The sequence below is a fragment of the Nostoc sp. genome (genome assembly GCF_036919595.1).
Classification (GTDB): Bacteria; Cyanobacteriota; Cyanobacteriia; order Cyanobacteriales; family Nostocaceae; genus Nostoc.
Genome location: NZ_JBALCO010000134.1, coordinates 1 through 52,864 on the forward strand (window position 1 = coordinate 1; position 52,864 = coordinate 52,864).

The window sequence follows — 52,864 nt, forward strand, 5'->3', positions numbered from 1 at the left end:
TTTTGATCTTTTTCTTCTGGATTCATGCTTGAACACTACCATCTTTCTTCCCTCATGGGAATATTCCTGACATTCCTACCTGGGCAGTTACGATTACTTAACTATAGCTCCTTGGAATCGTCGCTCTATAGAAAATCCACCAATGTATAAAGGTGTTGGAAGTAGTTTACTAAAGTTCGCTATAGAACATAGCTTTTATTTAGATTACAAAGGTAGGCTTGGTTTACACTCTTTACCTGGCGCAGAAAATTTTTACAGAAAATTTGGGATGGTTGATTTGGGATATGATTCCAATAAACAAGGACTAAGATACTTTGAGATTTCATCAGACCAAGCTGAGAAAATACTCAGCCAATCTAGTTAGCTGGTCAACTTGGTTGTGGATAGTCAGGAAGGGGTAGGGCAATGCAGGATTTATCGAGCAATTCTTGGTTACAGTGGGCGGTTCAACTTGAAGATGAAGTAGATTGTGATGTGGCTGCGGGGCTAGATTTAGGTCAAAATTTAGCTAAATATTTGGCTAAAACTCAAGCTCATATTAGTTATGAAAAATTAATAGCAATTTTGCAGGAAGAGTTGGGTAACATATTATCGCAGGAAGAAATTGAAGAAATCGTCCAAAAAACCGAAAATGATATTTTGGATTGTCTTCAACAAAAATTCCAACATCCCAATGTAGCGTAAGGATTTTTTTATGTCATCTGAGCCAAACTCAGAAGCTAATAATGTAACCCCATTAAGTCAAGCACGCCTCAATCGTAAGGGTACTAGCTCTATGATTGAGGTGTCTGAGGATAGGCTCAGAGATATTTTATCTTCAGTTGTTAGTGATCAATTAACGCAAAAGATGACTCGATTGGAAAACAGTATTAACAGAGTAGTAAGCAAGTTTGAGGCCGTACGAAATGGAAGCTCTGAAGATGCTGCTTTAAGAGTCACAACTAATTTCGATAATACAGATATTGCTTTGAGTGCGATTAGCCTTCCTAAAGAAGACCATTATCCCTATACATGTACTCATCTAGCTGAAGTTTTAAATATACGGAACCATGATGTTATTCAGAGAATAAAAATCTTAGATTTACGTAACAATCCAATTTACCATATCTGTATTCCTGCTGGAAAAACCAGCTATATAAATAAATGGTCTGAAGCGACTCTTCAGAAACTTAGGGAGATAATTGCCTCAACCGCACAATAAAGGTAAACAGCATTTACACTTTCAAAACTTGTGGGAAATCACTTTTAGCTTTGATACCACAAGCCTTTGTTATATTTTCTTTGATTGCTATATTTAGTCTGACTATTCAGCAACGCCAAAACTACTAATTCTCAGATAGCTTTTCATTTCTTAAATCAGTTTTTTATCCTAACTCAGGACTCAGGATTAGACAATGTGTATAGTTGGGGAAGTAAAGCAGCAAAAGCCTTGCCTCGATGGCTAATTGACCCTTTCAACTCCCGTGTCATCTCAGCAAAGGTCAATTGCAACTCTTGCACATAAAAAATTGGATCGTAGCCGAAACCATCATTACCACGCGGTGTATGGAGAATTTCACCGCGACAAATACCTTCAGATTGTAATACGATCGCACCATCAGGACGAGCGATCGCTACTGCACAAACAAATTGAGCTTGCCGATTAACTTCGTTACCTAATTCTCTCAATACCCTAGCAATCCGTTCTGAGTCAGTTTTGGCATAACGTGCAGAATACACTCCTGGTGCGCCATTTAGGGCATCTACTTGCAAGCCTGAATCATCAGCAATTGCCCAGTTTCCTGTAGCTTTAGCAATTTGTGACGCTTTCAAACAAGCGTTGGCGGCAAAGGTTTCGCCCGTCTCTTCAATTTCCAACTCTTCAGGTTTTAGAGTTAATTCCCAACCAGAATTTTCCAGGTAAGCTTGCATTTCCCGCAACTTACCGGGATTTCCTGTAGCTACTGCAAGTAATGTCATGAATTACAAATTATTAGTTAGGAGTTAGGAGTTAGGAGTTAGGAATTAATAACTCCTAACTCTCAACTCCTCACTAATTTTACTCTGCCCACTGTTTCGCCCAAGCAAGAGTTTGATGCACTTGCTCAATTGTCGGGGCTTCGCAGTATAAGCGTAAAACTGGCTCTGTACCGCTAAACCGAATCATTAACCAGCTTTTATCAGCGAGGCGGTACTTGTAGCCGTCAATTGTTTGGCAATCAATCACTGGTAACCCGGCAATTTCCGTTAAGGGTTGGGTTTGCAGTTGTTGCAAAAGACGCGATCGCACTTCCATACTTGCTAAGGGTAAATCAATGCGATCGTATGCTGAACTAAACCCTGTTTGTTTCTGCAAGTGGCGATAATACTCACCTAAATCCAAACCAGATTCTACGATCGCCTCTAGGACGTATAATGCTGACAACAGTGCATCGCGTTCGGGAATATGGCTGCCATAGCCGATTCCTCCCGACTCTTCGCCACCTAGCAACACTTTTGCTACTAACATTCTGTCAGCGATGTATTTATAACCAACTGCTGTCTCAAATACTGACAGGTTATGTTGTGCTGCTACAAGCGGCATCAAGTCAGAACCACTAACAGTTTTAACTATTTCACCACTAAAGCCGCGCCGCAGGGTTAAGTGGTCGATTAATATCGGGATTAATACTTGGGAACTTAAGAAGTTAGCTTCTCCATCCACGGCTGCAATGCGATCGCAGTCTCCATCAAATACCAACCCCACCGTTAAACCTGATTTATCAGTTTCTCGGTGAGCTTTGATGACTTCAAATAGCTTTGAAAGGTATTTAGGCAAGGGTTCCGGCGCACCACCACCAAATAGGGGATCACGATCACTGTTGATTTCTTTGACCTGATTGCCTAGTAGTCTCGCCAATCCGCCAGCAGCAGCGCCATGCATGACATCAGCAAATAAGGTCAATTTGCCAGATGCGATCGCTTCTCGAAGTTTGGCGATATCAACTTTACCTTTTAGTGCTTCTGTATAACTGGGCCAGGGGTCGAATTTCTCTTGCTTGCCTGGAGTAGCTGTTAGTGGGACTCCCACCGACAACTGCGCTTCTATCTCTTTTGTGACTTCTGGCGGCACCGAACCACCAAAATAACCCTTGACTTTTAATCCTAAATATGCACTAGGATTATGACTGGCTGTAATTACCAGCGCCCCTAAAGCATTGAGTTGTTTTGCTGCCCAACTATAAGCTGGGGTTGGGGCAAAGGTTTCGCTCAGTAGGACATCAAAGCCGACAGCAGTGACAGTATCGGCAACAGCACGAGCAAAGTCTTCGGCCATGAATCGGCGATCGTAACCGACAATTATTGTCCGGCTACCCACCTGAGAAAAATATGTATCATATAATACTTTTGCGGCGACTGGCGTGACCAGGGCTAGGCGTTCAAAGGTGAACTCGTCACCAATAACGCCCCGCCAGCCGTCTGTACCAAACTTGATTGAGTTAGCTACAACTGGCATCTAGGTATCCTAACTGTCTACTTGAGGATTCTAGCATTTATACAGTGTATAGAGTAAAAAAAGAATCTAGTAATAATATGCACTAATAATATTTAATACAAAAGTGAGCAAATTTATGTATTGTACAGATGCAATGTCTAACGATAAGCTCGTCTACGCCTGCCACATTTAAAAGAGAATAGCGCCTTTGTAACATAGAGGACTTACACATCGTACATAAGTACTACACGCAATTTTGGTATTTCAGCTGTGTTTAGCACCCAGCGATGTCTACACGACGGGCTATGCCTACGCAAATATGGGAATAAACCGGGGTTATACAAAGCGCCTGGAACAACCAAAAACCACAATTCATATTATGGTTAATTTGTACAGTGCGTAAGTCCTAACATACTGTTTCAAAAGGCTTACACTATTAGAATTGTAGGTATCTATCGTTAGCATTAAGCAGACTTGAGGGTTCCAATCGTATATTTTATCAAGGCTGTAAGGATAAAAGCAGTGATAAACAATCGGGCAATATCAATCAGTTTATTTACAGGAGCAGGTGGACTAGATATTGGGGTAGAAAAGGCAGGTTTTCAGGTAGTAAGTGTTGTTGAGCAAGATCCTGATGCTGCAAAGACTATAGCTTTTAACCGACCTCACCTAAATAGTGCTGTGGCAAGAGATATACAGAACATCACTGCTCAAAATCTTTTGGAAGAAGGGGGATATGTTATTAACCTTGGTAGACCCCTACGTATTGGAGAAGTAGATTTGGTAACTGGCGGTCCCCCTTGTCAACCCTTTAGTACAGCAGGAAAACGTGGTTCAGTTATGGACCCGCGTGGCAGCTTGTTTATGGACTTTATCCGGATTGTTGAACAAGTGCAACCACGCTTTTTTGTTATGGAGAATGTTAAAGGTTTACTCTCGGCTCCCATTCGTCATAGACCTCATTTGGAACGAGGAATGGGTTATCTTCCTCTGGAACTAGATGAAATGCAAGGAAGCGCTCTTGAGATTGTTCTAGAAGAAATTAAGCGCCTTGGTTATCAAGTTATTTATAAAGTAATGGAAGCAGCAGATTACGGTGTTCCGCAAAACAGAGCGCGAGTAATCTTTATCGGTTCAAGAGATGGTGAATCAGCTACATTTCCTTTACCTACTCATAGTAAAAATGGCTCTTTTTTACCTCAATGGCGCACTCTTAAAGATGCCCTGATAAACTTAGAAGATCCGCAACCGGAGTATACTTCCTACTCAAAAAACCGTCTTCAATATTTAAAGCTTTTAAAAAGTGGTCAGAACTGGAGAGATTTACCTAACGACTTGATAAAAGAAGCAATGGGAGGGGCTTACAAATCTGGAGGCGGGAAAGTAGGGTTTTACAGAAGGTTATGTTGGGATAAGCCATCTCCTACTGTTACTACAAGTCCTTACCAAAAGGCTACAGATATGTGTCATCCAGAGGAACTGCGTCCTCTAAGTGTTCGAGAGTGTGCCAGGATTCAAACCTTTCCAGACTCATGGATTTTCTCTGGTTCGACAGCATCTAAGTACCGACAGATAGGTAATGCTGTACCTGTACTCTTAGCTCAAGCTATTGGTGACTATTTACATAGTTTAATTAGACAGGAGAAACCTAAAGGGATACCAGTCTTTGAACAGCTTTCGCTATTTAATCACTAAATTCCTAGCTTGTTAATTATTTGAGGACTCTTATGATTGAACTTATTGCCAGTATTTACTATCTTCTACATACAATGCTGCGGGATTTTCAGCGAGAGTTTGTCTAACAAAGGTAGCAAAGTCTTCTTCAGAAAGATTAGAGCATCCTATTAATTGATTCAGTTCTTTCCAATAGTAAGCTCCATTTTGAGCATTGACTCTATGCCATTTCCGAATGATAGTTCCTTTGCGGACACTACTACTCGAACTATTTTCAGAATTACTACGGTTTTGAACTTGTAATAGCTCACCTTTTTTGGTGCAAAAATCAACCTTATTTATAGTTTCACCCCAAGCACAGTACCAACCATAAAATGACAATTTTTCGGTAAGATATTCTTCTAAAAGAAGACCTAATATGTTTTCTGCCGACATGGAAAGACGATGAGCATACTTGATGTGATTAATGCCATCATTGCTGAGAGTAGCTAAACGAGCTGAAAGAATTGTGTCAATAATTTTGTCAGAAACAGTACCTATCTTCTTACTAGTTCGCTTTGAGGCTCGATTATTATAACCGCTAAAGTACTTATTTAACCACTTATTAATGTAATTTAAGCGAGAATTGCATACTCTTAAATATGGAAATAATTCAGGCGAATTACAACAGACGGATAAAACTGTTTTTACAGAATCATTCCAGAACATTCCAGCACGAACTTTAGCGATATTTTCAGCTTCTGACACGATCAGATTGGCATCAAAATCGGGTATTTTTAAGTTATTGCTCACAGTTACTATGGGGTAAAATCTGCTGTTTCAGTTACTGGTTCTAGTTTTCCCAAAAATTCACAAGGAGTAATACCCAAAGTCTTATATACCTCTAAAAACTTCACCACGTCCAAACTTCGTTTGTCACGCTCATATTTCTAGATACACAAATCTCAATCATTCTAATATTTTTATATATAAACATTAATAATCCTTAATAGTTAACACTATTAAGGATTGTTGAGAGGAGCAAGCAAAAACTGCTCACAAAGCTGATTGTTCCTTAAAAATCATCGAGAAACTGACTAAGGCGACTGATTATAGGGTCAACCTCTTGAGGAGGGGTAGCAACAGTATAAGAAGTGTTATTTACTACTTCTAATTGCGTTGGAGACGGAATGAACGATCGATCGTTGACTATGAGCGCCAGTTGTGCAACTTGTTGAGAAAGTTGCAATAGATGATGTTCCATCGCCTCCAAACGATTAGATCCCTTGGCAAAAAAACGTTCCTCAAGTCCAGCCACTTGACGTTGCAATTCACCGATTTGTTGTTCAATCGGTGTTGTTGCTGTTTGTGGAGCAGGTTGTACAGCCGATACACATAAAGATTGCCACAAGGCTTCTTTACAGAGGTCACTGAAAGTCTTGTCTGGTTGTTTTTCCAAATAACTTTCTACTTGCGCTAACAAGCTTTCATCAGCAAGCTCTGGGTTGAACGTGACGGATTTAACTACCTTTTTTGACCATTGGAACATCAGCTTTATGCCCTAGCAGCGCGATTGGAGGATAATTGTGCCTCTCCATAAATATACTGCCCCAAAGCATTCGCCTGTCGGGAAGGTGCTGCTAAATGAGCATTAATCTTTGCTTCCTTGAGCAGACGTTGAACGTCGTCCCAGAAGAACTCACCACCCCCTCCAGTGAGAATCACATCGGTGACGCGTTCTGGCAACCAGGCTAGCACACGGCTACAGATTTCGCGCGAAAACATCTCTGTGAGGTTGGGAAGAAAATCGTCTAGGTTGGTGGGCTTGCTAGCGCCTTTAGGACGGTAATAGCGTTCACCTCTGGGTTTATTCACAGTGGAAATCAGCGCTAGAGATTGACTATCTGCTCCCTCGATTTCGGCGGACACCAATTCATAAAACTTATTCATGCCGAAGTCTTCGCTCTTAGAAGCACCTCTGGCAAAACGGAAGTTATCTACCATTAAAAGATCGACGGTTTGATGTCCAATATCAACAATCGCCACCGATATTTTTGTAAAATCGGGACTGCCAGGGCTTTTTTTCGGTTGAGCTTCAGACCACAGTAGGCTGCCGTAGCCCTCTGGCATTACCCATACCTTACTGACGTTCAGCGACAAAGATTCGCCTCGGAAGTTCAACACATGAGGACCACCTACTTGGCTAATCAACTGTGCTTTTTCCTTTTCAAATTGCTCTAAGGAAAGAAAAGGTAGACCCAGTACGACTGAGATATCGTCTCTGAGTTTGAAGTAGCCAGCACTTGCTAACACTTTTACCAGTGCAGCTTCTACCTTAGATTGTCCGACTCCTAGATTCGCCCCAAAATCGGCTGCTAGTTGACCAACAGCATATCCATTTCCTTGATACTCCAGCCACAAATCCATTAAGGGGTCAGTAGCCCTGGCTTCAAAAACACCGCCGCGTACTTGTTCTATTGACATCTGCTTCACGTTGGCAGGTACGAACACCACATTGTTTGGTTCACGACTCACACAAGTCTTGGTGGAAGTTCTGCCTAAATCAACACTGAGAATGGTTTTCCCAGAACCACCGCCTGTCTTGTTGGGATTGGTAATGGAAGGATTATTAACAGCATTTATGGGAGTCGTCGATGCTAACGGCTGCCTATTCATGGGTATAGCAGCACTATTCATAGGGTTAGCGGCGGAAGGTTGGTCTGTCATGAAAGCTCCTAGTTCAAACTTAACTGTAAAAAGTTGTCATGCTCATCTTACAAAAATGCGAGCAACCATAAATTCTAGGTTGCGTCAAGTGTAGCTAGAAATATGCCAAAAATTAATTCCGGCGATACCTCCGATAAGCTCTGCCAACGCACATCTAGTATTATTTGGCATAGTGTAGGCGAATTTTGGCCAGATGTAACCCCTGCTTTTACTACTTTCAAACCAAAAGCGTCCGTGTTTCATCTTCTAGTACGTCTTAACTGGCGCTTGAATATCCAGAAAACAAATCCTAAAACCAGACCCCCAAGTACGATTTTGGATACAGGAGCAAGGTACTTGTCCACAAGTTCATACCGACTACCCAAGGCGTATCCTGAGTATGTTAGTAAACCCACCCAAGCAGCGCTACCTACTGTTGTGTAAAACAAAAATGGTAGCAAAGGCATATTGCTGATCCCTGCGGGAACAGAAATCAAGGTGCGGATTCCCGGTACAAGGCGACCGATTAATACTGCTTTTTTACCTTGTCGGTCAAACCACTCTTTGGCTTTGGTGATATCTTTACTGGATATAGCCAGCCATTTACCATACTTATCAGCCCAAGCTTTCAAACGGGTTTCGCCAAAAAGCTTACCCGGATAATACCAAATAAGTGCGCCCAATACAGAACCCAAAAGTCCTGCAAAAAATACACCAATGATATTCAGCTTTGCCCCTTCTGGTTGATATGGACTTGCTGTAAATCCAGCCAGTGGCATGATCAATTCTGAAGGAATGGGGGGAAAAAGGTTCTCTAGAAACATTAGTAGGGCAATTCCCCAATAGCCAAAATAGTTGATAGTATTAGTTATCCATTCAAGCATTGAGTCAATTCCTGAAATTGCTGCACTGCTCTAGCCCTTGAAATTGAGCGATTTCTCGCTGACTACGAACCTCACAAAATTAATGAAACGAACCACTAGGTTTTGTTTTCTAATTTTTTAGATCCCCCTTTGTCGGTTTTTTAAAAGGACTAGGAAGGATCTAAAGATTTGATATCAAGTTTAAAAACATACTTTAGGGTTTTCTTCTCAGGTTGGGGCTGTGGTGGAGATGAGGCAGAAAAAAAAGACAAGGGAGAAAATTTTACCTTGTCCCCCCTCATCCCCCTCTGCCCCTCTTCTTGTTCTAGGCTGTCGGGGTCAACGATTGTACTCTTGGTTCCGATTGCCAGTCTAATGGATTCCAAACTCGATCTTCCAGCGCCATCTGCTCAATCAAACTTGCCAGTCTCAGGGCTTTGAGAGCTTGTTCACCACCTACTGAGGGTTGATTGCCACCATGTACACAGTTGACAAAATGTTCTAATTCTGCACTTAAGGGTTGAATATTGCTGGTGTAGACTTTTTCAATCACACCATCTTGCCTATAAAGTACTTGTCGGTGGTCGGTGAGAGAATTGGCACTAGTTTGTCGGTGAATCAAAATTTCATTCTTGAGAAAATCTGCCTCAGTAAATGAATTTTTGCAATGGGCGACAATCCGGCGAATTTTTCGGTGGGTGACTTTACTAGCAGTCAGAGTAGCAACAATACCATTGGCAAACCCCAAGGTGGCAGTTACGTAATCTAAATAACCAGAGTCCAGGGCACGAGTACCGCTAGCAGTCAATTTCGTTACTGGAGAAGCAGCTAATTCCAAAAGTAGGTCGATGTCATGGATCATTAAATCCAGCACAACCGAAACATCGTTTGCCCGATCTGAGTAAGGACTCATCCTGTGGGCTTCTAGCGCCAGCAATGCCTCAGTTTTCAGCACTTGGCTCAGTTCTTTAAAAGCTGGGTTAAAACGCTCAATATGACCTACTTGCAGGATACACCCAGACTCAGCTGCGGCATTTACTAAAGACTCTGCCTCAGAAATACTGGCTGCGATCGGTTTTTCAATCAAAACATGAATTCCCGCTAACAGACAGTTGATGCCCACGGCATAGTGCAGACGGGTGGGAACAGCTACACAAACTGCTTCCACAAGGGGTAGCAGGTCACAGTAATCTTCAAAAAAACGCACCTTGTAGTTGCTGGCAGTTTCTAACCCTCGCTCAACGTTAATATCTGCCACTCCGACTAGTTCAACATCTTTCATTGAACTCAGCACGCGAGCATGGTGTTGTCCCATGTTACCCACTCCAATCACGCCTATGCGGATCGGTCGTGGCTGGTTGCGCTGTGTATATGGATTCGGTTCTGCCACTGACATGCTATCTTGCACTATTATTATCTCCTCAACCACCAAATTTAGAGACGCTACGGCCGTTGGCGTTTATACTCGAAAGCCAGTTACGATCCGTCTAAAACCATCCAGATGGTAACATAGAGCCTATGTTTATGAAGAATTTCAAAGTTTGTGATCGGTTCCCGTAATCCAGATATCTTTTGTATAGATAGTTCGGGTTTGCTTTGTATTTTGCACTTTCTACAAAAAATATATGTCTTTTTATTAACTTTAAAAAATTCAATAAGACCAAAGTCTAAATTCTCCTTGACATTGCTTCCTGGCATCTTGTTAAGGTGTAATTTGGCGATTTGAAATCCAAAATTTGCAACCGAGATGAAAGCTGTAATTTTGTTATCTGGGGGATTGGACTCTTCCACAATTTTGTACAAAGCTAAGGCTGATGGCTGTGAATGTCATGCCATTTCCTTTGATTACCAGCAGCGACACCGACGAGAGTTACAGTCAGCCTTTTTTGTTGCTCAAAAAGCTGGGATCGTGAAACATCAGGTGGTTAATTTTGACTTACGACAATGGGGCGGTTCAGCACTTACGGACGACGCCATTGATTTACCCCAAAAACGTTCCCTGGATGAAATGTCTCAAAATATTCCTGTCACTTATGTTCCGGCTCGTAATACCATATTTTTAAGCTTTGCTCTTGGTTACGCCGAAGCGATCGCAGCAGAACGTGTCTATATCGGCGTCAACGCCTTAGATTACTCAGGATATCCTGACTGTCGCCCCGACTATATCCAGGCAATGCAGGAAGTTTTTCGCCTGGGAACCAAACAAGGGCGTGAGGGACAACCAATTAATATTGTTGCACCCCTAATCAACTTAAAAAAAACCGAAATCATCCAACTGGGTAACCAATTGGGAGTTCCTTGGGAGCTAACTTGGTCTTGCTATGTCGGTGGAGATGTCGCCTGCGGCGTGTGTGATTCTTGTCGCTTGCGGCTAGCAGCTTTTGCCGAATTGGGACTCGTTGATCCACTGGTGTATGCTTATTGAGTTAGGAGTGAGGAATTAAAATTCATAACTCCTAACTCTTAACTCTCAACTCCTAACTCTTCTATGCGTTGCAATTGAATTTGATGGAGGCGTGGACCAACAATTGACACCACAGTGAATTCAAGATTTTCATAACAGAAGGTTTCGCCTTTGGCAGGAATTTTTTGTAACTGATACAGCAAAAAGCCCCCTAGTGTTTGGTATTCTCTTGTCAAGGGCAAATTGAGATGCAAAACCTCGTTCAGGTCTTCGAGGTTGATTTGTGCCTGCACCAAAAATTTCTGCTCATCTAACATCTGAATCAGTAAGTCGTCGCTGCTTTCAGGAACGCTTGCGTCGCCAATGATTTCGGCAATGACATCTTTGATTGTCACTAGTCCCACAGTAGAGCCAAATTCATTCACTACCATGACCATAGCTGGTTTCTCTTGCTGCATCAGTGGCAAAAGTTCACTCAAGGGCGTGTGTTCTGGAACAAACCGGGCGGGACGCATCCAAGGTTGGATCTGTGTCTCTAAACTGAGCTTTCCTATAGCCAAAGGTTGTGCTAAGTCTTTAAAATAAACAATGCCGCGAACATCGTCCAAAGATTCACCAATCACGGGATAGCGAGAGTAACCAGTAGAAGCCATTTCTCTGAGTAATGTCTGGAAGGTAGCATCTTTTGACAGCGTGACAATACTGGTGCGGGGGATCATCACATCTTGAACCATTACATCCCCAAACTCAAAGACATTATTGAGCAGTTCTCGCTCCGCACGCTGTAAACCAGTAGACCCCCATTCTGTAGAGATAATCAGTTGCAATTCTTCGGGAGTCACAGGTGGCCTCCAGCCTTGACCTGTGTATTGGATGCCAAAAATCCGCAGAAAGCAACGAGTTGATTGATTGAGAATCCAGATGAAGGGACCAAAAAAACGCACGATCGCTTTTACCGAAGGCCCCAAAGACCTAGCTAGCTGTTCTGAGTACAGCATGGCTAAGGATTTGGGACATAGTTCTCCGATCACAATTTGCAAATAGGCAATCAAGAAAAAGGCAATGGGAATTGATAGAGAATGCGCCAGGAAGGTAGTCATACTACTTGGTAAAGGCCAAGATTTTAACCATGCATTCACTAGCATGACAATCGTACTTTCTCCAATCCATCCCAGTGCCAAACTAGAAAGGGTAATACCTAACTGGGTGGTAGATAGCAGTCGGTCAATACTACGTTGTAGCATCTCGACAGCGATCGCTGGAATATCCCCAGCCTTAACTAGCTGGTGAATACGCGATCGCCGCACACTCACCATCGAAAATTCCGCCGTCACAAAAAAGGCATTTATGGCAATCAGCAGTAGCACTGACAACAAGCGCAGCGCCACGTCTGTCCAAATTAAATTAGGAAAACCACTCACCACCAAAGCTCGTGTAAAACTCACGCCTTCCATTCTGGGATTTTGGATTTTGGATTTTGGATTTTGAATTAGGTTTTGGGGATTAGAGATTAGGCAAATTGTCTAGTACAGCGGGCGCTTAAATAAACCAACCATTCAAAATGGCGCAAGAGTTCAGAATACAACTCTTTTGACTTTTGACTTTTGCGTAGCGGTACTAGTACCATGTGCCCAATCTAAAATCTAAAATCTAAAATCTAAAATCTAAAATTGTCTCTCCTACCTTTCTACAGGAATATTCGATGCTTCTAGCTTCAATTTTTGAGCGGGATAATCAGTCAGAGCGAGTGATATCTTCTTGACATCATCAAGTAAAGCTGTAGGAATGCTCACTGTACCGGAAAATGTTGGTCCATTTGCAGGCAATTCTGTTGGTAAACCCTCTGTACTAGCACTCAGGGTTCGTCCTTTATCATCGGTAACATCTAAAAAACTATACAGGAAGCGCACAGAATCCTTACCTTTGTTCTGCATTTTCACTTTCAATAGCAAATCACCACCAGAGTAGCGGACAGATTGCACAGCCATAGTTACACCTTCGCTCTGGGCAGTAACTGGAAAACCTGGCTGGAGTTTTTCTTCAACCACTTGTGGGGGTTTTTCCTCTGGCTTCTGCTTGCTGCTATTGGTTTCTTCATCATCTTCCTCTAGCTTATCCGATTTAGCAGCCTTGGTTTTACCGTCAATTCGTGCCTTGACAATTTTCAGGATCTCTTCCTCTTTTAATAGCACTAGCCCTCCCTGTTGGGAGCTATTTGTCTTATTGCTGGCAAATTTGGTTGTAGGACGCCCATCTGGTGTGGTAACGCCTTTAAGTGCTGAACTACCGAGTTCAAACCCCAAAAACGCGCTCACAGAACCTGCTCCCATCATCAGGATTAACAAAATCAAAGTAAGAAGTACAGTAGAATTTATCTTCATCGCTGACAAGCTATCACAAAAGAATGCTGGTCTATTTAAGGATAGTGAAGCTTTTGACCTCAATCCTTAAAGGAACTTAATCCATATTAGTTTGCACTATTTCATGATCAAATTATGTAGTATAAAATCTAGTAAACTATTGTCTATTATTCGCAGGCGGTAAATCTGTGCTATAATTACGCAATTGGCTAAACTCAGTGCATGATAAATTTTCCTCACTCTAAAATTAGCAAATAAGGTTGACCTCAGAGTTTAAGTGATTGACTCACAGGAAGCCGAAACCTAAGAAAACAAGCGCCTTTGGCCGATTGGGGAGGCAGCGAACTCATAATTCGCCTTCAGGCTGGTTCGATTCCAGCAGGGCGCACTGAATCAATAAAAAGCAGTAATGTGTTGTGTTACCAGACCCTCAACGATGATTGGGAGATGAGTAATAGTAAATTATCTTGAGCATTGACATCCTAGTTCAACTCTTCCAGTCAGGATTTAATGAGTGCTGAGTCATGAGTTATGAGTCTTAATTAACTCCTCACTTCTTCTCATCCTTAAAACTTTAGGCTAACCTCACTTTTAATTTTTAACTCTCCTCTCAGCACTCAGCACTATTACCGAGGTGGTAAAGTTTCAAACCGGAATTCAGTTCCCACTTTGAGTTTGTTGCTATTGAAACGAGGAGACATCATCAGCGACGTGTCATAAGGATTTGGTAAATCAAGAGTACGAATATAAGGATCGTTGCCAACTTGCTGAGTCAGGACATCATGATATAAAGTATTAACCAACTCAGCATCGTGGGCAATTTCATTTTCTGGGAAGGAACCACCGAAACTGGAACCAGTTCCTAGAAATGAGTCTAGCTGACGCTTGAGGCTGCCATTTTCGTAGAAATTGCGATCGTGACGAAAAAAAGCTCTTTCAAATACATCATTGGTAGTTTCATAATTGGGTGTTGCCGTTTGGGCAGATGTAACAGAGGGAAAAGCAATACAAGCAGTAAGCAGCACCAATAAGCCACTAAAGGTTTTTAATTTTATACCCACGTTTCTGACTCCTCAATTTTTGTTTTGGGCGAATCTTAATTTATGCTTAAGTTCAGAACTCTGATGAGTTTAACCTTTGGTGTAGCACAACTTTTAATGTTTTGTAATGACGTATCCTACTGAAACTCTTACCCACTCAGATATTTGGGCAACCACTGCTGATTTGACCACCTTGCGCCACAAGTTACTAGATTTATTTTGCCAACTTGCTTATCAAGAGGGTGATTTTCTCCTCTCTTCTGGGCTACGTAGTTCTTATTACGTCAACAAGACACAAGTAACACTCCATCCTCAAGGCGCTTTGGCGGTCGGACGCCTACTGTTTCCTTTATTACCTGTAGATACACAAGCTGTGGGTGGTTTAACATTGGGGGCTGACCCAATTGTGACAGCAGTAAGTGTAGTTTCTGTTTATGAAAACCGACCGATACCAGCGCTGATTATTCGCAAGGAAGCCAAGGGTTATGGGACGAGAGCTTATATAGAAGGCCCCAGTCTACCAGAAGGTGCAAAAGTAGTAGTTTTGGAAGATGTGGTCACAACTGGGCAATCTGCTCTGAAAGCAGTTGAGCGTCTTAAAGATGCAGGTTATACTGTAAACCAAGTAATTTCACTGATAGATCGAGAACAGGGAGGAGGTGAGTTGTACCAGTCAGCTGGGTTGAAGTTTGAAACTTTGTTTTCAATTCAGGAAGTTCAGGAACGCTACCGACAACTTGTGAATTGATGAACAATAGGACTTCTACTAATTCGTAATTAAGAATTACAAATTAGTAGAAGTCTTTAATATGAAACAATAGGTGTCGGCTAATAACCAAGCCTTTTTTGTGGAGTACTGAATTAATCAGTGTAGCGATGGTTTCTGCTTCATTAAGTATACTGTTTTCGGTGTATTTCTCATTCAACAAAATACTTATTCTCCGGTAAAAAATATTTCCCTATATCCTGGCTGCGATCGCTCGCCGCAGTCAAGCTTTAATAGGATACTTATTGGCTTACTTAGTAAGTTGTGATTGTAACTTTGGTAATTTTTGTCTAATTACACGGAAATAATTTCTTTTAGCTTCATTTAAGGATGCGATCGCAATCTCTTACTCTTAGAGGCTGGGTAAGCGCATCTAAATTGGACTTGACAAAAAATATCGTTTATGTATGAACGAAAAATTCATTATTTGTCGTTTGTGACGATAAATAATGACTCGACATTTGTCAAGGCCAGCAGCGGGATTTGAACTCGCGACCTTCCGATTACAAGTCGGTATAACAAAAAACTATAAGCCTTGTTTTTCATGAGTTTTAAAAAATGTTAAAAATTAATGAGCTAATTTTGCGCTAACTTCAAACATGAAAAATTTTTCACTTTTGTCGTTACGGTTATGGAGGGCGTAGCAAGACTTTGTTGGCATCGCTTTGTGGAAGAATCGGTTTCGGTTGGACGTTTTGGGAAAGGGTTAAAATTACGGCGATTAAAACAACAATGGCTACACCTAAGTCAAATAAATTTTTTCGCTGATTTTCGTCAATTGAAAACTTAGTATATTGATGTCTTTTCAAATCTTTGATAGCCATCCCTGCCTCAAGCGCTTGTAAAACCTAGCTGTATTCCTGTTGTTTAGAACCGGATTGAAATGTGATCGCACCCAGTTAATGAAGCAATGCGCTTCGTCATGATGCTGACTACACAACGGAAAGATGTGAACCCCAGCGATTTCTCTGCCTGCGATGCTCCCTTGTTTATCAAAGTAAAGTGCATGATGAGTTTCAATCGCCTTTTGGCGACAACCTAGGTAGCAACATTTATAACGGTTGAGGCGCTTGCACTCCCTTGATATTTCTGTCCAGTTGTCGGCATAGCGGACAGAGTAGTCTTTCTTGCCGCGAGGCAACACGTTTTGCTTAATCGGTTGAATGTACCTCGCTTGGATACCTGTACTTGAGCGTTCTGGAAGTGCGATCGCACTCTCCAAACCCACACGAAACAAGTTCTTCGATCCACGAGTTAATGACTTCCGTTTGTGTGGGCTTGTAACGATTCCGGTTTTGGCGGAACTCACTACTTGTAATCCACGTTTCTTTGGCTCGTGCATATTCTAAAAGGTCACGCAAGTTTTGTTCTAATTCTTCGACCCTGGCGCGTTCGACTAAATCGCTAATATCAACTGACGCTTGGGCTAGTTTTGCCTCGCCATCACCGTAGGCATAAGCTTTGGGCGGAGGAAGTTGAGCAACAAAAGGCGGCTCGTTTGCTTTGACAACAAGTGCAAAGTATTGTTCGGGAGGTTCAGCTATACCTTGCAGCTTTTTCATCTTCACCATTCGCAACCGTGAATAAATTTGCCCTTTGAGCTTGGCTTTGATTTCCCGTGGCGGTTTAATGAATCGGTCAAGCGCTTCTAGGGCAGTAATACCAATGTAAAAGCGGGTGCAGTTATTAAGGTCGGGGATTTGCAAACCATAATTGCTGGGGTTGGGGTTTTGCCCAATCAAAATACACCGTACCAAACTAGAACGCCCTACCCATAGCACCCCTCGGTAAGCCATTGAGCATTGCTCTTTGTACAGAGTATGCAGCGCTGCGGCTTCATCCACTACCCAAAAATCAATGTCACGCTCAGGGAGCGGGAGGATGTAGCTTGGGTCTTCAAATAAGTGCTGAGGGATTGCCTCAGCTGCAAGAGCCGCAACATCAAGCCTATCGTTGACCTCGGCTTGCATTGCCAACACTCCCTCAACTGATTGCTTCCATCGGCGATACTGGGGCTTGAGCCGCTTGCCGCGATAAGTCCACTCAGAATCAGGGAATTTGGGGTCAACGATAAAGATGCGAACTTGCTTGCCAGTTTTGACGTGCAGTTCATCGCCACCCACGCACATCAAGTTATCAACCAGTACCGACTTACCACCGCCACTGGGCCCGTGAATCATAAAGTGAACCGACTTGCTATCACAAACCGCATTTACAAACCAATTGGGATCATCTGGTTCTGCGATCGCAGGCAGTTCCGATTCATTATCAATGACTATCTCATAGCTCGTTTCATAATTATCAACTTCTGGGGCAAAGCGAAATTCATATACACACTCGTCAGCGTCCCAGAGAATCGTAGGCTCACCCATTTTTACCCAAGTGCCAACTTCCTTGGAAATATTTTCCAGCTTCTTGGCGGGTGTCCCTACTTGTAACTCCACCCACACCGACACTTCCCGCAATCCTGGGATTTTATAAAACCCTTTTAATTGACAAAATACCTCATTCTTCTCCAAGCCCTGCAACAACAACTGGGCCACCCAAGCAGCAAAACCCTGTCTTGGATCTGGGCGGTTGGCAAGCCCCATTAATTTTTGTTGCAGCATGAGGATGGAATTCTCGCGCATTTGAATTTCTGCGATCACTCCTTTCTCCACTTCATCCAAAAGCTGAATATAATATTGCTCCTGCTCTTGCATGGCTGCGGTTAATTTACCCTCTGCCTTAACTAACTGCTGTTCCCACTCAATCAGTCCTTTTTCTTTAGCTTGTAACTGATGGGCCTTTTCTTGTACAAGGGCATCGCGTTGCTGCACTGTGGTAATAAGTTCACCAGACTTTTGGGAAAATTCAACCTCTAGCCCTTGCCGCCAACTCTCCCGGTGCTGACGGGCGACTAAATCTGATTTTTTGGGTAGTCCCAATAGGCGTCGTAGCAGCCAGCCGGAGATACCAGCACTAACAATCGCCCCAGGAATTAAAAAAATTGGTGCAGACAATCCCGCACCAATAGACGTAACTGAGGCGCTAACTATCAACCAATCGCGTACATTCTGCCGATTATCCATCCAAGTATTACGGTTGGTATGACTGCAAATTTGGTGATTGTTTCGGTGTCAGAAATTGGGGTTAAATTGCCAAAATTGGCGTTCCACCAACACCAAAAGAATATTCCGGCAGATGCCAAAACCACCAGTAAAAACCAGTACGCGTCAAGCAGTAGGCAGATTCTGCCGAGGGCGATCGCGCTACTGAAGCAACAAAGGTATAGGGTTGTCCAGTATTTAATCATCGAATTTAATGTCTTCCACTGGCTGTAACAGTCCAGAAAGCCCTTGCATAAATGATGGCAATGTCACGGTGACAGCAGTACCACTAATCATCGCTAGTTCTCTATCTGCCTCAATAGAAAGCCTTTGTTGACCGTTGCTAGTCAATGCCTGTTCTAAGTCCATCTTGGCTTTGTCGAGGTTAGATCGTTTTTTCTCAAGTTCAACACTGTAACGCTCAACTTCAATGGCAACACCTTTAATAGCGGTATTTTTTTCGGCACGAGAAACGCGATTATCAGCCACCGCAACTTGATATCTATTCCAAGTCGTAGAGGTATTGGTGAGCGCCGTTGCCGCCTGTACGCCTGCCCCCATAGCTTCAAATTGCTTTTGATGGGCATTGTGCATTTGTTTTTGCACCTCAAATCGCTTACTTTGCACCTGCCAAGCATTACCGACATTTTGCAATTTGGCTAACTGGATATCTCGCTCATTGTTGGTTATTCCTTCTCCTGCGACAGCAAGCCTTTTACCGAAGGGTCTGACTGGAGAATAATAGTTATCACCGAAAGTTACTGACGGCTGCTGTACCCAGTTATTTGGAGTCTTTTTTTGTCCGTTGGTTCCGTCTGCGCTGTTATGCATTGTGATATCCTCGCTCTTTGATCTACTAATGCTTGTTGAATTTCAGCGTCTACTTGGGCTTGGGACTTTTGGGCTTTATTCCACAGCAAGCCACCACTAGCACCAAGGGCAAGCACTGTCACCGCGATGCACACTCCCCACAACAAAAATGAGCTTGGGACTTGTTGTATTTTGGGTTGGTGAGATGTTGAATAAACTGGCTGCCATCCGATGATGTCTTGCTTCTGGTCAACTTCTGGATGCTGCATCTGTTCGACTCCTAAGAGGTAGATGAAGATGAGCCAGTTGATTCGCCAGAGCAGGGAAGCAGCACCACTTCGTGGTTCGGCAGTCGCTCCTGGGGGAAACCCCCAAGATCGCGCTGCCTCACTTTTTGTTGTGGCATCAGCACTCGCCCCTGCAATAGAGCCTGGTGCTGCGCCTCGAAAGGGGCAAGCATCCCCTCTTGAAATTGAAGCATCATGTCCGTTGCTGTGTCGCCATAATCCCCATTAGCAAAATCTTCCATGAGCATCATGAATGCAGCTGGCACAACAACTTTTTTCATGCCTTCTTTCAGGCTGACGGCTGTCTGCATCAAAGCGTCATTCATCCCGCCAGACACGTTTGGTGGTGTTTTGGGCGAATGCTGACTATCGACGCGCTGCCTTTTATTTTTGGCTTCTTCGACCGCTTGTTTATCTTTGGCATTCATTCCACTTGTCTCCTATTACATGTATTGCTTCACCTCTTCCCCGCTCATCAACTAGCTTCCTAAAAAGCCTTACGCACTCAAAAGCTTCACGATATAGTCCGCCGCGCGTGTATCTGATCAATCCTAGTTCTGACAAAACGGCGCGATCGCGTCTAATTTGCGATGGGTGTAAACCTAACTCTTGGGCTGACAGATTAATCGGCAGCCAATCAATTTGCGGGTCAATTTCAAGTTGTTTTTGACTCACGACTCAGAATTGACTTAACTTTGACTATTAAAAACCCACTGCTAGGAGTGGGTCAAGAGGAAATACATAATATTATGGTTAAGTTCAGTCCGGCTCCACAATGTACTTTGGCAAAACCCCCAGCGCTTCTCTGACTTTGTACATCTGGTCGGCCAACAAAAGAACGGATGCCAAATACTTAGGGTAAGAGTCTCTGGATGTACCCCATTTCCAATTTTTTTCTATGGTCTGAAATTCGACAACTTGCGGTAACAGCCTTAAAAACTCCAGAATACAGGCTTTCCGGTAGAGGTACTCACCAGGATAAACCCCATAAAGCTTAGGAATCCATTTCTCACAAAACTCTTGCGGCTCCAATCTCCCCTCACGCTGTTGAATTTTTCGGTACGCTTCAGGGGTTAAAGTAGGCATAGCAAATACCATAAATTTATGATATTATTATCACCATAAATTTATTCCCCTGGCAAAATCCTAGCAGTGATCGCACCAGCTAGTATGCTCACACTGGTCTACATCAACCTCAGAAATGAATTGCGGCATGGTTCGGTGACTGAAGGCAAGCAGATAATGATTAGACAGATTGCAGCGCTGGCTAATGCGAGTCGTGATTTTGTAAAAGGCTAAAGAATTTTTCATAACCCAAATGCGATGACCTTTTCTAAAGAGTGATTTTTTGTAATTTAGTTACAAAAGTGATATCATAAATTTGATTGTGGTTACGAGTTCCGTAACCCATAACATCTACTGGTGTATCTATTACCGTGCTATGTCTCTGTCAAACAAATTTCCGAAGTACAAGGGTAAAAGGACGGAGGAATTTGTTGCGGGTCAAAGGGTAAAAGAGTTTCAATCTTTTGAGAGACAAGCTGACAAACGGCTAGAAATCTTAAAAGCTGCCACTAGTAAAGAGGATCTAATGCAGTTACCTAGCAATCGCTTTGAGTCTTTAACAGGAGATAGAAAGGGTCAGTATAGTATCCGAATTAATGACCAATGGAGGATTTGTTTTAACTGGCCAGAAGAATCTCTTGAACCCTTCAACATCGAAATCACTGATTATCACTGAAGGAAGATAAAATGACACGTTTACCTATCCACCCTGGAGAAATCCTTGCTGATGAGATTAATGAATTAGGTATATCCGCAAGTGAGCTAGCGCGTTTTCTTGATGTGCCTAAAAATCGAATTACTGAAATAATCAACGGAAACAGAGGAATTACTGCCGATACAGCTTTACGATTGGCGCAGTATTTCGGGACTAGTGCTGAGTTCTGGATGAACTTGCAAAAAAATTATGAGCTTCGGTTAGCTGAACAAGCAACAGGCAAAGAAATCCAACAGACCGTTCGCCCTCGCGTATTAGCCTCTTGTTCATGAGTTACAACTTAAAACTATTTCAGCATAGAAATGATGGGAAAGCGATTGCTTTTGCTCATTTTTTTGCAAGTGAAGCCTCCTGAAAAACTTTTCACAATCCCGACCTCACTCTTTAACCTCATGAAAAATTTTTCATGAGGTTAAAAATCAGTTATTAATTTCTAGAAGCGCGGTGCAGTTCCATTGCTGCATCTTCCAAGTGTTTGATCGCTTGCTCAGGATTTGGTCTTTGGCGGAACATCCAAGCTGCGATCGCCTCTAGTAAATCCTGGAAAGAAAAGCCCTCTTGTTCTAATAGAGTGATGAATTCATCGAAAAATTTAATCAGCCCCTCTCTTCTGGAATCTCGCAAAGCGGTGCGAATGTGTAGCTGTTGCTCGGAATCAATCATGTTGTTCACCTGTAAAAAGAAGTTGTTTGACTAAGCCATCCATCACTTACCAATCCTTATCTCCTACCGCCACCTCGATGAGGGCATTCTTGAGTAGATCCATTGCTGGTAGCGAGTGCTGGAACGGTAAAAGAATGCGCGAGAAATAGAGCCGCACTTGCAGCTATTAGCAAAGTTTTCAGTTTCATAGATTTTGATAATTGATTTAAAACTTGTGGAACTATGCCTTAACCTGCGCTTGATGTGGCGATTGGACGTGCTGCATCCAATCCTGAATCGTCACCACTTCATCTGCACCCTTAGCCACTGCATCGACAACGTGCTTGGCGTAACTGTTTTGAGCATGGTTTGGATGGTCAATTTTGTTTGATGCCCAAGCTAAACACATGGTTTTTACCAGGTCGTCAACAATGTTTACTTCAAGCTGACTTGGGCGCTCAACATTTTGGAAACTTAGCCACTCCTTAACTAAATCAACAGGGTAGTTAAGTAGAGTCCGTATTTGCTTAACTCGTAAGTCTTGTGGGTGTACTACAGTTTTGGCTGTTCCATTACTAGAACCTTTTAACTGCAATCGTCCTTTAGTTTCGGTATTTTTTTGGCCGGCGACATTACCATCGTTATCCTCGTCAGCTGCTACGCTTAGAATTGCACACAAGCTATAGCGTCGTGCATAGGTTAGAGCAGAGCCAATTTTTTGGGGATCGTTGACTCTCGGCTGATAGCCCAAGAGTTAGGCATCCAACATAAGAACTTTTTAGCAAATTTAGACAAGTACATTGAGGAGATAGAGGAGGACTGGGGGACTGTCGCGTTTGAAACGCGAGAGTTCAAAACCAACCAGGGCAATACTTCAACAGAAAGGGTGGCGTTTCTAACGGAACCCCAAGCAACTCTGTTAATGACCTACAGCCGCAATACTGAACAGGTTAGACAGTGCAAGCGACAGCTGGTCAAAGCATTTGAAAAAGCAAAACTAGTTTTATCAAGTGCGGTTGAGTTGCGGGTGGTGGAGCTAGAGCAAAAATTGGCAGCACAGAGTGAAGCGATCACTCAACTGCAATCTCAAATTCAAAGCTTACTACCATTACCTGCTGACTTTATCCCGCCAGGATGGGACGCGGATATATGGGCAACACTGCCACCTCCGGATAAGCGTCATTTTAGGTTTATGTTCCGCCGTCGTCGCTTCCGTCCTGGTAATGAGGTTGAGGTAAAAACATTGTTTGCTATCACCAGTCACCAAATAAGACTTCAGCAAAGGGCTGAGGTTGAACGACTAATTGGGGAGGTATCAGAGGAAGAAAAGCAGAAGTTTGACGCACTCAAACAGCAGGTGTTGAAACAGTATTGCTCATTTGGGGGTGAGTCATGACCACAGCATTAAAATCAATCAATGGTGGCAGGCAACAGGGCAAGAAACCAGCAACAGAAGAGAAAACAATTAGACCGCACTGCAAAATCTCAATTGAAGATGTTGATTGGGTACTTCAGCAAGCCCCCTCTGTTCAGGAGCTTTATCTGGAGTGTATTAGAGCAGAACAGTACGGCGGGGCTGCTCATGAATTAAAAACCAATCTGACATACAAATCTTTTCAGAAAGCCAGCACCGTTCTCTCTGCTCAGGGCATATTCGAGTTTGAAGAATTATTTGGGCGATTGCCTTCTGGTAGACCTGGTTTGATTGGGTATCGCGTTCGTAATCTTCACGGTTATTACAATCGCTTTTACTGGGAATCGTCCACATCTGGGGAAAGCAATTCGCATGACGAGAAACCTGTACATGCCGGGAAGGAAATCAACCAACCCGAAGAAAATCAAAAACACTCCGACGTGGAGCAAATCCAGCTTGATTTGGAAACGTTCCAAAAGAATGGTCAAAAAAGTGAAGATTTACAAGGGTTTCAAACTACTAACAACGGCGCTAACAACTAATTAACTACCTACCAACAACCAACTAAGGTTGTTGGTAGGTAGTTGGTTCTGACGCACTTGCTGAAATTTTGCGTGTAGATGAAACGGCGATCGCACTCTTGGGGAGTGCGTCGCCGACTATTGTCGAGGTCGTGGAAGAGAAGGAAGAAGAATCGCCGACGGCGACAGACTGCACGACGTTAGCGCTTGTAGATACTGCATCAAGTCAACCTGCTTTGTTGTCAGCAGAAAACCAAAATTCTGGTGATTCGCGAGGAGACTGTCATGAAGGGACAAGTTCTGCCGCCGCAAAAACATTAACTCAAAGCGAGATATTTGATTGGTTGGATAGAGCGGATGTTGGAGTTTGCCCCCCACTGTGGGTAATTCAATATTTGCTAGATAGCAAGTATTATGCCAGTATGAGAGCTTCAATAACTAAGTTTGAGCAAAAGTGGAATGTGTCTGTAATCGATTATCAAGCCACGCTAAAGGAAGAGAATGAAGTTGACTGCAATAAGGCGAGAGCGGCGCGGAAAGAACTGCGGAAAGAAAGAGAAAGCAAGCTTAAGTTAGCGAGTATGTCGGGCGATAATCCGGGGTTAGATTTTCTGCTTGAATGCTGAGATGATGTCGCACTCTGGAACAAAGTCAAACAGCTGATTGCCCAGTATCCAGAATGGGGTGTTGGTTATGCAGAGAGGAGGTTGGTTGGTAGGGATAGTTCATGAAGAATTTTTCATTCCATCATATTGGGTGAATTCTTGGTTAACCAGTTTTGTTCACCTAAACGTTGCCAAGCTTTGCGAATATGTTCTGGCTTAAATAGTTTACGCTTACGATCGCTCCATTTATGCACCAAGGCGATCGCTTCTTCACTATTTTTTGCTGGGCTGGGGTGTTTAGTAACTACCCAGTGAACTGTCGCTAATAATTCCATGCCATATGGCGTTTCAAAGCCGTATATAAGTTTGCTAACTCGTTCTAAACGCTCTTGGGCCTCTGTTTCTGTTTTTAAAAAAGTCTTTGCTGTTTCTCTACCTTCTGGCAATACATAAATGCTTGCTCTGCCAGTACCGTCACCATAACCAAGAATGTAATGACCTTCTATGTGTTTCAAAACTTGGTTAAGGTTATCTGCGTAGGGGCCATATAAATGCTTTTGATAAGGTAACTTGAGCAATTCACCTGTTTCTTGGAGAAAATAGGCAAGTTTTTGGATTTCTAGCTTAGTTAACTCATAGCCAGGAATACCATAAGCTTCCAATAGTCGAATGATTAAGGCTCGTCCACGGGTCATGTTGGGTTTTTTAGTTGCCACCTGCATTTTTTCTGCTGCTGGTGCGCCTGATGGCTCAAAAATGATTACTTGCACATGAGGCAGTTGGGCAAAAGCTGATTCTATTAAAGGCTTAACTTCTAGCCAATTTAAGCCACCGTTGCCGCATCCTAAAGGGGGAATGGCAATTGAGGTAATACCTAATTTTTGCACTTCTGCAACTAAAGCCACCAATCCACTTTTGATGTCTTCTATTTTGGATTTGCTTTTCCAGTGACGCTTGGTGGGGAAGTTTATGATATATCTGGGATTAAACAGGCTACCTGTTGAGACGGTAAACATCCGTCCTGGTTGCACTTCTCCTGTACGACAGGCTTTTTCGTATTGGCGAAAGTTCTCTGGATAAGCTTGCTTAAATTGCAAGGCGATACCTTTACCCATGACACCGACATTATTAACGGTGTTAACTAGAGCTTCGGCCTTTTCTTCTAATAGATTGCCTTGCTTAAACTCAATCATCTCCCTTCACTTTCCATACATTTGTACTATAATTTTACATTTATCTCAAAGCTTTTAATAATACCATTTAGAGTAAACCCCAACAGGGGTCTTAACTTTAAAGTTTTGTAATATTTGTCTGACTTGTGCTTGAATCGTGGTGTTAATAACTCCAATTTCTTGAATTAGTTGCCAAGGGAAAAACTGATGGACTAAAAACTCGGCTTGTCTTCGGCGTTTTCTGTCACCGTCTTCTTCTGTATCAGCCCAGTAGTAAGCTTCCATAATTTCCCAGTCAATCATCCCATCTAGATACAAATATTCAATTTCATTAAAAAAATCTGTATATTCCATAGCTGCGTGTCCATCCGCACCTACAAAACATAGTCCCGCACTGTCAACAGCTTCGGCACTAGAGACTAAATGTAAAATTGGTATTTGTCCACCGCTATATTTATCTACAGTTTTTTTGTGATTAGCATAGAGCATAGGCGAACGTGGAGCAAAATAGAACGGTACATAATCATGTAAAGTTCCACCAGCGCCACAAGGGACACTTTTCATTCCTCGTCTATCTTGGATGTGTCCATGAGCGATATCAAAGTATTTAGTTTTTTCTTGCCTTAGCCTGCTATTAGACATCAATCCACCTGATTGGAGAATGGAGGATAAGTTGTCGATGTGGGTGATGTGGTAGATAGGGGTGGGCATTACAGTATGCAGTTACAGGTATAGCTAAATTATTTTTAACCTGATTAACTCTTACTTTTCCAGTTAATAAGTTGTATGCACCCTTGGGGGGTGCGTCGCCTCCATCCGTCAGCAGCGCGTGAGAAAAGAAAGAATCGCCTACGGCGACAAACAGCACAACGCTGAGAAGAGTGGATGAACAAGAGGGTCAATCCGCTTCGTTGCTGACAGAAAATCAGGATTCGGGTGTTGAACCGAGAGACTGTCATGAAGGCGAAAGTTGCGCCGCGCCTGCTGTTTTACCTTTACAAACCCTTACAAACACCGAGGTATTAAACATCCTAGATGCTGCAAGCCAGGGAGTTTGCCCCTCTCAAGATGCGATCGCAGTCCTTATGAAAACATCTCATGCACGGTCACTCATGGGTGCAATTACTTTAAATCCGCAGTGGGGCATCAATTTGGCGGATTATTCGACCGTTCCGCAGGATTTTGCTCAAAACTCTAAATTGCGATCGGAACAACTCAATCGACTTAAATCCTATGCAGCAATGGGGGAATGTCCACCAGACGAATTTCTGCAAGAATGCAAAAATGACCCGGTGCTGGCGATTCAAATAAAACGAATGGGATTGCAAAAACTTTGGTAAATATTCTCATGCAAAAAGAAGCAATATCTGATCATTCTTGAATTGAAAGCGGTGAGCGTGTAGTAAAATTTGCTTACCTCCGTAAAGTGGAATATGGTTTTAGATTTCTCCAGTCAAAATCTCCGAGGACGCAACTTTAAAGGTAGGAAAGACCTTGCGGGTGCAAACTTTAGCAATGTCGACATGCAAGGGACAAACTTCACTAATGCTAATTTAACAGGTGCAAACTTCAGCTATGCCAAAGCTGGACTGCAACGCCGTTGGGCAATTTTACTAGTCCTTCTCTCGTGGCTGTTGTCGGGAACTTCAGGATATTTATGGGCTTTCAATGGTAGGTTGGTGTTGTTCATATTTGATTCCTCCGGGGAAAATGACTATATTGTAGGCTGGACTGTACTAATCATATTGATTGCTTTCTTTATTATTACGATTCGCCAAGGACTATCAGCTGGTTTAGGAGCCTTCGCCTTCGTCGCAGCCGTAGCCTTTGCCTTAGCCGGAGGCTTCGCCTTCGGCTTCGCCTATACCTTCGCCTTCGCCTTCGCCGCAGCCTTCGTCGCAGCCTTCGTCGCAGCCGTAGCCTTTGCCTTAGCCAGAAGCCTTGCCTTCCCCTTTGCCTTCGCCGGAGCCGGAGTCGTAGGCGTAGGCTTCCCCTTCGCCCTAGGCTTTACCTTCGCCGTCGCCTTCGCCGTCGCCGGAACGTTACTTAGCATCTACATCAGTTGGCAAGCCATGAAAGGAGACGAAAAACACTCCTTAATTCGTAATATCGTGATCGCCTTTGCTGCAACAGGAGGTACAAGTTTTCATGGCGCTGACTTAACAGGTGCTGATTTCACCCAAGCTACGCTCAAAAGTACAGATTTGCGAAACACTATCCTTATCTGTAGCTGTTGGCATCAAGCCAAAATGCTTGACCGTATTCGTCCTGGCTCAACTTATCTTCAAAACTCACAAGTACGTCAACTGTTGGTTACAGGACAGGGACAGGACAAAAACTTTGACCGTCAAAACCTCCGAGGTATCAACTTAAAAAAAGCTAACCTAGCAGATGCCAGCTTTATTGGCGCTGACCTCAGTGAAGCCAATTTGCAAGATGCAGATTTGTCAAGAGCAAAACTGAAGCAAACGCAACTAGACTGCACAGATTTAACAGGTGCAACACTCACTGGAGCAACTATAGAGGACTGGGGTATTACTGGTGAAACTAAACTCAATGAGGTGAAATGTGATTACATCTTCATGCGATTAGAAACAAAAGACAACCCAAATCGCTGCCGTAAACCAGATGATTGGAATAAAAACTTTGAAAAAGATGAATTTACAGAGTATATTGCTCCCATTGTCAAAACTCTAGACCTGTACCACAACACAGAAGTTAATTTTCGTGCAATCCAAATAGCTTTAAACCAGTTAATCGAAAATAATCCAGAAGCAAAAATTCAAACTGTAGCGGTAGAAAAACGTGGAGTTAATAAAAATAAACTTTTAATCAAAGCTGAAACAGCAACAACCGCTAATCACTCAGAATTAAATGCCGAATATTTTAAGAGTTACGACACTTTTATATCTTTATCACCAGAATCTTTATTAGAATTACTAAAAGAAAAAGATAACACAATTAGTTTATTAGACAAAAAAATTGAAATAGCGCTAAAAACAGCTATTGAAAAACATAGCGTTAATACAGAAACCTATAACAATCAAGAAAATACAATGTCACAAGCACCGAAGTATAACCTTAATAATCCAAAATTTGGTGGTGGTTTTTCAGGAGATGAAGGCACTACGATAGGCGGAACTTTAAATGATTACTCATCAAATATTGATTATTCGTCAAAACAAAACCTTACTGAAGCTGCCGCAGATATTCAACAGCTTTTGACTCAACTGCAAACTCAAGGATATAGCCAAGAGAAAGCGCAACAACAAGCTGCTCAGGACTTGGCAAAGAAAGCTGATAATGACCCCACAGTTTTAGGCAAGTTGGTTAAATGGGGACAGTCATTAAGTGATACCGCCGCTAAAACAACTGTAAGTGAAGCCGCAAAAGAAGTTTTCAAGATAGCGCTGAGACTATCGGGTATACCCATACCATAATTTTTAACTATGACTCGGCTATCTGGCAAAATCGCTCTACATAAATAAAAACAAGACCCCGTGAAAAATTTTTCATAGGGTTAGTTGACGCAAGCTGAAGAGCGATCGCTCTTAAGCTTGCTAACCAGATCCGCAAGTGCTAGAAACAGTGGTGTTTACGGCAATTCTAACGAAGAATAATGAAAAACTTTCGGTGGAAGCGGATTCTGCTAGCTACAGGCTTGGGCACGTTAGTCATATTTATCGTCGTAACAGCTTATCGTGAATGGCAGGTAACACAAGGTTGGTGCGTTCGCTTTGCCCCTGATGGCAGGCAGACGGCTGTGTATGGCGATGACTGCCGGAAGTGACCATCGCCTTTCATGTCCATACCAGGTGAAAAATTTTTCGTGTAGTTAGTTCACGCTTGGTGAAGGGCGATCGCTTTTGCGATGATTGCTAGAAATGAGCGATGTCTGTGGTGAGCTACGCGTGATCACCTTCATCCATGAAAAATTTTTCAACTATCAAGAGTGTATTACAGCACTTGCTTTCAAATTGTGATTGGGATTTGATAACTCTTCCCTAATCCTCTTCTCCAAAAAGAAAAGCCAGTTAATGCACTCCATTTGAGATTGCCAGTTGAGGAGTGGGTTTTCATTCTCGTGAACCACTAAGAGTGCTAACGATGCCACACCGGCACAGGCACGACGCGGTGCAAGTTCACGCATTGCAAAGCTTTGGGTAAATCCTTCCAAGTCAACATCCCAAACATTAATAGGAGTGCTGTTGCCATTGGGAAAAACCCGCCAGACCGCAAAACGATGTGTGTGTGGAGAGCTATTCGCTCGAATTTTGATAGTGGTGCCCTGGAATTTCCCAAATACTTCTCCATGTAAGTCTGGGAGATAGTCAAGGGTGACGAGGTAATCGCAACTTCCGTGCGGTGAAGTGATACGGTAGGTTGCAAGTCCCCCTGGTGTGGTGCGTTCAATTCGCAAAATAGCGCAGTATTTGCCGTACCATCGCTTGATGATTTTTGGTGAGGTGCGGCGTTTTTTCTTCGGCTTGAATAATTGCCGAATCCATCGCTGTAGTTGCTGTAGCCATTCCACATTACTTCGGCTCCTTGGTGGATAAAAGTTTCCCAAAAGCCAGAGCGATCGTATCGGTTGGCAAGCCCAAAATCCCAGCAATTAAAACAACACAGGGATAGAAAATTTGGGCGTTGAGTTCACGGGTGGCGATCGCAAATTCAATCTTCCCCCCGGTTTCGATTTTGAAGGAAGTATTTATAGACTGAACTCCAATCAGGGTCGTGAGGAAAAGTGCGAATAAATAGGAATATCCCTTGCCAAGGCGAGAGTCGTTTTTTGGTGGGGTGATGGCCATTTTTTGGCAAGGTGGGTGTACAGTTTCAAAATTCCCCAAATAAAAAACGCCCCTGTCTAGAGGCGCTGATGATGGAGAATGGGGAGATGTTAGGCGTAGCGGCAGAGATAACCTTTGTAGTGTGATCGCTTGCCACGAGCGACTCTAATTAAGCCAGAATGATCCAATCCAGTCTCCTTACTGAATTTAAAAATATTCGTGACTGCCAATTCTTCCCCTTGTGGCGTGGTTACAATGTAATCCTTGGCTTTTCCTCGAAGTGCCAAACGTTTAATGCGGATTTCTTCAGGTTCATCAACTAGGTGACACATCCAGCCTTTGTAATGACGCTTCTTACCATTCCATACGCTCCAAATTGCAGAGAAACTTAAGCCTTCCTTAATACAAAATTCATACAGATTTTCGACTGTGATTTCAGCACCAGTGGGTGTTGTGACGATATACTCCTTAATTCCAAATTTCAGCTTTAGTGCGGCGATCGCTATTTCCTGCTCTTCTTTTGTGACATGAGCGTAGCGACATTGCCAGCCTGCGTGAGACAAATATCTACCCTTCGCACAGTCAATCATGTGTGTTGATGTCAAGTTGTGATGACGACAGAATGCTGATAAGTTCTTGACATCAATATCTTCACCATCTGGACTAGTAACTATATAATCTTTGGAATTTGCTTCTGTTGCCGTTTGAGCAATTTTTTTTCGTATTTCAGGAGACAGAGGATTGTCTACATTGAACTTTCGCAGGTTTTCCATTAACCCTGGAGGGCGTTTTATACCTCTAAGTTTTGCGGCAGTTTTGGCTACCGCTTCGGGTGATCGCTTTATCCCAATCCTAGCCTCGCTAGCTATGCGTTTAACTTCCTCGGATCGTTTGATGCCTGTAAGAGCAATGCTTATTCTCTGCCTGGTTTCAACAGAAGCTTTTCTACCTTTAAGCTTGCTCACGCCGTTTCTTTTACCTGGGTAAAGGCAGATGGCAGATGGGTTGATATTGTAGCTTTTGTTGTGATATCCAACCCCATTAGCATCAAGAAAGACTTGCTCAAAATCCAAACATTTTTCTGATGGACAGACCAAGGCAATCTCGAAAGTGAATGCGTCTATGCCGTACTTATTAAAGTGATTTTGGAGTATTGGAGAGTGGTGCTTTCCGTGATTTAATGTCCAACGGTGAAAAGTTGCCCTCTTTCTGAAGCCTTTAATGCCGGATGCTGAACCGATGTAAATAAAATTGTTGATTTTGCAGCGAATAATATAAACACCCGTTTCGTTGCTGTTACTATACATATAGATCTTGCTTTAATTACGACAAAGTGATGGTTTAGTGACTCATATTTTGTTGATAGCAAAGTATGAGCCACGCTTTTATGTGAAACTAATTATACTATGAAATAAAAGCTCAAGTCTATACTTGGTAAGGACTTGAGCTTTTTAAATATTTGATTTTATTCTTGATTCTTAATTTAAAGAATATCTGGTAAGCGTGGGTGAACCCTGTCCCATAAATGAAAGCGACACTTTACATATTGCTGTCGATTCCAGTGATTTATCTACGTTCATCACCACAGTCGCACCCTTTAAACCATCACCTACTGCATAACCTGGAGGTGGTGGATCTTGTTGCCAAACATAAACCTCACGCCCTGAAACAGCGTTAGCGCCAGCGTAAAAAACACGCCGGAAAGCTTCATCACTAGAAAGTAAATTTGCAGTCCAAGGCAGTTCCCAGGATTGTCCGGTGATCGCCCCATCTTTATAGCCAAGGACATCTTCAAAAACCAGCACATCAGCCCGATCGCTATTCAATTTTGCGCTCAATTGTGTACCACCCAGCAGCCGCAATTTTGCCACGTAATTAGCTGTGGAACTGCCTGTTAATGCAGCAGTGGTGGGTTCGACATGCAGAACAGTATCACCAAGTTTTGCGTCTTGAGTTAAGTAAACAATAAGCTTATCGGTGCCATTGTCAAAGGTCAAAGGTGTGCCACCTGCGATCGCCCCTGTTAATGCCGTCACAGTGATGGTAGATGATGCGGCAGTAATGCCAGTTGTGGCGATCGCTGATACGTCATCTGGTTCGGTACGATCGCCCAGTGGAAGTAAGGCGACAAACAGCTTTACCTTATTACCCGCACCGACTTGAAAATTCTTGCTCATTCTGATCTCCGGTTAAACCGCAGTCAGAGTTCCCGAACCTCCCAATCCTTCAAGAAAATCTTGCATTGTTCGACAGTCAATAACTTATTAGATGCTGGCATTGGACTAACTCTTTCTATCAAGTAATCAGCAGGTAATTCCCCTGTCAATTGTCCAATTACTTCCATTAAACTTTTATTTGTATCCCACTGCTTGAGGTGAATTTCCCAGGTGTTTGTGCATGTGCGATCGCCCCCTAAATTTCCCTGCACTTCTGGGTATGGCTGTTTGATTACCACTTCAAGTCCTTGAACTTTGGTTCCGTTTTCTGGATAATTCCAACCTTTGTCTGGGTCGGGGAGACAGGCGATCGCGATTGATATGGTGCGATCAGGAAATGTGTAAGTTCCTAAGAAATCTTCTAATATTGTGAATACATGGGTTCGTAAAACAAGAGCTTCTATCACGGCAGTATATTAATAATTTAAGGCTTTAGTGGGGGATTAGTTATGGGAGAAGCAAAACGCAGAGTGCAACTAGGGCATGGGCGACAAAAGCCTGCTCTGCCAGATTTAAACAAGCCCCGCGACTGGACTATCAATAGCTATAATCCCCATACCGATACATATTTGATCGAAAGTGCTGAAAATGGGGCTGTAATAGTCTCTTGCTTAAAATGTCATCAAAAGCTAAAGGAGGGTGCTATTTACAAGGGATATAAAGATGAAAATAAATATCTTCAAATTGTGGAGTAAGCAGAGGCATCCTGCCAAAAAGCCAAAGTTGAATAATTTTTCAACAATAACGCAAAGCAGCAAAATGCGCCACAGAGAGTATCCCGGTGGACACTTTCAAAGCGAAGTCTGCTGGGTAGATACTCTATCCGGCGAGCTTCGCGTTCAAAGCGATTTATCAAGTTGCTGCTGCATAATTCCTGCTGCATCGCACTTCTCAAGCCCGACTTTTGTCCAGGGTCTAGCAGGTAGTTCAGTGCCGTTTTTAGTAGTTGCTCCATCATGTACGATCGCAGCATAATCAACTTCCCAAGTGTACTCAGCAGCGCCCGTGGTGCGGCTAATTACAAGAGAATCGTAGAGTCCTCCGGTATCGTAGATATCACGAGGACTGCCTACGAGGTCGGAATTTTGGCGGAGAGTTTCACGCGGCCATTCCCAGATATCAGAGGTGATCGCATTTTGAAACGCTTCTCCCTGCGCCTCGGCTGCCACATCAAAAGCGCGGTTGATGATGGAGTTTAACTTTGATTGGTTGATGTTAATTTTGCTCATCAATTTCTCCGAAATATCCCCCGGATCGGCGTAATCGCATCAATCCCCATCGCCACCACATAAGGGGATTGCACCACTGGCAATAGTTTAAATCTCCCCGTCTCTGGAATGCCTTTAGCCATAGTTATTTCAATGTCTGCTTCCATCAAAAATTTAACCCCTTGAGGGTAAACTTGCGGCTCTACCAAATAGCCTTCTAGCAGCACAGCATGACCATCAGCGCCAGCGAATTGTTGAATTTCGTCAGCGTAACGCGAAACGGTGCTGTAGTCTGTGGTGGGCTTGAGAACGGATTTAATAGTGATGGGTTGGTAGTTAAGAGAACGGTTACCAACTGCATTAATGCTATAAGTGCCATCAGCGACTTGAAATGTGAGGATGGTGTTGTCAAATCCTAAGAATGGGGAAGACACTAAATGTAATCCTATTCGAGACTCTCAAAAACATCATCAACTATTGTTTTTGCCAGGGACTTCGCTGACCTTTCAACCGTAATCCTTGCTACTGCTACTGCTGCTGCTATCCAAGCTTGCTGAATTTTCAGGGAAAGATTTTCCCATTTAGGCATAGGCAATCCTTGATAATTTTTGAAATCAGTTGTTTGACCGTAGGCGTGGTATGCAATTTGTGCTAGCTCTAATTCTTCTGAATGCATTTTTTAACCTCTTTCAACTACGCAATCTTCTTCAAAGATTCTCAAAAATTCCCAAGCTCGTTTGTTCCAAATAGCATCGGCTAAGGCGTTGTGTACTCCCAAGCCTTGTTCTGGTAGTCGGGGATTGCCTAGTTGGTTGCACCATTGCTTGATGTCGTTCGTATACATTGGAAACCCTTTGGGTAGGTCAATCATTGCCCCAAACAGCCAGCACAAAACTACCCAGTCGTAGCTTCCGTAATACGTCCAAAATTCAATATCAATTCCTTGTTCTGGTTCAATCTGTTTCAAGGTTTGATAATCAAGCTTCCTCAAATCATTTTTGAAGAAGGGTTGCTTGACAAAACAGATAATGTCTTTGGCGATCGCCCTTTCGGTTTTCCATTCTTCGTCTGTCGCTTCAGGTTTTTCTGGTAAGTGTGTTAGTACATTCTCCTTTACCCAGTCATTAGCTTTGCTAAGGTCACATTCCCAATTGATCGCATAGTATTCTCTCAAGTCAGAAGACACTATGCCAATAGAAATGAGTTCAATTGTAGAGCCACTTTCTATGAATTCAGTATCTAGGAAATACCTAATTGTCATTGCTTTACCCCGCCGAATAAACCGTAAAACTTCCAGACACCACAGTATAAACTCTGCCCAAACCATCGTTGGATTTAAAAGTGTAAGATAACTCAACTTCTGAATCTGGAAAGCTTGCTGTATCGCCAGGGTCTATATAGAAACTACCCATCATGGTTTCAATTTTGGTTTGGGGATCAACGATAGGAGAGGTTTGATGGACAGTTACACCAGTTTTGACAATAGGCGTAGCAGTCGGATCGTCTTTGCGCTTGGCGGTAAAATTAGCGGTCAATCCGCTTAGTTTTTGCCCTTGAATTTTGAAGGAGAGAGGAGTTAAATCTCCCTTCACCAGCCGCGAACCACTGAATGCAGGCGCGTTTAGTCCTAGCAGTAAACTCCCTAAATCTGCCCTATGTAAAGTCCCTTGGGGAGGGGCGACAGGGGAGACGTTGAGGAAGAATTTGACTTGGGAATCAGTAGTAGATGCGATCACCCCAGGTGGAAAATGTAGTTTCCGCAAGAGTTTGCCGGATAATCTAGAAGTGATAGCAACTGCGTCGGCAATGACTGAGCGTTTTTTACCCAAAGCTACAACAATCGCTAGTGTGGTAGTGGCGATTAATCCAGGCTTGCCGAAATCTTTGCGGATTTTAATTGCGCTGATGTCGGCGGTGGTGGTGGATGCAACTGCACCATTCGGAAAATTCAACTGTGCCATTAGTCGAGTGTAAAGGTAAGAGTTAAGCCAGGAATGGCGGGAATAGTGCCAGCACTAATTACCTGAGTTGCAGATAGCGCATATCTCCCAAGGTAGTTACCACCGCTCGATGCATCAAATAGTTGCACATGAGTAATTGTGCCTTGAGAACCTGTAGCCTCACCAAAGTTGATATCCAGGGCATTTACTTTACTGCCAAGAGTGGCGATCGGGAAGTTATTAGTGTTGTTGGTCACGCCTACACGAGCATAGCCATTACCACTTGGTTCGGTTCCAGCGATTGCATCAGTAGGGCTGCTGGTGGCGTAAGCGGCGTAAAGAGTTGGAATTATGTTGAATGGCACGTTGCCGAATAGCTGATTGAGCAATGCATTCTTCACGTAATTGCTCAATCCCCCGACTGCAAATTGTACCTGAACTGAACCTACGGGAATTCGCATAGCATCCCCGACGGTGATGTTGATTGGAGAAGTTAGCGGAAAGTACACCAGCATGTTGCCACTGGTGGGAGAGTCGAATACTGCGATCGCCATTACTTGCCCATGATTGCTAGTAGCCTCAGCAAACTGAATCTCCGTGGCATTGGTCTTAATTTGGTTTGCCGTGATGGCAAAATTTGCAGTGTTGTTGGTAACGGCGATCCGTTGGTATCCGCCAGAGTTTGGCTCTGCGCCAGGGCCAGTTTCGGATGCCACACCAACCATGTAACCAAAATACAATATATTTGGTGTAGCATAGGGCACGCCACCAAAGAGTTGATTCAGTAATTGTGCTTCACAAAAATCGCTGAGGGAGCCTGACATGAGTTAATTTACTGACATAACAACATTTACTAGGATTCCCTTTTTAGCTAGCTATTGAGCATTAATAATAAGTTTTTTAGTTGACAGTTTACAGACAGTGCCTGCTAACTGTCCAGTATCAACTGTCTGTCATCTTCAACTAAATCAGCTTTACTCAAAACTCCCAAATTAATTTCTACATTTTCTGCTTCAAGTATTTGTGCTGCTTCATAAATTGAGACGCCTAGAAATTCCGCAAACTTTGATAAAGAAATTTCTTTCTCTTTATATTGATTTATCCATCTTGAGCAATTAGTCAACCAGTTTTTGAAAGATTCCAAGGGAGTATTGCCAACTCCCGGCACGCCCTCACCTGGGTTAAGATAAGTTTTCCATACAATCAAGCTATTGTATTTGGCAGTGGAAAGATGCAACATCATAGTTTAACTGATTTCGGGATGACTGGAACAACTCTAGTTGTAACTTCCGATCCCACTTCTATCAAGGCATCTGGTTGCACAAATATTCTTATAAGAACAACATACCAATGACTTCTGTGTTATCTACATCTTCTGCATCAGGGTTTTCTAAAAGTTGCTTGACTTCATCTATTGCTGAATGAGCCTGAGTAGGATTAAGTCGAAATGCAATGAAACTTCAATAATGCCTAATATTAAGGCTTCTTTTGCGCGAAGTCTGCTTGGCGTCCGTATCCCCGTGGCGAGCTTCGCACTTTAATGCGGTGTGATTTCTTCCATTTCTTCCTAGCTTCTTAGTAACATTCCTCCACCACCCATAGAATCTGGGGATGGCGGTAAACTCAATTGATAGCGTAACTTTTCAATCAAGTCATCCCTTTGAGAAAACATTCCTGCACTTCTTGATCCTGTATCCCACTCCAGAACATCGGCGCGTTTCAAAGCTGAATTAACACTTGATCGCTCACTCACGATCGCCCTTTCCACGGACAGGAAATCAGCCATTATCTGCAAAACTTGATTAACCAAAAACTCAGACTTCTGCTCAATCTTGTCTAGGCGCTGCCAGATATCATCCTCCTTAAAAACCAATGGTACTGGGCGATTTTTCTGGTATTCAGTGGGAGTGAGGGTGGCATCAAAGCGGTAGAAATCGTTGGGTGGATCAGCGTACTGCTCGCGCATTTGGTCAGTGCGTAGCAGTGCCTCGTTGAGAGCGGTGATAATTTGATATCGTTGTTCTAAAGTGAATGGCATATGCCGAATTATCCAATACGAGATAATTATTCTTTAAATTATTTTTTTGATTATTCCAACTTCAAGAGTGGATTTGAGGATCAGGAATGGGGAGAAGTAAGCGACGAATATGACGATAGTTTTGGAGATTTGGATGAACTTGGTTGTTGCTTCCCTGATTACTGTTTGATACTAGATGTCCATCTAAAGAGTGAATGTTATCTACTCGAAATGTTTGAAGCGTTTCTGTATCCCGGTATTTGTGGCTACGTGGGTCAAATTGATAGGGCATAAGAAGGCAGCTATGCTGATGGCGGTTCTTGTTGGAGGAAAGAATTTTTGCTGATAGTAGAGCGTCACATTTATTACGGATATAAGATAGGTTTTAATGGACGGGGAGTAGCAATGGAGAATCCGGTTAATCCGGTATGTACTCAGAGGGGCTATCAGGCAGACGAGCGGTAAGGCTACCAAAATTTGTTATTTTAATTGCTACGAGTATTTATCCTTCTGCCTTTTGCCTTCTGCCTTCACTTGGGCATTTATGAAAAGTTTTTCATGAGGTTGTGATCGCTTCACCATTAGATCCACATCAAACTGGCGGATGGTAGAGAGTTCAAGCAGTTGGGCTAGGGTTAGGGGTGTCCCCTTGGGTTGGAAGGTTGGCATTTTTTAGCTTCACTAATGCGTGGGCTACGCAATTGATTGCCTGTTCCTGGGCTAATTGTTCAGGTGTTCCAGAATCCGCGTTAAATGGGACAAAGTGCAAGTGCAGCAATTCATGTACTAGCGTCTCTTCCATACAATAGGGACGCATACCGCCTGGTTGGTCAGCAGGGTCTAGCAACTTAATATCAGCTATTTTCTCTTGGAAGTTCCAATGTACATTCCCCCAAGCACCAACTGAATCTCTGTGGGGAACCACCAATACCTTCACATCCCAGTCTTGGAGCTTGAGAATACGTTGCCATTCCTGACAAGCCTGCTGCGGATTTTCTAAAATCATGGACTTAATACCTCATCTTTTGGTTGAACTTGTTGTGTCATCGCCACTTCAGCATCGATGTCAAATTGCCTTGGTAGAACTTTACCCGCTTGCAGCAGTAGCAACAGGGTGCGGTGGCTAATCAGCCCAAGGGACTGAAGGTCTTCCAATTTGCCTGTTTGCTCCGGTGTAAGTGGAATAGATAGCAGTGATTCATCCTGGGTGATACCGCCGCCAACACTTTCTCCGGTGTAGCTTACCCAAAGTTTAAATATTTGCTGTATTGCTGATTCCTTGCGGCGGGCCACGCCTTTGAGGTTAGCGCTGGTTTTGGTGGAGTCCAGAAGTACTTCTGTCGCGGTCTTTTGATGTTCACCACTGGTTAAAAAGTCCAGGGTCATCCTGTCCATTGCCGCCTCTAGGTCTTTGATGTCGTCCTTGGAAGCAGCGATCGCCACGCCACTTGGTTCAGCAAAGTAAAAATCTCCGCTTGCTGGGATATCTAATACTGAATTGGGCCCAATCACCAGTGGAGGGACATTTTTTAATTCTTGTAGCCCTGTTATTAGCCCCTTTCTCACCGGCACGGGTAGGTTGCACTTCCTAAGTACCTCGTTTAACTGGCTGCGTTTCTGATAATGCTCAATATTGAGCTTCGCGAGATTGAGGAACGGCGCTTTGGCAGAAAACAAGCCGCTTTCGGTGACGGAGTAATAGACAAGGGGAATTTCTGTAAGGCTGGTAAAACCGTGGTCAACTTCTATTAATTGTTGACCTCTTTCAGTATCAATAATTTGATAGATAAAAAAACTACCTGGAACCAACACCCGATAATAAACGACTTCCTTCTCCCCATAGTCTCCATCTGGCTCTAATTGAGTCTCACGGATGGTCACTCGCGTTAATTGGGGCAAGCCGTTTATCTTGGTTGTCCGCCAATTGAGGATGTCGCGGCGATCAATTAATACCAGATATGGGCGGCGATCGCTCTCTAATAAATCCGCTTGAGAATTGATACTTGGGTCTTCTGGGGGATATTCCACCATGATTCCACAACAGCCATCCCGCAGGCAGTATTGGTCAGCTTCGTGGAAAAATGTCCACAAGTCGTTGCCGCACTGGTCGATATTGTCTTTATTATCTAGGATGCTTTGAGCAACATCGTCGTTGAGGCTGAAAACGCTCAAAAGCCCTGCGTAGTCTTTGATTGCAGGCTCGAAGCGATTGTCGAAGGTGGTACGGCGGATGCGATCGCTCCACGCCTGGGACGGTTCCTTGGTTTCTTTGGGAAGGTAAGCTTTTTCTCTGCCTTCTAATTCGTTCCAGCAATCAAGCAGCAGCAGTAGATTGCTGGAGTAGGCAGCAGCTGCTTTCGATTGGGTTGATGGTAAATTGGTGGAATTGGTGGGAGGCAAGCTACGCAATTGATGAGTGTACGTAGCAAAAGTTCCCCAATTCAGATATCATGAGACTATTAACTTTTTTTGTTCTGCTGCTTCGGTGCAGCTTCTTTTGACCTTTCAAAGGCAAAGGCAGGACTTGCACCTGCATCCATTCTGGTTACTACCCAGGAAAGTCAGGCATGAAGCCTCAACTTGCATTTACTATTTCTGCCACTCTGCCAAACATGATCGCTTTGTCCACACCCAACAAGCATAATGCACGGGTTTAAGTGATCACGTCTATATTATTACTCTTGGTTTGCCGCTGCTGCCATACTTTCTAACATCACTTTAGCGCCCTCAACCAGTCTTTCTTGTACTTCCTGGATATTGGGTTCCTTTGTGAATAGCTCGTAGGCGGAAAGTAGCTCTTTTCTCAGGCTTATGCCAAATTCACTTGTGCCTTCGATGAAGGCGCTAATGACATCAACATTGCTCGTATCTTGTATGTTGACTTTTTTAAAAAAATTCTCTAGCGTCTCCTGAACTCCCTTCTGGGTCAAGTTTGGCATATTTACCTTTTTGCCAGTCTTGGTTTTGATGATGTCCTCAAAAGTTAGTTTAGAGGCTAAAATTTTAGTCTTTGCTCTACGAGGAGTTGATGGCTTAGGTGGTTTAGGGGGTAGGGGAAATCCGTCTTGATTTTCAGATGTGCCACCATTGTTGAAGCTTGTAGCGTCATTTTTGAGAGACTGTGCCCACTGTAAAACCACACCATTAAAAGCGGCTTCGGTTATCATTTCTGCTCCATCTTCAGTTGGATGAATTACCTCTTTGGCAACGCCTAGCAGTTTTTTCACTTCAACCGGGGTTTTATTGGTGGCTCTTACTAAAATATCCAAACTCAAAAATCTTGTTTCCGTACCTGTGCTATCAACATTCGTTAATTTTTCTGCAACTGTAACCATACTGTTATCAACTCCTGTTTCCTCACATTCTAAGCATATTTCAAAGTTCAGGAGTGGTTGTAATTTCTGGGTTAGTTCTTGACGATATTGGAGCAAAGTCTTAAGAGTGCAAAGTCTCAGACATCGCAGATGCAGGATTGTTTGTCCATCAAGTCTTGAAATATAAGGTTTTGTTTCTGAGAGGAGCGATCGCAATTCTGGCTCATCAAACAATAAGGAAATCAATTGAGCATTGTTAATTTTCATGTCTTACGTTCTTTTTTTCCTTCTCTCCCTTTCTCCCTAAGAAGAGTCAGTGCTAGATTTCCTCTGTGTTGAATGCAAATTGCAGGTAGAAGCACATGAACAAAGGTGAATTAGTTGATGCTGTAGCTGAAAAGGCTGGTGTTACCAAAAAACAAGCTGATGCGGTCTTGACAGCTGCATTGGAGGCAATTATGGAAAGCGTGACTGATGATGATAAGGTGATGCTGGCGGGGTTTGGGAGCTGGGAGCGACGCGATAGAGCTGCACGCGAAGGTCGTAACCCGAAAACCAACGAGAAAATGGATATTCCAGCGACTAGAGTGCCTGGGTTTTCGGCTGGAAAAGCTTTTAAGGAAAAAGTGGCTGGTGATTTTGAGAAGTCTGTTGCAGCTTAAAACTTTATGCAACAAAACATGAATTTTGTAGCATAAAGTGTTTGGAACTCTAAAACCGTAGTCTTTTAAGGTTTTCATGAGTTCCATTTCCCGCGTCTCGACTGACCAAAAGCTCATTGAGATGTGGTTGCACGGACGGCCCATTTCTACCCAAAAAGAGTACCGTCGCGATGTACAAGTATTTTTTGAGTTTGTAGCTAAAGGATTGGCAGAGTGCGATTTAGAAGATTTGCAAGGCTACTCCAATCACTTGGATGAAAAAAGCATTAAATTAAGTACCAAGCGCCGCAAACTGAATGTTGTGAAGTCGCTTTACAGCTTTGCTGCCAAATTAAACTATGTTCGCTTCAATGTGGCGGCGGCCCTAAAAATACCCAAAGCCAATAACTCACTGGCTGGTCGAATTCTCAAAAAGAAAGAGGTTTTGAAGCTGACCGCCAAGCGCCAAAATGTGAAAGTGACCACGGGGAATCTTCCCCGTGGCGCATTTCACGTGAAGTTGCGCGATTACTGCTTTTTGAGGCTACTTTATGCAACTGGGATGCGGGTAAGCGAGATATGCCCTTTGCTGTGGAGTGATTTTTATGAGCGTGATACTGGGGAAATCCAAGTAACTATCTTGGGGAAAGGTGACAAGACACGAACGGTATTAGTGCCAGCAACGGTCTGGGCAGAGATAGAAGAGTTGCGGGATAATGTCGATGAAAGCAGCCCTGTGTTTGTCTCAGTTAGAGGCAACGCCATAGAACGGACAACAGCACATCGAATAATTAAACAAGCTGCGGCTGCGTCTGGGGTCAAGCCTGAAGTCTCTTGCCACTGGCTGAGACACGCTCATGCCCAGCACGCTTACGCTGGGGGCGCACGCATTGACTTGTTGCGGGACTCACTAGGACACAGTAATATTAGTGTCACGAATGTTTACCTGGAAAGCAATCCAGAGGATTCTAGTAGTAACTACCTCGGACTATGAACTACATCAACGTATCCCGTGCAACTGTTGCCGATCTTCAGCCTAGAACCCGGCTCTACGCTTATAACGGCGATGCTTGCTATGTAGCCCGAATTGGTTTCAACCAGGACTTCGCAGTTTACAAAGGTGGTAGTGACTGGGGACTAGATACAGTAGCTGACCACGGCATTAAGATAGGTGGATCGTTGGCTATCAGGTTGTTTCCTATTTGTGCTGTGATGGGTTTGAGGCATAGTTATTAGGTGATGATAGACTGCCAAACTCCACTAAATCAGGAGCCTCACCCACATCGGCGATAAACCCCTCAACTGCATTCTCCTTCGTGCCATACATTTCGCGGATATGAGCGCAATCATTCCTATCCCAAAAATACTCTACTCGGTGCTGTGCCCAATGCCAGGCTCTTTCGGGCGACAAGTCAACAAAGATGCGCTCACACGCTAGTGGTTGATAATTGAAAAGGCGGCGGTCTAAATACCAGTCAACGTGTTTCAGCATTTTATCCCCAGCGCGGTTACTCACACAGAATGGTGTGACACCATCGCGACTATTCCAGATCCACTCCACCTCACTGCCGTCCTCAGCAGCATACTTCATCAGGCAAAATGCTTCTCTGTACCGATATCTGTCAAAGCTTCTCATAGTCCTTGCATCCCTGACACTCCCCACTGGGATTTATAGCACACCGGAGATGAGGCGATCGCGCATTCCACTTGCACCCCACATCGCCTATGGAATGGGGTTCTTGGCAGGCATTATTTAAGGTACTGGAAAATTCGTCAATCGTGACTCCAGCCCTGTTTATTTGCCGAAATACATCACACATTGAATGTATATCAGCACTTTGACTCCGGCTTGCAGTATCCAACGATGAGGTTATACGCCTATTCCTCCAGTCCCAATACGCCACCCATACCCAAATACCACCAAATATTAGCCCCATGACAGTCAGCCAACCACCTTGGATAATAAAACAGATGGTGTTTTCGGTAATGGCGATCGCTCCTAGTATCGTAAACCAGTCAAATTTTTTCATAATGTTGGCAACCTTCGCACGGGCCGCATGGGTTCACGGCACAGCGTAACATTCTTGATCCTGCATTATATTTGCAAGTCCGCAATCCAAGTCCAACGTAATCACTATCTGCGTGGATGTCGTCGTATTCGTCTAACAATCGTCCAAATGAGCGACGATTTTCTTCCGAGACAATCGCTCCTTCTCTTCTTGGTAGTCTGGGAAGCTCAATTGGGCGTTCCAAGTATGGTGGCGATCCCAGCCATCGGTCAAAATATCCACTTCTGAGTATCTCGATCTGCCCTTGCTCAATCATCTGAGCTATTCGCCCAAAAGAAGCCAGTCTGTTATTTTTTGGGCAGGTAGTAAAGGTGATGCGGATTTCATCTGGCGAGCTACCGGACATATTTAGGGCTTGCTGAGTATTGGGAGAAAAGCGAAACCGCCTTTCTTCGCCAATTTTGAGCCATTCCAGCAATTCACCTTGCAACAGCATTCCGTCAACCTCTACACCGCCACCCCTTACGATGGCGTTGCCAGGTATCCACGCTTCAATTGTTACTTTTGGGTGGTTGCTGGCAAAGTCTGTATGTTGAGTGAAGCTATATAAAATCAAGGTAACTGAAGCTCTTCCCGCCTGATGAATTCCAGCTAGGAAACCATCTCTCCACCTGACGATAACCCAGTTTTGACTGTCATTGGCGACAACGGATCTTCTGATGCGATCGCCAAGATCAAGGGCTAAACGCTCAAGAAACGTAGCATTAGCACAAGCAAGCTGGCTGTGGTCTAAGATTTGCTCAAAGCTTTGCCGTCCCGAAGGTTCTGATTGCCAAGAAAAACGAATCTGCCATCTGCGCTCAAAATGGTAATAACGAGCATCAATCTGCGAATAAAAACCCAGTTGTTGAGTTACTAAATTCAATAAACTTTTAATTGGGTTGACATTGACTTCATGCGTAGCATCCGACCATAGATGCAACGTGTAGTTACCCTCTTCAACTCTCTCAATCTGATTCATTTTTTAATAGTGTTGACAACAAACCTCTAGCTTCCTTACAACGATAGCCCAGGTGTTCTAATTGGCCTTTGAGTATGTAAGCTTCTCCTGAAAAGTAATCAAATATCCCTGATGTCGTCCATTTTTGGCACTGATTAATATTTTCTAAGCTTCGCTCTATACCTTTTAAAGTATTTGCCAATTCTTGATATTTCTTGGCTTGCTGCTTTCCCTCCCACTTATCAAGCCAAGAGCGAGGCAGGCTATCTGGATCGTGCCCCAAAATATAAACCTGCTCTAAAAAGTCGATTTTATCTTCCCAATTACCCTTCAGTGCCCAACCATCATGCTTCTTGGAAAATTTTTCATAAATGATTAGCTGGATTTTGTATTTCTCCCAAAGCTTCTGTCTGTGGGTGCGATCATAATCCACGAGATAATCGCATCCTGGGATTCTGAGCTTTATATAGTGTGAGCCAATGGGAATTTTCCGTTGATTCAAGTACTCACAGATATCGCGCCATAGCCTGATATCCTCATAAGTCACAGGCTCGTCCCATTTGTCGATTAGCGCTTCACAAAATCTCAGCCCAGCATCAACATCTAGGCAATCACCTGGTAAGTATTCGTAAGCAATGCGATCGCCATTTTCATTAAAAATAATATACGCCCAATACATATCATGCTGATTGCTGCTAAGTAAGTTGGCCTAAATAAAGCAAACTATATAAAGAAAAATAAAGCTCTGTAATTTGCTTGTAGTAAGCGCTTCAACGCTAAAAGGCTTACTACAAGCGTTTAATTTTTTACACCAACTTACTTACCTCCACCTGCGTAAATGCAAATTTGGCGATCACGATAGGGTGAGCAGCAGCAAAATTTTAGGGCATCTTCGATGCGTTGTGGTGGAAATTCAGCCATAAAAAACCCCATGAAAAAACACAACCTTTGTATTACGGGAATTACAGGATACAAGTAATTTTATTTTGCAACATCTTTTTGCAATGCCGAAAAAAATCGACTGGGAGGAAATTAGAAAATACTGGCAGCAAACTGGAGCGAGTAGTAACGCGATCGCTGATCATTTTGGCGTGAGCAAACGCTCCGTAGATGATCGCATTCCTCAGTGGCGGACAACCGAAAAACCAGCTTCAAACGTTATTCAGTTACAGCCAAAACCTAAAGCCCAAAATCCCAGACTAGATTTTAGACGGCACGACGGCGAACCCATTGACGATCTGTTTGCTGTGGAAGCTGCGATCACTCACCTTCATGATTCACTTCCAGCAGCCTTAGATCAATCTAAAGGTGGGATTGCTGGGGCGATCGCACGACTGATCGAACTCAAGCGCAAACTCAAACCTGAAACTGTAGCTGATTTAGTCGAACGCGCCATTGAGCTTGATATTAGCCCTGAAGAATTTTTAACTGAGTTAAACAATGCGTGGCAAAGAAGAAGGGCGTAAGGCAGCAGTGGGAGGAAGCGGCTTGTGCATCTGCAAAACCAGAGACAGTCAAAGTAGCGCTCTCCCTTGCAAATTTTGTTAAAGAAAGTTGGCAGGTAATCGAACCCAGCACCGAGTTACTTTGGAATTGGCATATTGATGCAATGTGCTGGCACATCCAAGAAGCTTTGCTTGATTGGCATAAGCACAAGCTCGATCCGAATTATGAGCAAAGAATTCAAAATTTGCTTTTGAATGTGCCGCCGGGTAGTCTCAAGTCCAGGGTACTTTCTGTCTGCACTCCCGCTTGGTTTTGGACAATTGACCCATCTTGGAGAGCTATTTTCCTCTCAGCTAATCCTCGTGTAGCGTTGCGTGATAGTGTTTATTGCCGAGATGTAATTGAAAGTGAGTGGTATCAAAAACGGTTCTCGCTTGACTGGAAACTGCGAGATGATAATAATTCCAAAACAAGTTTCTGGAACACTAAAGGCGGTGTACGCAGTGCTTTTGGTTTTAATAGCCGCATCACCGGCGCGAGAGGCGATAGCTTGATCTGGGATGATCCACACGATGCCCAAGAAGTAAACTCTGAACTTATTCGCCAGGGAGTTATTGATCGCTGGGATAGTGCGATCAGAAACCGTGTGAACGATTTGCGATCGTCTGTGCGAATCGGGATAATGCAGCGTCTCCATGAGCTTGACTTGTCAGGGCACGTTTTAAAGCAAGGCGGCTGGGAGCATCTTTGTATCCCTCAAGAATTTGAAAAAGCGCATCTTCCTACGGCTCTAGGTTGGATTGACCCTAGAACAGAGCCAGGCGAGTTGATGTTTCCAGAGCGCTTTTCTCTCGTTGTACTGGAGCAAGAGAAGAAGGCACTTGGATCTTATGGCTTCGCTGGTCAACACCAACAGCGACCGGCTCCTGCTGATGGTGGACATTTCAAGCGTTCGTGGTGGCAGTATTACAAAGTTGCTCCCAGTGACTTTGATCTGATTATCCAGTCATGGGATTGCACCTTCAAAGATTCCAAAAAGTCTGATTTCGTCGTGGGGCAAGTGTGGGGCAAGCGTGGCGGACAATTTTACTTGCTCGACCAAGTACGCGATCGCATGGACATCAACGCCACCATCGCCGCAATCCGCGCACTATCAGCCAGGTATCCCAACTCGACCGCCAAACTTATTGAAGATAAAGCCAACGGGCCAGCTGTGATTAGCATGTTACAGCGTGAAATCCCAGGACTCATTGCCATTGAACCTCTTGGCGGAAAATTGGTTCGTGCAGTAGCGATCGCCCCCTTTGTTGAAGCTGGTAACGTGTTTCTGCCTGACCCCAGCATTGCTTCATGGGTGGGCGACTACGTAGGGGAATTTAGCACTTTTCCCAATGGCAGCAATGATGACCAAGTAGACAGCACAAGTCAAGCTATTAATTGGCTGGCAAGTAAAGTTACTTACTGGGCAGTTAGCCACGATAATTTGTGGGGATAGTTAACAGCGGAAAATAAGCAGTTGTCAAGTACATTTTCCCCAAGAGGAAATTGAACTTTATGAAGCAAAAGTATATTTTCCGTATTCCCTCGATTGCCTGTAGCCATTAACACCAAATAGCCTATTAATATTATTTGGTTGCAAAAATATGCAGTCATCTGCTGTTACTGCTCGGAACAAGTTAGCTCAGTCAAATGCAAAATTAGTTCACAAGGTCGTACATCGAATGTCCCAGGTGTGCCGTGAACCTTATGAAGATTTATATCAATTAGGCTATATAGGGCTTTTGAAGGCGGCTGATCGCTTTGATCCAAATACAGGAAATGCTTTTAGCTCTTTTGCAATTCCATACATTCAAGGGGAAATTCAACACCACCTGCGTGACCAATGGCAATTAGTAAAATTGCCGCGCACCGCTATTGAAACTAAAGCAAAAGTACGGAGATTGCAGAGGTCTTTGGCGTCTCTCGGTAGAGAAACTGATGCCTTGCAAATTGCCTTGGGATTAGGGATAAATGAAGAAAAATGGCGAGAGATAGAATCTCTTGATAGCAATGTAACTGTCAGCCTAGACGAGCTTCTGCATGAACCTATCCAAGTCGATGAGAATGAAGTTGATGATAGGGCTGTGCTGAGACACCTCAATAAACTACAAGTCAATCAACGGACTGCCATCGTTGAAAAATTTTTCAGCAATAACTCGATTCAGGATATTGCCAAACGGCATCATGCTACGCCAGAGAAAATTAGAGCTTACATTAATCTAGGATTAGTCAAACTACGTATTGCTTTAACACAAGATGAATTATGAATAATTTATTAGAAATAGCTAATAATATAAACTCAGCTTTTGAACGTTCAAAGCAATTGTATGAAGCTGGAATTGATACTTTATCTCAAGCGATCGCTGCTGATAAAGAAGCAGGAGAAATGCTACTTCAAGTCAAGAATTTTTTACCTTATGGGGAGTTTGGTGAGTGGGTTAATAAAAGCTGTGTTTTCACACATCGTCATGCCAATCGATTGATGCTGATTGCCAAAAACTGGCAGAAAATCGCTGCCAGTTTAGACACGCGTGTCGAAAGTGAGTCACCACTACTTTCTCTCAGAGGCGCTTTGTCCATAGTCAGCAACGAGCCAAAGTCAGAAGCACCGCCACCAGAGCCAGCCACAAAGTATAAGGTTGCACTAAAAAACCACCCATGTTACGGACAGACGGTTGTTGTTAAGCAGGAGTTGAATCACGGTGATATCCTTCTGTGCAAAACTTCTGGGGGTGATTTTGCCTTTGTAAAAAAAGAGTTAGTTCCTGAATCTCAGTTGCTTGAGGAAAGAGTGGATACTGAGATTATTGACGTGGAAGTGACTGATTCGAGTGAGCAATTGAAGGAAGCGATCGCGATCATCATTGAATATCTGCCGGAAACCGAGTTAAAAGCTATACTAGCGGCCAGTTTGAGTATTGGTAAAGAACATCTCCCAAGTAACGCTCTTATGTTGACAGCAAAGCTGATAGGAGGTCAGGAAATGCCTGTTTTGACGCACCCTTCGGGTTCGGCATTCCCTATGCGTTGAAACAACTTGACCGGGATGCTTCACTACGACACTGTGCGACAATAGGGTTGTCGTAGGGTGTCGCAACTGCTATTTAGTGACTTCTACTGCCCTTCGACTACGTTTAGAAACCGCGTAGCCAAGGTAAGCCGAGGTAGCGTAGTCGAAAGGAGTTGAAATATGAATATTCAAACTGCTGCTCAGTTTTTAGGCGTTTCTGTCAAGTCGGTCGAGCGTCATGTCAAATCGAAGAAAATCGCGGTTACTTATGTTGAGGGTAGGCGCGATTTTGATAAAGATGAATTGATAAGATTTAAGGGGCAAAAATTAGAGCCTCTATACCGCCCAGCTATCACTGCGACACAGAACGACACGGCATTGTCGCAGTCTGTCGCACCTGAATATTTAGGGGAGGGACTGGAGTATATAGAGGCATTAGCGCAATCAAGTGCTTGTATTGCCCAGCATTATAAATTAGCTGCAATCCGCTCTAAGATGGTGCTAACGTTGACTGAAGCAGCAGCGCTTTCAGGCTTATCTAAAGGATTTTTGAATAAGCACTTGAATGCTAGTAATCTATCGGGTAAAAAAATAGGTAAAGGCTGGAAGATTCGTCCGACTCATTTGGAAGAATTTATAGATGCTTTATTTGCGGGATTGTACAAAGAGGTTGACACTTAATTCTTCTACTATTAGCATAAGTAGCAAGCGCAATATAATATTTGAATTTTAAATTACTCTTGTTATTGGAATAGGAACTGCGGGTGTTCAGGAACACCCGTTTTTTGTAAAGTTTCACGATTAGCTTTTATTGTCTCCACGCGCAGGTGGCGATCGCCACCTTTTTTATTGGCAGATGGGGAACTCAGTTAACTGATAACTGATAACTGATAACTGAGATGTTAAAGCTCCCCTTTAAGACAACTCCAGAAGAATTTGAAAAAGTCACCGTTGGTAATTCCCATATTGGTGAGTTGGAGTTGCCAAAATACGGTGACCTCAGCCCCAACGAGCGCCTATTCATCAAATCAGCCAACCTTGTAGATATCCGCATGGCGGCGGTGAAGTTAGCAAAAGATATTGCCACCAAATCAGGCAACAAAGTAATTGATATTTATAATGCTTTAACTCAGGGAGATAGCGAGTCACTAGCAGAATATCTGGAGGAGTTCGTAAGCTTTCAGGATTTGATGGATGAGAATCAAGTCCAACGCAACTTAGTATTAGCTACTGCGGTAATTCAACGGTTAGTACCTGATTGGCAAGTAGAGAATACTAGCTCACCGAATCAAATTCATCCGCAATTACTGGACTTGATAGTTGAATTTGCTAAAAACGAGGAAGCTGGCTGGCCTGCTGTGGCAACCCAAATCACTGAAGAAGATTTGGGAAACTCGACAGAGACCAGCGAGACGCCGACTGGGGAGAAATTTTCTGGCGAGTCCGCCGCTACTGGCCGCAAGAAGAAAGATTCAGTGAAGGAAGATTTGGTAACCAGCCAACCTGGGTAATCCTCCAAGCGCTGCACTACGGCGCAAAGTTACACCGCGAAGAATTGCACTTAGCTGAGTTAGGTATCGCCACCCTGACTTCATGTTTTGTCAATAGCAATCGTGACCCCAAATCTGAAGCGGCTAAACCTAGCGATTTCTTCTATTTCACACCTATTGAAGATGAGGGCGATGCCAAAGGCGGGCACAGCCTACGCATCTCAAGTATTGCTGCTAATGCGTTCTTCGCTCTGGCTGATGCTGGTATTTTGCCAGGATGGTGTGTGGCGATCGCCCCTGTGGATAAACTTGTTAAATCCCGCAATAGCGATCCTTGTACGCCTATTGTGTGGATTGGTGAAGGGTTAGTGCTGCTACAGCCAGTGGTTGATAATGGTTTGGTCAGGTTTCCGCTGGGGTTTGTAGAAGCAAGCGGAGATATTGTCACAGATGGGGGAGTGGTGAAAGTTCCAGTACTGGGTGAAGCGTGGGTGCTAGATGGCGAGTTTGCACATACCCCATGAAAAATTTTTCATGGGGTCTTTGTTGTTGATTTATTTAGTGCGATTTTGCCAGATAACCGAGTCATAGTTAAAAATTATGGTATGGGTATGCCCGATAGTCTCAGCGCTATCTTAAAAACTTCTTTTGCAGCTTCACTTACAGTTGTTTTAGTGGCAGTATCACTTAATGACTGTCCCCATTTAACCAACTTGCCTAAAACTGTGGGGTCATTATCAGCTTTCTTTGCCAAGTCCTGAGCGGCTTGTTGTTGGGCTTGCTCTTGACTATATCCTTGAGTTTGCAGTTGAGTCAAAAGCTGTTGAATATCTGCGGCAGCTTCAGCAAGGTCTTGTTTTGACGAGTAATCAATATTTGATGAGTAATCATTTAAAATTCCGCCTATCATCGCCGCAACACCTAGTGAGTAGGAAGCAAAGCCCAAGATGCCGCCACCCCACTTTTTGGCACCACTCAGGTTGGCACCACTCAGGTCGGCATTTCTCAGGTTGGCACCCCACTTTTTGGCAATGCTCCACGTGACACCGCTCAGGTTGGCACCGCTCAGGTTGGCACCGCTCAGGTCGGCACCGCTCAGGTTGGCACCGCTCAAATCGGCATCACTGAGGTCGGCACCGCTCAGGTCGGCACCGCTCAAATCGGCATCACTGAGGTCGGCACCGATCAACTGTCGCATCCTAATCGGCTGACTAACAATCTCCTGGACTAAGCGCCATTTATCATCAGATTCGGCACTTGCATTATCTGAGCTTTCACTCAAAACTTGAACATCTTCGACAGGAAAACCTGTTACTGTTTTTAGTTCTCCTGATTTGATGCGAGATACAAGCCGCTCAATATCCTCTGGAGAACCTTCGACAAATAATCTGATGCTGCCTTCTTTGATATCAGTAATTTCTATAGTGTCACCTGGATATGCTCGTACAGCAGATTGAATAAATTCCCAGTTTTGAACTGAATGTATATCACCTTTTAAGGTAATAACTGCTTTAATTTTTTTACTTTGTTTATCTATTACAGTTACTTGACGGTGTTCTGGTTGCATTTGCTCTACCACCCCATCACTACCAGGGCTACTGTAACTACTTGTTGATAACTGCTTTGGTTGTTTTTCTTCTGTTAACCCTGCAATTTCTCTCCAGTTCAATTCCAGTGCCTCACATATCCTTTTAAGGGAATCAAGCTGAATTGGTTTGCGCCCAAAAAAATTTGTCACTGTATTGGGAGCCAACAGTTGAGACTTTGCAAAGTTGACTTTTGACTCAAACCCCATCCTTATCAAAGCTTTTTCTGCCACGTCAACACCTTCTACAGATGCTGTGATAGTTATTTTCTTCTTTTTTCTGCTAGGGCTTGGGTCTGTCATAATATGACTCAGTATTTAAAAAACGATCGCTTAGGCAATCAAAACTAAAGCATCAGATAATCATAGATAAATCACAAGTTATTTACAACACAATCTTTGTATAGTCAAGATTACAGGCTTTTGGTTCGATATTGGAAGTGTGAACTTAAACACACAAACAATAAAATTTATGAGTCATTTGCCAGTCGAATTTTACATTGCCCAAGAGCGCCTACGCCAAGCACGCTACAGCTTTAACCTTGCCCTAACTGCCACTGCTTTATCTGCTTGCATTAGCCTTATCGGAGCCG

The 52,864-nt window shown here is 43.5% G+C and carries 75 protein-coding genes and 2 tRNA genes (1 of these 77 cut by a window edge); 31 read left to right on the forward strand and 46 right to left on the reverse strand.

The window, feature by feature from the left end; all coding sequences use genetic code 11:
• Positions 1-142: 142 nt before the first annotated feature.
• Genes V7K21_RS19915 through V7K21_RS19925 form a run of 3 tightly spaced genes read left to right on the forward strand, consistent with a single transcriptional unit; the run spans position 143 to position 1,201 of the window.
• Positions 143-364 (forward strand): GNAT family N-acetyltransferase, encoded by a 222-nt coding sequence (locus V7K21_RS19915; RefSeq protein WP_335176979.1) that lies wholly within the window; start codon positions 143-145, stop codon positions 362-364.
• Positions 365-405: 41 nt separating this feature from the next.
• The gene (locus V7K21_RS19920) at positions 406-684 is read left to right on the forward strand and encodes a hypothetical protein (RefSeq protein ID WP_335176980.1); all 279 of its coding nucleotides are present in this window, start codon (positions 406-408) and stop codon (positions 682-684) included.
• A gap of 10 nt (positions 685-694) precedes the next feature.
• The gene (locus tag V7K21_RS19925; protein WP_335176981.1) at positions 695-1,201 is read left to right on the forward strand and encodes a hypothetical protein; all 507 of its coding nucleotides are present in this window, start codon (positions 695-697) and stop codon (positions 1,199-1,201) included.
• Positions 1,202-1,374: 173 nt separating this feature from the next.
• Here the strand turns inward: V7K21_RS19925 and rdgB are convergent, their stop codons facing one another.
• Both rdgB and V7K21_RS19935 read right to left on the reverse strand, forming a co-directional pair.
• Positions 1,375-1,959 carry an RdgB/HAM1 family non-canonical purine NTP pyrophosphatase gene (gene rdgB, locus V7K21_RS19930; RefSeq protein ID WP_335176982.1) on the reverse strand — a complete coding sequence of 195 codons (585 nt, stop codon included), beginning with the start codon at positions 1,957-1,959 and terminating at the stop codon, positions 1,375-1,377.
• 79 nt (positions 1,960-2,038) lie between these two features.
• Positions 2,039-3,475 carry a phosphoglucomutase/phosphomannomutase family protein gene (locus V7K21_RS19935; protein ID WP_335176983.1) on the reverse strand — a complete coding sequence of 479 codons (1,437 nt, stop codon included), beginning with the start codon at positions 3,473-3,475 and terminating at the stop codon, positions 2,039-2,041.
• 235 nt (positions 3,476-3,710) lie between these two features.
• Between V7K21_RS19935 and V7K21_RS19940 the strand changes: the two genes are divergently transcribed.
• Positions 3,711-3,857, forward strand: coding sequence for a hypothetical protein (locus tag V7K21_RS19940; RefSeq protein WP_335176984.1), 147 nt, complete (start codon positions 3,711-3,713; stop codon positions 3,855-3,857).
• Positions 3,858-3,976: 119 nt separating this feature from the next.
• Complete coding sequence (locus tag V7K21_RS19945) at positions 3,977-5,149, forward strand: DNA cytosine methyltransferase (protein WP_335176985.1); 1,173 nt, start codon at positions 3,977-3,979, stop codon at positions 5,147-5,149.
• Between the two features lie 42 nt (positions 5,150-5,191).
• Here the strand turns inward: V7K21_RS19945 and V7K21_RS19950 are convergent, their stop codons facing one another.
• From V7K21_RS19950 to V7K21_RS19970, 5 genes are all read right to left on the reverse strand, one after another.
• On the reverse strand, positions 5,192-5,920 hold the full coding sequence (locus V7K21_RS19950) for a SinI family restriction endonuclease (RefSeq protein WP_335176986.1): 729 nt from the start codon (positions 5,918-5,920) through the stop codon (positions 5,192-5,194).
• A 262-nt stretch (positions 5,921-6,182) separates the two neighbouring features.
• The gene (locus tag V7K21_RS19955; RefSeq protein WP_335176987.1) at positions 6,183-6,656 is read right to left on the reverse strand and encodes a plasmid segregation centromere-binding protein ParR; all 474 of its coding nucleotides are present in this window, start codon (positions 6,654-6,656) and stop codon (positions 6,183-6,185) included.
• A 5-nt stretch (positions 6,657-6,661) separates the two neighbouring features.
• Positions 6,662-7,834, reverse strand: a complete 1,173-nt coding sequence (locus V7K21_RS19960) for a ParM/StbA family protein (RefSeq protein ID WP_335176988.1) — start codon at positions 7,832-7,834, stop codon at positions 6,662-6,664.
• Positions 7,835-8,073: 239 nt separating this feature from the next.
• A complete protein-coding gene (locus tag V7K21_RS19965; protein ID WP_335176989.1) occupies positions 8,074-8,697 on the reverse strand; it encodes a DedA family protein in 624 nt (207 codons plus the stop codon).
• Positions 8,698-9,001: 304 nt separating this feature from the next.
• Positions 9,002-10,084: a Gfo/Idh/MocA family oxidoreductase gene (locus V7K21_RS19970; protein WP_334722757.1), complete on the reverse strand. Its 1,083-nt coding sequence runs from the start codon at positions 10,082-10,084 to the stop codon at positions 9,002-9,004.
• A gap of 339 nt (positions 10,085-10,423) precedes the next feature.
• Here V7K21_RS19970 and queC point away from each other — a divergent pair, with 339 nt between their 5' ends.
• Complete coding sequence (queC, locus tag V7K21_RS19975) at positions 10,424-11,101, forward strand: 7-cyano-7-deazaguanine synthase QueC (protein WP_335176990.1); 678 nt, start codon at positions 10,424-10,426, stop codon at positions 11,099-11,101.
• Between the two features lie 38 nt (positions 11,102-11,139).
• On the opposite strand, the gene V7K21_RS19980 is transcribed toward queC, so the two are convergent.
• Both V7K21_RS19980 and V7K21_RS19985 read right to left on the reverse strand, forming a co-directional pair.
• A complete protein-coding gene (locus tag V7K21_RS19980; RefSeq protein ID WP_335176991.1) occupies positions 11,140-12,534 on the reverse strand; it encodes a hemolysin family protein in 1,395 nt (464 codons plus the stop codon).
• 225 nt (positions 12,535-12,759) lie between these two features.
• Positions 12,760-13,461 carry a hypothetical protein gene (locus V7K21_RS19985; protein WP_335176992.1) on the reverse strand — a complete coding sequence of 234 codons (702 nt, stop codon included), beginning with the start codon at positions 13,459-13,461 and terminating at the stop codon, positions 12,760-12,762.
• A gap of 294 nt (positions 13,462-13,755) precedes the next feature.
• Here V7K21_RS19985 and V7K21_RS19990 point away from each other — a divergent pair.
• A tRNA-Ile gene (locus V7K21_RS19990) sits at positions 13,756-13,828 on the forward strand.
• Between the two features lie 238 nt (positions 13,829-14,066).
• Here V7K21_RS19990 and V7K21_RS19995 read toward each other — a convergent pair.
• Positions 14,067-14,501, reverse strand: a complete 435-nt coding sequence (locus V7K21_RS19995; protein WP_335176993.1) for a hypothetical protein — start codon at positions 14,499-14,501, stop codon at positions 14,067-14,069.
• A 106-nt stretch (positions 14,502-14,607) separates the two neighbouring features.
• Between V7K21_RS19995 and pyrE the strand changes: the two genes are divergently transcribed.
• A complete protein-coding gene (pyrE, locus tag V7K21_RS20000) occupies positions 14,608-15,228 on the forward strand; it encodes an orotate phosphoribosyltransferase (RefSeq protein WP_335176994.1) in 621 nt (206 codons plus the stop codon).
• 485 nt (positions 15,229-15,713) lie between these two features.
• On the opposite strand, the gene V7K21_RS20005 is transcribed toward pyrE, so the two are convergent.
• From V7K21_RS20005 to V7K21_RS20020, 4 genes are all read right to left on the reverse strand, one after another.
• Positions 15,714-15,781, reverse strand: a tRNA-Leu gene (locus V7K21_RS20005).
• Between the two features lie 94 nt (positions 15,782-15,875).
• On the reverse strand, positions 15,876-16,070 hold the full coding sequence (locus V7K21_RS20010; protein WP_335176995.1) for a hypothetical protein: 195 nt from the start codon (positions 16,068-16,070) through the stop codon (positions 15,876-15,878).
• Positions 16,052-16,483, reverse strand: coding sequence for a hypothetical protein (locus tag V7K21_RS20015; RefSeq protein WP_335176996.1), 432 nt, complete (start codon positions 16,481-16,483; stop codon positions 16,052-16,054). Before V7K21_RS20015 ends, V7K21_RS20010 begins: the two co-directional genes overlap by 19 nt.
• Entirely contained in the window at positions 16,398-18,317 is a 1,920-nt protein-coding gene (locus V7K21_RS20020) for a hypothetical protein (RefSeq protein WP_335176997.1), read from the reverse strand. The genes V7K21_RS20015 and V7K21_RS20020 overlap by 86 nt, the downstream gene beginning before the upstream one ends.
• A gap of 18 nt (positions 18,318-18,335) precedes the next feature.
• On the opposite strand from V7K21_RS20020, the gene V7K21_RS20025 reads away from it, so the two are divergent.
• Positions 18,336-18,569: a hypothetical protein gene (locus V7K21_RS20025; RefSeq protein WP_335176998.1), complete on the forward strand. Its 234-nt coding sequence runs from the start codon at positions 18,336-18,338 to the stop codon at positions 18,567-18,569.
• On the opposite strand, the gene V7K21_RS20030 is transcribed toward V7K21_RS20025, so the two are convergent.
• The 5 genes from V7K21_RS20030 to V7K21_RS20050 all read right to left on the reverse strand — a co-directional run bounded on the left by V7K21_RS20030 (position 18,534) and on the right by V7K21_RS20050 (position 20,518).
• On the reverse strand, positions 18,534-19,166 hold the full coding sequence (locus V7K21_RS20030; RefSeq protein ID WP_335176999.1) for a hypothetical protein: 633 nt from the start codon (positions 19,164-19,166) through the stop codon (positions 18,534-18,536). The two genes, V7K21_RS20025 and V7K21_RS20030, sit on opposite strands and share 36 nt — an antisense overlap.
• Positions 19,094-19,414, reverse strand: coding sequence for a hypothetical protein (locus tag V7K21_RS20035; RefSeq protein ID WP_335177000.1), 321 nt, complete (start codon positions 19,412-19,414; stop codon positions 19,094-19,096). Before V7K21_RS20035 ends, V7K21_RS20030 begins: the two co-directional genes overlap by 73 nt.
• A gap of 11 nt (positions 19,415-19,425) precedes the next feature.
• On the reverse strand, positions 19,426-19,860 hold the full coding sequence (locus V7K21_RS20040) for a hypothetical protein (protein ID WP_335177001.1): 435 nt from the start codon (positions 19,858-19,860) through the stop codon (positions 19,426-19,428).
• Positions 19,844-20,107, reverse strand: coding sequence for a hypothetical protein (locus V7K21_RS20045; protein WP_335177002.1), 264 nt, complete (start codon positions 20,105-20,107; stop codon positions 19,844-19,846). The genes V7K21_RS20040 and V7K21_RS20045 overlap by 17 nt, the downstream gene beginning before the upstream one ends.
• Before the next feature lie 84 nt (positions 20,108-20,191).
• Positions 20,192-20,518, reverse strand: a complete 327-nt coding sequence (locus tag V7K21_RS20050) for a hypothetical protein (RefSeq protein ID WP_335177003.1) — start codon at positions 20,516-20,518, stop codon at positions 20,192-20,194.
• A gap of 84 nt (positions 20,519-20,602) precedes the next feature.
• On the opposite strand from V7K21_RS20050, the gene V7K21_RS20055 reads away from it, so the two are divergent.
• The 3 genes from V7K21_RS20055 to V7K21_RS20065 all read left to right on the forward strand — a co-directional run bounded on the left by V7K21_RS20055 (position 20,603) and on the right by V7K21_RS20065 (position 21,484).
• Positions 20,603-20,731, forward strand: coding sequence for a hypothetical protein (locus V7K21_RS20055; protein ID WP_335177004.1), 129 nt, complete (start codon positions 20,603-20,605; stop codon positions 20,729-20,731).
• Between the two features lie 88 nt (positions 20,732-20,819).
• A complete protein-coding gene (locus tag V7K21_RS20060; protein WP_335177005.1) occupies positions 20,820-21,173 on the forward strand; it encodes a type II toxin-antitoxin system RelE/ParE family toxin in 354 nt (117 codons plus the stop codon).
• Positions 21,174-21,184: 11 nt separating this feature from the next.
• Complete coding sequence (locus V7K21_RS20065) at positions 21,185-21,484, forward strand: HigA family addiction module antitoxin (protein ID WP_335177006.1); 300 nt, start codon at positions 21,185-21,187, stop codon at positions 21,482-21,484.
• A 154-nt stretch (positions 21,485-21,638) separates the two neighbouring features.
• Here the strand turns inward: V7K21_RS20065 and V7K21_RS20070 are convergent, their stop codons facing one another.
• From V7K21_RS20070 to V7K21_RS20080, 3 genes are read right to left on the reverse strand one after another with little or no spacing between them, the layout of a single operon-like run.
• Entirely contained in the window at positions 21,639-21,875 is a 237-nt protein-coding gene (locus V7K21_RS20070) for a hypothetical protein (RefSeq protein WP_335177007.1), read from the reverse strand.
• Between the two features lie 56 nt (positions 21,876-21,931).
• Complete coding sequence (locus tag V7K21_RS20075) at positions 21,932-22,063, reverse strand: hypothetical protein (protein WP_335177008.1); 132 nt, start codon at positions 22,061-22,063, stop codon at positions 21,932-21,934.
• A gap of 32 nt (positions 22,064-22,095) precedes the next feature.
• Complete coding sequence (locus tag V7K21_RS20080) at positions 22,096-22,605, reverse strand: ERF family protein (RefSeq protein ID WP_335177009.1); 510 nt, start codon at positions 22,603-22,605, stop codon at positions 22,096-22,098.
• Between V7K21_RS20080 and V7K21_RS20085 the strand changes: the two genes are divergently transcribed.
• The 3 genes from V7K21_RS20085 to V7K21_RS20095 all read left to right on the forward strand — a co-directional run bounded on the left by V7K21_RS20085 (position 22,573) and on the right by V7K21_RS20095 (position 24,415).
• Positions 22,573-23,250 (forward strand): Rha family transcriptional regulator, encoded by a 678-nt coding sequence (locus tag V7K21_RS20085; RefSeq protein WP_335177010.1) that lies wholly within the window; start codon positions 22,573-22,575, stop codon positions 23,248-23,250. The genes V7K21_RS20080 and V7K21_RS20085 overlap by 33 nt on opposite strands.
• Positions 23,247-23,810: a hypothetical protein gene (locus V7K21_RS20090; protein ID WP_335177011.1), complete on the forward strand. Its 564-nt coding sequence runs from the start codon at positions 23,247-23,249 to the stop codon at positions 23,808-23,810. The genes V7K21_RS20085 and V7K21_RS20090 overlap by 4 nt, the downstream gene beginning before the upstream one ends.
• 68 nt (positions 23,811-23,878) lie before the next feature.
• A complete protein-coding gene (locus tag V7K21_RS20095; protein ID WP_335177012.1) occupies positions 23,879-24,415 on the forward strand; it encodes a hypothetical protein in 537 nt (178 codons plus the stop codon).
• Between the two features lie 113 nt (positions 24,416-24,528).
• Here the strand turns inward: V7K21_RS20095 and darG are convergent, their stop codons facing one another.
• Positions 24,529-25,587, reverse strand: coding sequence for a type II toxin-antitoxin system antitoxin DNA ADP-ribosyl glycohydrolase DarG (gene darG, locus V7K21_RS20100; protein ID WP_335177013.1), 1,059 nt, complete (start codon positions 25,585-25,587; stop codon positions 24,529-24,531).
• 54 nt (positions 25,588-25,641) lie between these two features.
• A complete protein-coding gene (gene darT / locus V7K21_RS20105) occupies positions 25,642-26,277 on the reverse strand; it encodes a type II toxin-antitoxin system toxin DNA ADP-ribosyl transferase DarT (RefSeq protein ID WP_335177014.1) in 636 nt (211 codons plus the stop codon).
• A 170-nt stretch (positions 26,278-26,447) separates the two neighbouring features.
• On the opposite strand from darT, the gene V7K21_RS20110 reads away from it, so the two are divergent.
• The 3 genes from V7K21_RS20110 (at position 26,448) to V7K21_RS20120 (ending at position 29,356) form a co-directional block, all read left to right on the forward strand.
• Entirely contained in the window at positions 26,448-26,906 is a 459-nt protein-coding gene (locus tag V7K21_RS20110; protein ID WP_335177015.1) for a hypothetical protein, read from the forward strand.
• Positions 26,907-26,999: 93 nt separating this feature from the next.
• A complete protein-coding gene (locus tag V7K21_RS20115; protein WP_335177016.1) occupies positions 27,000-29,006 on the forward strand; it encodes a pentapeptide repeat-containing protein in 2,007 nt (668 codons plus the stop codon).
• A 179-nt stretch (positions 29,007-29,185) separates the two neighbouring features.
• Positions 29,186-29,356 carry a hypothetical protein gene (locus V7K21_RS20120; RefSeq protein ID WP_335177017.1) on the forward strand — a complete coding sequence of 57 codons (171 nt, stop codon included), beginning with the start codon at positions 29,186-29,188 and terminating at the stop codon, positions 29,354-29,356.
• A gap of 156 nt (positions 29,357-29,512) precedes the next feature.
• Here V7K21_RS20120 and V7K21_RS20125 read toward each other — a convergent pair whose 3' ends face one another.
• The 5 genes from V7K21_RS20125 to V7K21_RS20145 form a co-directional block, all read right to left on the reverse strand.
• Complete coding sequence (locus tag V7K21_RS20125) at positions 29,513-30,100, reverse strand: hypothetical protein (protein ID WP_335177018.1); 588 nt, start codon at positions 30,098-30,100, stop codon at positions 29,513-29,515.
• Position 30,101: 1 nt separating this feature from the next.
• The gene (locus V7K21_RS20130; RefSeq protein WP_335177019.1) at positions 30,102-30,377 is read right to left on the reverse strand and encodes a hypothetical protein; all 276 of its coding nucleotides are present in this window, start codon (positions 30,375-30,377) and stop codon (positions 30,102-30,104) included.
• 89 nt (positions 30,378-30,466) lie between these two features.
• Entirely contained in the window at positions 30,467-31,663 is a 1,197-nt protein-coding gene (locus V7K21_RS20135; protein WP_335177020.1) for a GIY-YIG nuclease family protein, read from the reverse strand.
• A gap of 171 nt (positions 31,664-31,834) precedes the next feature.
• Positions 31,835-32,533 (reverse strand): hypothetical protein, encoded by a 699-nt coding sequence (locus V7K21_RS20140; RefSeq protein ID WP_335177021.1) that lies wholly within the window; start codon positions 32,531-32,533, stop codon positions 31,835-31,837.
• 23 nt (positions 32,534-32,556) lie between these two features.
• Complete coding sequence (locus V7K21_RS20145) at positions 32,557-32,979, reverse strand: hypothetical protein (protein WP_335177022.1); 423 nt, start codon at positions 32,977-32,979, stop codon at positions 32,557-32,559.
• A 42-nt stretch (positions 32,980-33,021) separates the two neighbouring features.
• On the opposite strand from V7K21_RS20145, the gene V7K21_RS20150 reads away from it, so the two are divergent.
• Positions 33,022-33,267, forward strand: coding sequence for a hypothetical protein (locus tag V7K21_RS20150; RefSeq protein ID WP_335177023.1), 246 nt, complete (start codon positions 33,022-33,024; stop codon positions 33,265-33,267).
• A 144-nt stretch (positions 33,268-33,411) separates the two neighbouring features.
• Here V7K21_RS20150 and V7K21_RS20155 read toward each other — a convergent pair whose 3' ends face one another.
• From V7K21_RS20155 to V7K21_RS20195, 9 genes are all read right to left on the reverse strand, one after another.
• Positions 33,412-33,801, reverse strand: coding sequence for a hypothetical protein (locus tag V7K21_RS20155; RefSeq protein ID WP_335177024.1), 390 nt, complete (start codon positions 33,799-33,801; stop codon positions 33,412-33,414).
• Positions 33,801-34,214 carry a hypothetical protein gene (locus tag V7K21_RS20160; protein ID WP_335177025.1) on the reverse strand — a complete coding sequence of 138 codons (414 nt, stop codon included), beginning with the start codon at positions 34,212-34,214 and terminating at the stop codon, positions 33,801-33,803. Before V7K21_RS20160 ends, V7K21_RS20155 begins: the two co-directional genes overlap by 1 nt.
• An 11-nt stretch (positions 34,215-34,225) precedes the next feature.
• Complete coding sequence (locus V7K21_RS20165) at positions 34,226-34,456, reverse strand: hypothetical protein (protein ID WP_335177026.1); 231 nt, start codon at positions 34,454-34,456, stop codon at positions 34,226-34,228.
• A gap of 3 nt (positions 34,457-34,459) precedes the next feature.
• Positions 34,460-35,041 (reverse strand): 3'-5' exoribonuclease domain-containing protein, encoded by a 582-nt coding sequence (locus tag V7K21_RS20170; protein WP_335177027.1) that lies wholly within the window; start codon positions 35,039-35,041, stop codon positions 34,460-34,462.
• A 4-nt stretch (positions 35,042-35,045) separates the two neighbouring features.
• Positions 35,046-35,741, reverse strand: coding sequence for a hypothetical protein (locus V7K21_RS20175; protein ID WP_335177028.1), 696 nt, complete (start codon positions 35,739-35,741; stop codon positions 35,046-35,048).
• A complete protein-coding gene (locus V7K21_RS20180; protein ID WP_335177029.1) occupies positions 35,741-36,544 on the reverse strand; it encodes a phage tail fiber protein in 804 nt (267 codons plus the stop codon). Before V7K21_RS20180 ends, V7K21_RS20175 begins: the two co-directional genes overlap by 1 nt.
• Positions 36,545-36,648: 104 nt before the next feature.
• Positions 36,649-36,963, reverse strand: coding sequence for a hypothetical protein (locus tag V7K21_RS20185; RefSeq protein ID WP_335177030.1), 315 nt, complete (start codon positions 36,961-36,963; stop codon positions 36,649-36,651).
• A gap of 324 nt (positions 36,964-37,287) precedes the next feature.
• A complete protein-coding gene (locus V7K21_RS20190; protein WP_335177031.1) occupies positions 37,288-37,758 on the reverse strand; it encodes a hypothetical protein in 471 nt (156 codons plus the stop codon).
• Between the two features lie 61 nt (positions 37,759-37,819).
• Positions 37,820-38,029: a hypothetical protein gene (locus V7K21_RS20195; RefSeq protein ID WP_335177032.1), complete on the reverse strand. Its 210-nt coding sequence runs from the start codon at positions 38,027-38,029 to the stop codon at positions 37,820-37,822.
• A 47-nt stretch (positions 38,030-38,076) separates the two neighbouring features.
• Here V7K21_RS20195 and V7K21_RS20200 point away from each other — a divergent pair, with 47 nt between their 5' ends.
• Positions 38,077-38,202 carry a hypothetical protein gene (locus V7K21_RS20200; RefSeq protein ID WP_335177033.1) on the forward strand — a complete coding sequence of 42 codons (126 nt, stop codon included), beginning with the start codon at positions 38,077-38,079 and terminating at the stop codon, positions 38,200-38,202.
• A gap of 151 nt (positions 38,203-38,353) precedes the next feature.
• On the opposite strand, the gene V7K21_RS20205 is transcribed toward V7K21_RS20200, so the two are convergent.
• The 3 genes from V7K21_RS20205 to V7K21_RS20215 all read right to left on the reverse strand — a co-directional run bounded on the left by V7K21_RS20205 (position 38,354) and on the right by V7K21_RS20215 (position 41,318).
• Positions 38,354-38,743 (reverse strand): hypothetical protein, encoded by a 390-nt coding sequence (locus V7K21_RS20205; protein WP_335177034.1) that lies wholly within the window; start codon positions 38,741-38,743, stop codon positions 38,354-38,356.
• Positions 38,740-40,137: a DUF4055 domain-containing protein gene (locus V7K21_RS20210; protein ID WP_335177035.1), complete on the reverse strand. Its 1,398-nt coding sequence runs from the start codon at positions 40,135-40,137 to the stop codon at positions 38,740-38,742. The genes V7K21_RS20205 and V7K21_RS20210 overlap by 4 nt, the downstream gene beginning before the upstream one ends.
• A gap of 275 nt (positions 40,138-40,412) precedes the next feature.
• Complete coding sequence (locus tag V7K21_RS20215; protein WP_335177036.1) at positions 40,413-41,318, reverse strand: hypothetical protein; 906 nt, start codon at positions 41,316-41,318, stop codon at positions 40,413-40,415.
• Between the two features lie 95 nt (positions 41,319-41,413).
• Here V7K21_RS20215 and V7K21_RS20220 point away from each other — a divergent pair, with 95 nt between their 5' ends.
• The 3 genes from V7K21_RS20220 to V7K21_RS20230 all read left to right on the forward strand — a co-directional run bounded on the left by V7K21_RS20220 (position 41,414) and on the right by V7K21_RS20230 (position 42,928).
• Positions 41,414-41,713, forward strand: a complete 300-nt coding sequence (locus V7K21_RS20220) for an HU family DNA-binding protein (protein ID WP_335177037.1) — start codon at positions 41,414-41,416, stop codon at positions 41,711-41,713.
• A gap of 76 nt (positions 41,714-41,789) precedes the next feature.
• A complete protein-coding gene (locus V7K21_RS20225) occupies positions 41,790-42,686 on the forward strand; it encodes a tyrosine-type recombinase/integrase (protein WP_335177038.1) in 897 nt (298 codons plus the stop codon).
• Positions 42,683-42,928, forward strand: coding sequence for a hypothetical protein (locus V7K21_RS20230; RefSeq protein ID WP_335177039.1), 246 nt, complete (start codon positions 42,683-42,685; stop codon positions 42,926-42,928). The genes V7K21_RS20225 and V7K21_RS20230 overlap by 4 nt, the downstream gene beginning before the upstream one ends.
• Here V7K21_RS20230 and V7K21_RS20235 read toward each other — a convergent pair.
• Genes V7K21_RS20235 through V7K21_RS20250 form a run of 4 tightly spaced genes read right to left on the reverse strand, consistent with a single transcriptional unit; the run spans position 42,891 to position 45,380 of the window.
• Positions 42,891-43,328: a hypothetical protein gene (locus V7K21_RS20235; protein ID WP_335177040.1), complete on the reverse strand. Its 438-nt coding sequence runs from the start codon at positions 43,326-43,328 to the stop codon at positions 42,891-42,893. The genes V7K21_RS20230 and V7K21_RS20235 overlap by 38 nt on opposite strands.
• Positions 43,315-43,722 carry a DUF6464 family protein gene (locus V7K21_RS20240; protein WP_335177041.1) on the reverse strand — a complete coding sequence of 136 codons (408 nt, stop codon included), beginning with the start codon at positions 43,720-43,722 and terminating at the stop codon, positions 43,315-43,317. The genes V7K21_RS20235 and V7K21_RS20240 overlap by 14 nt, the downstream gene beginning before the upstream one ends.
• A complete protein-coding gene (locus V7K21_RS20245; protein ID WP_335177042.1) occupies positions 43,709-44,722 on the reverse strand; it encodes a DUF6464 family protein in 1,014 nt (337 codons plus the stop codon). Before V7K21_RS20245 ends, V7K21_RS20240 begins: the two co-directional genes overlap by 14 nt.
• Entirely contained in the window at positions 44,709-45,380 is a 672-nt protein-coding gene (locus V7K21_RS20250) for a hypothetical protein (RefSeq protein ID WP_335177043.1), read from the reverse strand. Before V7K21_RS20250 ends, V7K21_RS20245 begins: the two co-directional genes overlap by 14 nt.
• A gap of 325 nt (positions 45,381-45,705) precedes the next feature.
• Between V7K21_RS20250 and V7K21_RS20255 the strand changes: the two genes are divergently transcribed.
• The 7 genes from V7K21_RS20255 to V7K21_RS20285 all read left to right on the forward strand — a co-directional run bounded on the left by V7K21_RS20255 (position 45,706) and on the right by V7K21_RS20285 (position 51,210).
• Positions 45,706-46,167 carry a hypothetical protein gene (locus V7K21_RS20255; protein ID WP_335177044.1) on the forward strand — a complete coding sequence of 154 codons (462 nt, stop codon included), beginning with the start codon at positions 45,706-45,708 and terminating at the stop codon, positions 46,165-46,167.
• Positions 46,146-47,642, forward strand: coding sequence for a phage terminase large subunit (gene terL, locus V7K21_RS20260; protein ID WP_335177045.1), 1,497 nt, complete (start codon positions 46,146-46,148; stop codon positions 47,640-47,642). The genes V7K21_RS20255 and terL overlap by 22 nt, the downstream gene beginning before the upstream one ends.
• A gap of 148 nt (positions 47,643-47,790) precedes the next feature.
• Complete coding sequence (locus V7K21_RS20265; protein ID WP_335177046.1) at positions 47,791-48,453, forward strand: sigma-70 family RNA polymerase sigma factor; 663 nt, start codon at positions 47,791-47,793, stop codon at positions 48,451-48,453.
• Entirely contained in the window at positions 48,450-49,217 is a 768-nt protein-coding gene (locus tag V7K21_RS20270) for a DUF3102 domain-containing protein (protein ID WP_335177047.1), read from the forward strand. The genes V7K21_RS20265 and V7K21_RS20270 overlap by 4 nt, the downstream gene beginning before the upstream one ends.
• 159 nt (positions 49,218-49,376) lie before the next feature.
• Positions 49,377-49,877 (forward strand): helix-turn-helix domain-containing protein, encoded by a 501-nt coding sequence (locus tag V7K21_RS20275; protein WP_335177049.1) that lies wholly within the window; start codon positions 49,377-49,379, stop codon positions 49,875-49,877.
• A gap of 218 nt (positions 49,878-50,095) precedes the next feature.
• The gene (locus V7K21_RS20280) at positions 50,096-50,707 is read left to right on the forward strand and encodes a hypothetical protein (protein ID WP_335177050.1); all 612 of its coding nucleotides are present in this window, start codon (positions 50,096-50,098) and stop codon (positions 50,705-50,707) included.
• Positions 50,708-50,751: 44 nt separating this feature from the next.
• Positions 50,752-51,210, forward strand: a complete 459-nt coding sequence (locus V7K21_RS20285) for a hypothetical protein (RefSeq protein ID WP_335177051.1) — start codon at positions 50,752-50,754, stop codon at positions 51,208-51,210.
• Between the two features lie 74 nt (positions 51,211-51,284).
• Here the strand turns inward: V7K21_RS20285 and V7K21_RS20290 are convergent, their stop codons facing one another.
• The gene (locus V7K21_RS20290; RefSeq protein ID WP_335177052.1) at positions 51,285-52,574 is read right to left on the reverse strand and encodes a pentapeptide repeat-containing protein; all 1,290 of its coding nucleotides are present in this window, start codon (positions 52,572-52,574) and stop codon (positions 51,285-51,287) included.
• Between the two features lie 169 nt (positions 52,575-52,743).
• On the opposite strand from V7K21_RS20290, the gene V7K21_RS20295 reads away from it, so the two are divergent.
• Positions 52,744-52,864: the beginning of a TRADD-N-associated membrane domain-containing protein gene (locus V7K21_RS20295; RefSeq protein ID WP_335177053.1), read on the forward strand. It continues 143 nt past the right edge of the window; 121 of the gene's 264 nt are visible here — the first part of the coding sequence; it begins with the start codon at positions 52,744-52,746; its stop codon lies off the right edge, out of view.

Bases quoted from the DNA above. Each gene is read 5' to 3' on its own strand.
- V7K21_RS19915 (WP_335176979.1), top strand. From the start codon at position 143: ATGTATAAAGGTGTTGGAAGTAGTTTACTAAAGTTCGCTATAGAACAT.
- V7K21_RS19920 (WP_335176980.1), top strand. From the start codon at position 406: ATGCAGGATTTATCGAGCAATTCTTGGTTACAGTGGGCGGTTCAACTT.
- V7K21_RS19925 (WP_335176981.1), top strand. From the start codon at position 695: ATGTCATCTGAGCCAAACTCAGAAGCTAATAATGTAACCCCATTAAGT.
- rdgB (WP_335176982.1), bottom strand. From the start codon at position 1,959: ATGACATTACTTGCAGTAGCTACAGGAAATCCCGGTAAGTTGCGGGAA.
- V7K21_RS19935 (WP_335176983.1), bottom strand. From the start codon at position 3,475: ATGCCAGTTGTAGCTAACTCAATCAAGTTTGGTACAGACGGCTGGCGG.
- V7K21_RS19955 (WP_335176987.1), bottom strand. From the start codon at position 6,656: ATGTTCCAATGGTCAAAAAAGGTAGTTAAATCCGTCACGTTCAACCCA.
- V7K21_RS19960 (WP_335176988.1), bottom strand. From the start codon at position 7,834: ATGACAGACCAACCTTCCGCCGCTAACCCTATGAATAGTGCTGCTATA.
- V7K21_RS19965 (WP_335176989.1), bottom strand. From the start codon at position 8,697: ATGCTTGAATGGATAACTAATACTATCAACTATTTTGGCTATTGGGGA.
- queC (WP_335176990.1), top strand. From the start codon at position 10,424: ATGAAAGCTGTAATTTTGTTATCTGGGGGATTGGACTCTTCCACAATT.
- V7K21_RS19980 (WP_335176991.1), bottom strand. From the start codon at position 12,534: ATGGAAGGCGTGAGTTTTACACGAGCTTTGGTGGTGAGTGGTTTTCCT.
- V7K21_RS19985 (WP_335176992.1), bottom strand. From the start codon at position 13,461: ATGAAGATAAATTCTACTGTACTTCTTACTTTGATTTTGTTAATCCTG.
- pyrE (WP_335176994.1), top strand. From the start codon at position 14,608: ATGACGTATCCTACTGAAACTCTTACCCACTCAGATATTTGGGCAACC.
- V7K21_RS20010 (WP_335176995.1), bottom strand. From the start codon at position 16,070: ATGGCTATCAAAGATTTGAAAAGACATCAATATACTAAGTTTTCAATT.
- V7K21_RS20020 (WP_335176997.1), bottom strand. From the start codon at position 18,317: ATGGATAATCGGCAGAATGTACGCGATTGGTTGATAGTTAGCGCCTCA.
- V7K21_RS20025 (WP_335176998.1), top strand. From the start codon at position 18,336: ATGACTGCAAATTTGGTGATTGTTTCGGTGTCAGAAATTGGGGTTAAA.
- V7K21_RS20030 (WP_335176999.1), bottom strand. From the start codon at position 19,166: ATGCATAACAGCGCAGACGGAACCAACGGACAAAAAAAGACTCCAAAT.
- V7K21_RS20035 (WP_335177000.1), bottom strand. From the start codon at position 19,414: ATGCAGCATCCAGAAGTTGACCAGAAGCAAGACATCATCGGATGGCAG.
- V7K21_RS20040 (WP_335177001.1), bottom strand. From the start codon at position 19,860: ATGAATGCCAAAGATAAACAAGCGGTCGAAGAAGCCAAAAATAAAAGG.
- V7K21_RS20050 (WP_335177003.1), bottom strand. From the start codon at position 20,518: ATGCCTACTTTAACCCCTGAAGCGTACCGAAAAATTCAACAGCGTGAG.
- V7K21_RS20055 (WP_335177004.1), top strand. From the start codon at position 20,603: ATGCTCACACTGGTCTACATCAACCTCAGAAATGAATTGCGGCATGGT.
- V7K21_RS20065 (WP_335177006.1), top strand. From the start codon at position 21,185: ATGACACGTTTACCTATCCACCCTGGAGAAATCCTTGCTGATGAGATT.
- V7K21_RS20070 (WP_335177007.1), bottom strand. From the start codon at position 21,875: ATGATTGATTCCGAGCAACAGCTACACATTCGCACCGCTTTGCGAGAT.
- V7K21_RS20075 (WP_335177008.1), bottom strand. From the start codon at position 22,063: ATGAAACTGAAAACTTTGCTAATAGCTGCAAGTGCGGCTCTATTTCTC.
- V7K21_RS20090 (WP_335177011.1), top strand. From the start codon at position 23,247: ATGACCACAGCATTAAAATCAATCAATGGTGGCAGGCAACAGGGCAAG.
- darG (WP_335177013.1), bottom strand. From the start codon at position 25,587: ATGATTGAGTTTAAGCAAGGCAATCTATTAGAAGAAAAGGCCGAAGCT.
- darT (WP_335177014.1), bottom strand. From the start codon at position 26,277: ATGCCCACCCCTATCTACCACATCACCCACATCGACAACTTATCCTCC.
- V7K21_RS20115 (WP_335177016.1), top strand. From the start codon at position 27,000: ATGGTTTTAGATTTCTCCAGTCAAAATCTCCGAGGACGCAACTTTAAA.
- V7K21_RS20120 (WP_335177017.1), top strand. From the start codon at position 29,186: ATGAAAAACTTTCGGTGGAAGCGGATTCTGCTAGCTACAGGCTTGGGC.
- V7K21_RS20130 (WP_335177019.1), bottom strand. From the start codon at position 30,377: ATGGCCATCACCCCACCAAAAAACGACTCTCGCCTTGGCAAGGGATAT.
- V7K21_RS20135 (WP_335177020.1), bottom strand. From the start codon at position 31,663: ATGTATAGTAACAGCAACGAAACGGGTGTTTATATTATTCGCTGCAAA.
- V7K21_RS20140 (WP_335177021.1), bottom strand. From the start codon at position 32,533: ATGAGCAAGAATTTTCAAGTCGGTGCGGGTAATAAGGTAAAGCTGTTT.
- V7K21_RS20150 (WP_335177023.1), top strand. From the start codon at position 33,022: ATGGGAGAAGCAAAACGCAGAGTGCAACTAGGGCATGGGCGACAAAAG.
- V7K21_RS20155 (WP_335177024.1), bottom strand. From the start codon at position 33,801: ATGAGCAAAATTAACATCAACCAATCAAAGTTAAACTCCATCATCAAC.
- V7K21_RS20165 (WP_335177026.1), bottom strand. From the start codon at position 34,456: ATGCATTCAGAAGAATTAGAGCTAGCACAAATTGCATACCACGCCTAC.
- V7K21_RS20170 (WP_335177027.1), bottom strand. From the start codon at position 35,041: ATGACAATTAGGTATTTCCTAGATACTGAATTCATAGAAAGTGGCTCT.
- V7K21_RS20175 (WP_335177028.1), bottom strand. From the start codon at position 35,741: ATGGCACAGTTGAATTTTCCGAATGGTGCAGTTGCATCCACCACCACC.
- V7K21_RS20180 (WP_335177029.1), bottom strand. From the start codon at position 36,544: ATGTCAGGCTCCCTCAGCGATTTTTGTGAAGCACAATTACTGAATCAA.
- V7K21_RS20185 (WP_335177030.1), bottom strand. From the start codon at position 36,963: ATGATGTTGCATCTTTCCACTGCCAAATACAATAGCTTGATTGTATGG.
- V7K21_RS20190 (WP_335177031.1), bottom strand. From the start codon at position 37,758: ATGCCATTCACTTTAGAACAACGATATCAAATTATCACCGCTCTCAAC.
- V7K21_RS20195 (WP_335177032.1), bottom strand. From the start codon at position 38,029: ATGCCCTATCAATTTGACCCACGTAGCCACAAATACCGGGATACAGAA.
- V7K21_RS20205 (WP_335177034.1), bottom strand. From the start codon at position 38,743: ATGATTTTAGAAAATCCGCAGCAGGCTTGTCAGGAATGGCAACGTATT.
- V7K21_RS20215 (WP_335177036.1), bottom strand. From the start codon at position 41,318: ATGAAAATTAACAATGCTCAATTGATTTCCTTATTGTTTGATGAGCCA.
- V7K21_RS20220 (WP_335177037.1), top strand. From the start codon at position 41,414: ATGAACAAAGGTGAATTAGTTGATGCTGTAGCTGAAAAGGCTGGTGTT.
- V7K21_RS20225 (WP_335177038.1), top strand. From the start codon at position 41,790: ATGAGTTCCATTTCCCGCGTCTCGACTGACCAAAAGCTCATTGAGATG.
- V7K21_RS20230 (WP_335177039.1), top strand. From the start codon at position 42,683: ATGAACTACATCAACGTATCCCGTGCAACTGTTGCCGATCTTCAGCCT.
- V7K21_RS20235 (WP_335177040.1), bottom strand. From the start codon at position 43,328: ATGAGAAGCTTTGACAGATATCGGTACAGAGAAGCATTTTGCCTGATG.
- V7K21_RS20240 (WP_335177041.1), bottom strand. From the start codon at position 43,722: ATGAAAAAATTTGACTGGTTTACGATACTAGGAGCGATCGCCATTACC.
- V7K21_RS20245 (WP_335177042.1), bottom strand. From the start codon at position 44,722: ATGAATCAGATTGAGAGAGTTGAAGAGGGTAACTACACGTTGCATCTA.
- V7K21_RS20250 (WP_335177043.1), bottom strand. From the start codon at position 45,380: ATGTATTGGGCGTATATTATTTTTAATGAAAATGGCGATCGCATTGCT.
- V7K21_RS20255 (WP_335177044.1), top strand. From the start codon at position 45,706: ATGCCGAAAAAAATCGACTGGGAGGAAATTAGAAAATACTGGCAGCAA.
- V7K21_RS20265 (WP_335177046.1), top strand. From the start codon at position 47,791: ATGCAGTCATCTGCTGTTACTGCTCGGAACAAGTTAGCTCAGTCAAAT.
- V7K21_RS20270 (WP_335177047.1), top strand. From the start codon at position 48,450: ATGAATAATTTATTAGAAATAGCTAATAATATAAACTCAGCTTTTGAA.
- V7K21_RS20275 (WP_335177049.1), top strand. From the start codon at position 49,377: ATGAATATTCAAACTGCTGCTCAGTTTTTAGGCGTTTCTGTCAAGTCG.
- V7K21_RS20280 (WP_335177050.1), top strand. From the start codon at position 50,096: ATGTTAAAGCTCCCCTTTAAGACAACTCCAGAAGAATTTGAAAAAGTC.
- V7K21_RS20290 (WP_335177052.1), bottom strand. From the start codon at position 52,574: ATGACAGACCCAAGCCCTAGCAGAAAAAAGAAGAAAATAACTATCACA.